Annotated in this window: 50 protein-coding genes; 11 read left to right on the top strand and 39 right to left on the bottom strand. The window is 67.3% G+C overall.

From position 1 onward, the window contains the following. Positions 1 to 420 (top strand): lipoprotein LpqH (locus VET27_RS03910; RefSeq protein ID WP_526515327.1); only part of this gene is annotated, 420 nt, incomplete at its 5' end. A gap of 73 nt (positions 421 to 493) precedes the next feature. Here the strand turns inward: VET27_RS03910 and VET27_RS03905 are convergent. The 16 genes from VET27_RS03905 to VET27_RS03830 form a co-directional block, all read right to left on the bottom strand. Beyond that, entirely contained in the window at positions 494 to 2,089 is a 1,596-nt protein-coding gene (locus VET27_RS03905) for a helix-turn-helix transcriptional regulator (RefSeq protein ID WP_526515325.1), read from the bottom strand. Further along, complete coding sequence (locus VET27_RS03900) at positions 2,071 to 3,099, bottom strand: AAA family ATPase (protein ID WP_526515323.1); 1,029 nt, start codon at positions 3,097 to 3,099, stop codon at positions 2,071 to 2,073. The genes VET27_RS03905 and VET27_RS03900 overlap by 19 nt, the downstream gene beginning before the upstream one ends. 84 nt (positions 3,100 to 3,183) lie before the next feature. Beyond that, positions 3,184 to 3,381, bottom strand: a complete 198-nt coding sequence (locus VET27_RS03895; RefSeq protein WP_526515321.1) for a hypothetical protein — start codon at positions 3,379 to 3,381, stop codon at positions 3,184 to 3,186. Between the two features lie 149 nt (positions 3,382 to 3,530). Further along, complete coding sequence (locus VET27_RS03890) at positions 3,531 to 4,013, bottom strand: pyridoxamine 5'-phosphate oxidase family protein (protein ID WP_526515319.1); 483 nt, start codon at positions 4,011 to 4,013, stop codon at positions 3,531 to 3,533. 18 nt (positions 4,014 to 4,031) lie between these two features. Next, entirely contained in the window at positions 4,032 to 4,298 is a 267-nt protein-coding gene (locus VET27_RS03885) for a hypothetical protein (protein WP_526515317.1), read from the bottom strand. Between the two features lie 44 nt (positions 4,299 to 4,342). Continuing rightward, entirely contained in the window at positions 4,343 to 4,933 is a 591-nt protein-coding gene (locus tag VET27_RS03880; protein ID WP_526515315.1) for a TetR/AcrR family transcriptional regulator, read from the bottom strand. Beyond that, positions 4,920 to 5,774: an oxygenase MpaB family protein gene (locus tag VET27_RS03875; RefSeq protein ID WP_526515313.1), complete on the bottom strand. Its 855-nt coding sequence runs from the start codon at positions 5,772 to 5,774 to the stop codon at positions 4,920 to 4,922. The genes VET27_RS03880 and VET27_RS03875 overlap by 14 nt, the downstream gene beginning before the upstream one ends. Before the next feature lie 53 nt (positions 5,775 to 5,827). Continuing rightward, positions 5,828 to 6,079: a hypothetical protein gene (locus tag VET27_RS03870; RefSeq protein WP_526515311.1), complete on the bottom strand. Its 252-nt coding sequence runs from the start codon at positions 6,077 to 6,079 to the stop codon at positions 5,828 to 5,830. Beyond that, positions 6,076 to 6,555: a transport-regulating membrane protein Mce1N gene (gene mce1N, locus VET27_RS03865; protein WP_526515309.1), complete on the bottom strand. Its 480-nt coding sequence runs from the start codon at positions 6,553 to 6,555 to the stop codon at positions 6,076 to 6,078. Before mce1N ends, VET27_RS03870 begins: the two co-directional genes overlap by 4 nt. Further along, positions 6,552 to 6,953 carry a hypothetical protein gene (locus tag VET27_RS03860; RefSeq protein ID WP_526515307.1) on the bottom strand — a complete coding sequence of 134 codons (402 nt, stop codon included), beginning with the start codon at positions 6,951 to 6,953 and terminating at the stop codon, positions 6,552 to 6,554. The genes mce1N and VET27_RS03860 overlap by 4 nt, the downstream gene beginning before the upstream one ends. A gap of 24 nt (positions 6,954 to 6,977) precedes the next feature. Next, positions 6,978 to 7,415 (bottom strand): hypothetical protein, encoded by a 438-nt coding sequence (locus VET27_RS03855; RefSeq protein WP_526515305.1) that lies wholly within the window; start codon positions 7,413 to 7,415, stop codon positions 6,978 to 6,980. Continuing rightward, positions 7,412 to 8,392, bottom strand: coding sequence for a porphobilinogen synthase (gene hemB, locus VET27_RS03850; protein ID WP_526515303.1), 981 nt, complete (start codon positions 8,390 to 8,392; stop codon positions 7,412 to 7,414). Before hemB ends, VET27_RS03855 begins: the two co-directional genes overlap by 4 nt. Positions 8,393 to 8,403: 11 nt before the next feature. Then, positions 8,404 to 10,056: a bifunctional uroporphyrinogen-III C-methyltransferase/uroporphyrinogen-III synthase gene (locus tag VET27_RS03845; RefSeq protein WP_526515301.1), complete on the bottom strand. Its 1,653-nt coding sequence runs from the start codon at positions 10,054 to 10,056 to the stop codon at positions 8,404 to 8,406. A 3-nt stretch (positions 10,057 to 10,059) separates the two neighbouring features. Then, positions 10,060 to 10,995, bottom strand: coding sequence for a hydroxymethylbilane synthase (hemC, locus tag VET27_RS03840; protein WP_526515343.1), 936 nt, complete (start codon positions 10,993 to 10,995; stop codon positions 10,060 to 10,062). A 28-nt stretch (positions 10,996 to 11,023) separates the two neighbouring features. Beyond that, positions 11,024 to 12,394 (bottom strand): glutamyl-tRNA reductase, encoded by a 1,371-nt coding sequence (locus tag VET27_RS03835; RefSeq protein ID WP_526515299.1) that lies wholly within the window; start codon positions 12,392 to 12,394, stop codon positions 11,024 to 11,026. Positions 12,395 to 12,470: 76 nt separating this feature from the next. After that, positions 12,471 to 12,785 carry a glutaredoxin family protein gene (locus VET27_RS03830; protein WP_526515297.1) on the bottom strand — a complete coding sequence of 105 codons (315 nt, stop codon included), beginning with the start codon at positions 12,783 to 12,785 and terminating at the stop codon, positions 12,471 to 12,473. Between the two features lie 90 nt (positions 12,786 to 12,875). Here VET27_RS03830 and VET27_RS03825 point away from each other — a divergent pair, with 90 nt between their 5' ends. After that, positions 12,876 to 13,718: an HAD family hydrolase gene (locus VET27_RS03825; RefSeq protein ID WP_526515341.1), complete on the top strand. Its 843-nt coding sequence runs from the start codon at positions 12,876 to 12,878 to the stop codon at positions 13,716 to 13,718. 64 nt (positions 13,719 to 13,782) lie between these two features. After that, complete coding sequence (locus VET27_RS03820) at positions 13,783 to 14,328, top strand: FAS1-like dehydratase domain-containing protein (RefSeq protein WP_526515339.1); 546 nt, start codon at positions 13,783 to 13,785, stop codon at positions 14,326 to 14,328. Here the strand turns inward: VET27_RS03820 and VET27_RS03815 are convergent. From VET27_RS03815 to VET27_RS03775, 9 genes are all read right to left on the bottom strand, one after another. Then, positions 14,325 to 15,416 carry a lysophospholipid acyltransferase family protein gene (locus tag VET27_RS03815; protein ID WP_526515295.1) on the bottom strand — a complete coding sequence of 364 codons (1,092 nt, stop codon included), beginning with the start codon at positions 15,414 to 15,416 and terminating at the stop codon, positions 14,325 to 14,327. The genes VET27_RS03820 and VET27_RS03815 overlap by 4 nt on opposite strands. A gap of 9 nt (positions 15,417 to 15,425) precedes the next feature. Further along, positions 15,426 to 16,550, bottom strand: a complete 1,125-nt coding sequence (locus VET27_RS03810) for an SDR family oxidoreductase (RefSeq protein ID WP_526515293.1) — start codon at positions 16,548 to 16,550, stop codon at positions 15,426 to 15,428. A gap of 29 nt (positions 16,551 to 16,579) precedes the next feature. Beyond that, a complete protein-coding gene (locus VET27_RS03805; RefSeq protein ID WP_003402602.1) occupies positions 16,580 to 16,681 on the bottom strand; it encodes a 30S ribosomal protein bS22 in 102 nt (33 codons plus the stop codon). Positions 16,682 to 16,797: 116 nt separating this feature from the next. Continuing rightward, entirely contained in the window at positions 16,798 to 17,055 is a 258-nt protein-coding gene (locus VET27_RS03800) for a helix-turn-helix domain-containing protein (RefSeq protein WP_526515291.1), read from the bottom strand. A gap of 137 nt (positions 17,056 to 17,192) precedes the next feature. Further along, positions 17,193 to 18,065 carry a pyrroline-5-carboxylate reductase gene (gene proC / locus VET27_RS03795; protein ID WP_526515289.1) on the bottom strand — a complete coding sequence of 291 codons (873 nt, stop codon included), beginning with the start codon at positions 18,063 to 18,065 and terminating at the stop codon, positions 17,193 to 17,195. Positions 18,066 to 18,097: 32 nt separating this feature from the next. Then, positions 18,098 to 18,898 carry an acyl-CoA thioesterase gene (locus VET27_RS03790; protein ID WP_526515337.1) on the bottom strand — a complete coding sequence of 267 codons (801 nt, stop codon included), beginning with the start codon at positions 18,896 to 18,898 and terminating at the stop codon, positions 18,098 to 18,100. A gap of 42 nt (positions 18,899 to 18,940) precedes the next feature. Further along, a complete protein-coding gene (locus tag VET27_RS03785) occupies positions 18,941 to 19,786 on the bottom strand; it encodes a sugar phosphate isomerase/epimerase family protein (protein ID WP_526515335.1) in 846 nt (281 codons plus the stop codon). A gap of 20 nt (positions 19,787 to 19,806) precedes the next feature. After that, positions 19,807 to 20,868 carry an Rv0497 family membrane protein gene (locus VET27_RS03780; protein WP_526515287.1) on the bottom strand — a complete coding sequence of 354 codons (1,062 nt, stop codon included), beginning with the start codon at positions 20,866 to 20,868 and terminating at the stop codon, positions 19,807 to 19,809. Then, positions 20,865 to 21,851, bottom strand: a complete 987-nt coding sequence (locus VET27_RS03775; RefSeq protein WP_526515285.1) for a Ppx/GppA family phosphatase — start codon at positions 21,849 to 21,851, stop codon at positions 20,865 to 20,867. Before VET27_RS03775 ends, VET27_RS03780 begins: the two co-directional genes overlap by 4 nt. Positions 21,852 to 21,876: 25 nt before the next feature. On the opposite strand from VET27_RS03775, the gene VET27_RS03770 reads away from it, so the two are divergent. Further along, positions 21,877 to 22,674, top strand: coding sequence for a DUF3109 family protein (locus VET27_RS03770; RefSeq protein WP_526515283.1), 798 nt, complete (start codon positions 21,877 to 21,879; stop codon positions 22,672 to 22,674). 7 nt (positions 22,675 to 22,681) lie between these two features. Here the strand turns inward: VET27_RS03770 and regX are convergent, their stop codons facing one another. The 6 genes from regX to VET27_RS03740 form a co-directional block, all read right to left on the bottom strand. Further along, a complete protein-coding gene (gene regX / locus VET27_RS03765) occupies positions 22,682 to 23,368 on the bottom strand; it encodes a two-component sensory transduction protein RegX (RefSeq protein ID WP_526515281.1) in 687 nt (228 codons plus the stop codon). Between the two features lie 82 nt (positions 23,369 to 23,450). After that, the gene (locus tag VET27_RS03760) at positions 23,451 to 24,620 is read right to left on the bottom strand and encodes a sensor histidine kinase (RefSeq protein ID WP_526515279.1); all 1,170 of its coding nucleotides are present in this window, start codon (positions 24,618 to 24,620) and stop codon (positions 23,451 to 23,453) included. A 137-nt stretch (positions 24,621 to 24,757) separates the two neighbouring features. Beyond that, the gene (locus tag VET27_RS03755; RefSeq protein ID WP_526515277.1) at positions 24,758 to 25,498 is read right to left on the bottom strand and encodes a phosphoglyceromutase; all 741 of its coding nucleotides are present in this window, start codon (positions 25,496 to 25,498) and stop codon (positions 24,758 to 24,760) included. Between the two features lie 23 nt (positions 25,499 to 25,521). Beyond that, entirely contained in the window at positions 25,522 to 26,040 is a 519-nt protein-coding gene (locus VET27_RS03750) for a YbjN domain-containing protein (protein ID WP_526515275.1), read from the bottom strand. Continuing rightward, a complete protein-coding gene (mshA, locus tag VET27_RS03745) occupies positions 26,037 to 27,323 on the bottom strand; it encodes a D-inositol-3-phosphate glycosyltransferase (protein WP_526515273.1) in 1,287 nt (428 codons plus the stop codon). Before mshA ends, VET27_RS03750 begins: the two co-directional genes overlap by 4 nt. Positions 27,324 to 27,372: 49 nt before the next feature. Further along, complete coding sequence (locus VET27_RS03740; protein WP_526515333.1) at positions 27,373 to 28,578, bottom strand: ROK family protein; 1,206 nt, start codon at positions 28,576 to 28,578, stop codon at positions 27,373 to 27,375. Between the two features lie 257 nt (positions 28,579 to 28,835). Here VET27_RS03740 and VET27_RS03735 point away from each other — a divergent pair, with 257 nt between their 5' ends. Beyond that, positions 28,836 to 29,603 carry an SDR family NAD(P)-dependent oxidoreductase gene (locus tag VET27_RS03735; RefSeq protein WP_526515271.1) on the top strand — a complete coding sequence of 256 codons (768 nt, stop codon included), beginning with the start codon at positions 28,836 to 28,838 and terminating at the stop codon, positions 29,601 to 29,603. On the opposite strand, the gene VET27_RS03730 is transcribed toward VET27_RS03735, so the two are convergent. Both VET27_RS03730 and VET27_RS03725 read right to left on the bottom strand, forming a co-directional pair. Further along, on the bottom strand, positions 29,587 to 30,873 hold the full coding sequence (locus VET27_RS03730) for an Ig-like domain-containing protein (RefSeq protein WP_526515331.1): 1,287 nt from the start codon (positions 30,871 to 30,873) through the stop codon (positions 29,587 to 29,589). The two genes, VET27_RS03735 and VET27_RS03730, sit on opposite strands and share 17 nt — an antisense overlap. Before the next feature lie 21 nt (positions 30,874 to 30,894). Beyond that, positions 30,895 to 31,959, bottom strand: a complete 1,065-nt coding sequence (locus tag VET27_RS03725) for a UDP-N-acetylmuramate dehydrogenase (protein WP_526515269.1) — start codon at positions 31,957 to 31,959, stop codon at positions 30,895 to 30,897. A 26-nt stretch (positions 31,960 to 31,985) separates the two neighbouring features. Here VET27_RS03725 and VET27_RS03720 point away from each other — a divergent pair, with 26 nt between their 5' ends. From VET27_RS03720 to VET27_RS03705, 4 genes are read left to right on the top strand one after another with little or no spacing between them, the layout of a single operon-like run. Next, positions 31,986 to 32,492, top strand: a complete 507-nt coding sequence (locus VET27_RS03720) for a DUF2505 family protein (RefSeq protein ID WP_526515267.1) — start codon at positions 31,986 to 31,988, stop codon at positions 32,490 to 32,492. A gap of 44 nt (positions 32,493 to 32,536) precedes the next feature. Beyond that, the gene (locus tag VET27_RS03715) at positions 32,537 to 33,310 is read left to right on the top strand and encodes a class I SAM-dependent methyltransferase (protein WP_526515265.1); all 774 of its coding nucleotides are present in this window, start codon (positions 32,537 to 32,539) and stop codon (positions 33,308 to 33,310) included. Between the two features lie 9 nt (positions 33,311 to 33,319). Continuing rightward, entirely contained in the window at positions 33,320 to 34,135 is an 816-nt protein-coding gene (locus VET27_RS03710; RefSeq protein WP_526515263.1) for a carbon-nitrogen hydrolase family protein, read from the top strand. Continuing rightward, positions 34,132 to 35,058, top strand: coding sequence for an LmeA family phospholipid-binding protein (locus VET27_RS03705; protein WP_526515261.1), 927 nt, complete (start codon positions 34,132 to 34,134; stop codon positions 35,056 to 35,058). The genes VET27_RS03710 and VET27_RS03705 overlap by 4 nt, the downstream gene beginning before the upstream one ends. Here the strand turns inward: VET27_RS03705 and deoC are convergent. The 6 genes from deoC to VET27_RS03675 form a co-directional block, all read right to left on the bottom strand. After that, the gene (gene deoC / locus VET27_RS03700; RefSeq protein WP_526515259.1) at positions 35,055 to 35,702 is read right to left on the bottom strand and encodes a deoxyribose-phosphate aldolase; all 648 of its coding nucleotides are present in this window, start codon (positions 35,700 to 35,702) and stop codon (positions 35,055 to 35,057) included. The two genes, VET27_RS03705 and deoC, sit on opposite strands and share 4 nt — an antisense overlap. Before the next feature lie 74 nt (positions 35,703 to 35,776). Beyond that, positions 35,777 to 36,193, bottom strand: a complete 417-nt coding sequence (locus VET27_RS03695) for a DUF2599 domain-containing protein (protein WP_526515257.1) — start codon at positions 36,191 to 36,193, stop codon at positions 35,777 to 35,779. Positions 36,194 to 36,198: 5 nt separating this feature from the next. Next, positions 36,199 to 36,480: a DUF2516 family protein gene (locus VET27_RS03690; protein ID WP_526515329.1), complete on the bottom strand. Its 282-nt coding sequence runs from the start codon at positions 36,478 to 36,480 to the stop codon at positions 36,199 to 36,201. Positions 36,481 to 36,546: 66 nt separating this feature from the next. Continuing rightward, complete coding sequence (locus VET27_RS03685) at positions 36,547 to 37,155, bottom strand: heparin-binding hemagglutinin (protein ID WP_526515255.1); 609 nt, start codon at positions 37,153 to 37,155, stop codon at positions 36,547 to 36,549. A 58-nt stretch (positions 37,156 to 37,213) separates the two neighbouring features. After that, positions 37,214 to 37,606: a helix-turn-helix domain-containing protein gene (locus VET27_RS03680; RefSeq protein ID WP_526515253.1), complete on the bottom strand. Its 393-nt coding sequence runs from the start codon at positions 37,604 to 37,606 to the stop codon at positions 37,214 to 37,216. A gap of 99 nt (positions 37,607 to 37,705) precedes the next feature. Beyond that, the gene (locus VET27_RS03675) at positions 37,706 to 39,034 is read right to left on the bottom strand and encodes a DUF445 domain-containing protein (RefSeq protein ID WP_526515251.1); all 1,329 of its coding nucleotides are present in this window, start codon (positions 39,032 to 39,034) and stop codon (positions 37,706 to 37,708) included. An 86-nt stretch (positions 39,035 to 39,120) separates the two neighbouring features. Here VET27_RS03675 and VET27_RS03670 point away from each other — a divergent pair, with 86 nt between their 5' ends. Both VET27_RS03670 and VET27_RS03665 read left to right on the top strand, forming a co-directional pair. Continuing rightward, on the top strand, positions 39,121 to 39,825 hold the full coding sequence (locus tag VET27_RS03670) for a TetR/AcrR family transcriptional regulator (RefSeq protein WP_526515249.1): 705 nt from the start codon (positions 39,121 to 39,123) through the stop codon (positions 39,823 to 39,825). 4 nt (positions 39,826 to 39,829) lie between these two features. Continuing rightward, entirely contained in the window at positions 39,830 to 40,693 is an 864-nt protein-coding gene (locus VET27_RS03665) for a polyphosphate kinase 2 family protein (protein ID WP_526515247.1), read from the top strand. Positions 40,694 to 40,830 lie beyond the last annotated feature (137 nt).

Below are 40,830 nucleotides of genomic sequence, written 5' to 3'. Positions count from 1 at the left end.
GAGAAGAAGTCTGAGAGTCCGACCACCTCGGCTGACGCAACTACAGGCGCGGGCACCGCCAGCGCCACAGCTGCACCCGGCGGCGGAACCAAGGTCACGATCGATGGCCAGGATCAGAACGTGTCGGGCACCGTGGTGTGTGCCGCGATGGGCGCAAACATGAACATCGCGATCGGGGGCGCGGCGGCCGGCATCGCTGCCGTCATCGGTTCCGGCGACTCACCCGCGGTCCAGTCCGTGGGCCTCGGCAACGTCAACGGCGTCACGCTGGCTTACCAGCAGGGCGTCGGGCAGGGCGAGGCAAAGGCCGAGAAGGACGGCAACACCTACACGATCTCCGGCACTGCGACCGGCGTCGACCTGGCCAACCCCATGCAGCCCGTCAGCAAGCCGTTCCAGATCGACGTTACCTGCCCGTAGCTGGGCACTCCCCGATCCACGCAGCGGCGGCGTCCCGACGGGGGCGTCGCCGTTCGGCATCCGAGAAAGTACCTCAGGACCCCTGCAGTATGGAGATCAGCTGCTCGCGGCTGTTGGCTCCGACCCGTTGGGAGGCGCGGAAGAGGTGCCCTTCGACAGAGCGGATCGACATCGTGAGCCGGTCGGCGATCTCCTTGTTCGACAGCCCCCGTGCCGCAAGTGAAATGATCTCGCGTTGGCGAACCGTGAACGGTTGCTCCCACGTCGCGGCCCGCAACGCAGGAGTCTGGGCCCCCCGGCATTCGGCTGCGAGACGCTGTGCTGCGACGGACGCGCTCATCGCCGCGCCGCGAAACCCTGCGCGTTGGTAGACGACGACGGCTTGGGCTGCGGAGTCGGCGGCGGCGATGCGATCGCCGAATGCCTCGTATTGGCGTGACGCGTCGACGAGTGCGCCACCGTCGCCCGCCCCGAGTGCTGCGGCATGAGCCGCGGCGGCAGGTGCGCGGGGGCCTTGGACTAGGTCGACCAGCCCCGCCAGCCGCACGGCGGTGGTGTGGTCGCCAAACTGTGTCGCCGTCTGCAAAAGCATCAGTTCCCAGGCACTTCGACCGCGTTCACATTCTCTTGCCGCCCCGTCGCGCGCGATCGAGATCGCCTGGGACGTGGCACCTTCGGCGGCACACGACCACGCCTCCGCAAGGGATTTCTCCGCGTCCCACACACACGTGTCGGTGTCTTGGTCCCACCACTCGAGTGCCGCGAACTCGCGTCGCGCGTCGACAGCTCTGCCAGCCATACCGGCCACGGTCGCCAACCACGACCGCACGAAGGCCTTCGTCATCCGCCCGCCCCCGCCGCCTTCCCGATGTGCGAGCGTTTCTTGCAACGAACGTTGCGCCGCAGCGAGATCGCCTCGGCTCATCGCCGACAAGCCGCTGAAAAAGCTATGCCACGACTGCTGGAAGGGAACGTCGATCGTGTCGCGCCGAATGCGCGCGATCATTGCCTCCGAGGATGTCAGCGCACCGGCGAGCCGGTAAGAGATGCCCTGCAGTGCCGCTAGCGGCATTCGCAGATGGGAGGCCTCGGCGGACGTCTCAGCAAGCCGGTAGCCGGCATTTGCCGCTGATTCAATCTCGTCGATCCGTCCAAGATCGCCCAGCCCGCTGACCAAGGTCCAGATCAACATCATCTGTGCGATGCCGTTTGCCGGTGTACCGGAGAGGATGATGCCGGCTCGATCGACCGCCCTGGAGTGGCCGCGAACCACGTCGATCAAGGCCCGCAAAGCGTTGGCGATCGCTTGTGCCGCTTCATCGTCGGCAGGTATGGCCTCGTCGAGTTCTCTTTCGGCGCTAGCCGCATCACCGAGACTGATGGCGAAATTCATCGCCCGCAGGATGGCGATCTGAGCCCGGATCGGGCCGCGCATCTCGCTGGCGAGTTCGGCGAGGACGGCCTCCGCGTCAGTTCCGCGCTCCTGCCAGGTGATCGCCATCGCTTGGGTGATTTTCGCCTCTAGGCCGCAGCCCGCAGCGGCAGCCTGCCCCGCCAGGGTTTCTGCGAGTTTGAGATCACCTAGCTGCAACGCAGCCGACGCTGCGGCGACGAGGAGCTGAGCATTCGGTTGGAGGTCGGACTCCATCGTCAGCGCCGCGCGTCGCACCAGGTCTCGCGGATCTGTTGAGCCCTTTCGAGCGAGTTCGTTGAGATGCGCCCGCGAAGCCTCTGAAGCCGCAGGGATCCGGTTCGCCTGACCTCGCCGAGCATCGGGTGAGCGAGCCGCACAGCGGCGGGTCGCACGGCGGCGTCGACGGTTATCAGGCTGAGTGATTCGGCCTCGGCGAGCGCGTCGGCGTCGGTGACGGTCGCCAACAGGTCGGTGTCGAGTGGTTCGGCCACGGCGAGGGCATCGAGAACATCACAAACGGACCGGGGCACTTCGGAGATGCGCGCCTCGAGCAACTCCTTCAGCGTTGGCGAGAGCCGGGGTTGGCCGTCCCAAAGCCACACACCCGAGCGTTGTGTCATCCGTCCGGCGTTCACCTCGCTCTCGAGGAGGTGACGCAGATACAGCGCGTTGCCCTGGGTATACTTCCAAAGTCGTTGTGCACTAAAGGAGTCCACCGGACCATCGAGCACGTGCTCGACAAGGCGGGTGGTCTCGGCCAGCGATAACGGTTGCAATTCAAGACGTTCCAGATGCTGGTCCTTCCAGATCGCCGTGATGGCGTCCGGCGGCGATTCTCCCGACCGGATCGTGAGTATGACGGTGGCCAGTCGGCGTGTGACGAGCTGGTGAACGGTGAACGCCGACAGGTCATCCAGCAGATGTGCATCGTCGACACCGACGACGACCTCGCCGTGGCGAGCAGCGCCAATGAGTCCGTCGATCACCTCCCGCACGCGTCGTAATGGATCCGGGCCGAAGTCGCTGGCGATGTCGGCGAAGGCGCCCAGCGGGACGCTGCGTGCCGATGCCGTGCCGACGATCCACTGCCGTCGCGCGCTATGCGGACCACAGCCCGCGACGGCCTCGCGCGCCACCCGCGTCTTGCCGACACCGGCCGAGCCGGATAGTACGATCCCGCGGGCACGGTCGCCGACCGCCCGCGTGGCGTCGGCGATCAGCTGAAGCTCCTCCGATCGCCCGACGAGGGGCCACTCGGGGATCACCGGCAGATTCTAACCGGCACGGGTCGCGCAAGCGCACGAATTTACGCGCGCGAAACAACTGCGCGAATCGCAGCGCACGCGCAATCAGATCGGTGGCGCGTCAGATGCCGCTGCCAGCTTCGCGTCGGCCACTCGCATGAACGTCGGAAGCGCGTCCAGGTCGACCCCAACGCACTCGGCGATCACCTCGTCGGCAATCCCAGCATCGCGCAACCGGAGCGCGGTCGCATACGGCAACGGCAACCGCTCCAGGTACTCGGCCCGGCGTGCATCGATGGCCACACATCAAGACTGACGCTTCGCCACCGTCCGGCTGGGGTATTTCGCTACCCCAATCCTGATCCGACTTCGACACCTCATCCGGTGGTAGCCCATCCAGCGGAACTGGGGGCCGGCCTCGCCCGTGCTGCGGAGGCTGGGCGGGGGCCCGACTACACGGTCCAGACGAGCACTTCACCCTCGCCCCTGGTCATTACCGCGCCAGCCATCACGCGCAACCGGTACGGGGTGAGCCGCAGGACCGCGAACTGTTCCGAGGTCGGCCCGTCATGCCACATCGGGATGATGGCCGGGTCGTACCCGACCGGTTCCGGACCACCAGCGAAGGTGTCCCACACGAAGCGGCGCGTCTCTTCGTCGGTGTGCCACTGCACGGCACATTCGGCGCTGCAGGTGTCCTGACTGGGACTCCAGTAGCTGACTGACATCTCGGGGTGAGCCTCGAGGTGCGCCCGCTTCACGGGCGTCGGCACGGTCGCGATCCAGCCGATCAGGTCGGTCCCGTCCCACTCCCAGATCGGGTGCAGAATGCGGGTGCGTGGTCGTCCGTCGCGATCGACGGTGGCGACCGACGCCCAGACGATCGAGTGGGCCATGTCGCGGAATGCCGGAGCCATCTGGTCGAGCGGCGTCACGGAGTCAACCCTAGGCGACTACTCCTCGTCGCCCATGCGCTTCTGCCGGACACCCATGACGTCCTCGTGCTTGACACCCCCGCCGTCCTTGACCTCGCCGAACTTCGGACTGCCGTCGTCGTCGACCCAGTCCCCCACCGCCTGTCCCGTCACGGTGTTGCTGGTGCCCGGCAGTGCAATGGTCGGCCGGTCGTCCTGGTAGGCCTTGGCCATCTCCTTGGCCTTCTCGCGGTGCTCGTCGGTGACTTCTGGCTTCGGAATGGTGCCGTGCTCGTCGTTTCCCATCCGCGAAGGCTGCCCGAAAGTGTGACCCACCAAACAATCGCCAGTTACACGGCCACGGCTCGCAGCGCCGTGGGCAGGCTCGGCAGGAAGTGCCGCGCAGCGAAGGCCCGCAACTCGTCGGGGGTGTCCAGAGGCTCGGCGCTGGGCAGCAGGAGCACCATCGCGGCGTAGCGCAGGATCGTGTCGGCCAAGTCGTTGACGGTGGCCGCTCCGACACGGTCGGCGAAGCCGGCCGGGAAGATCAAGCGCAGCGCCTCGGCCATCCGCTCGATCGCGGCGCCGTAGTGATGGCGGGCCAACTCCAGCACCAGCGCCGGCTCGTCGGCCATCATCTGGTTGAGCACGCGATGCCTGCGGAACATCAGGATCGACTGGGTGAACGCTTCGACGTAGTAGTTCGACGGCGCCCCCGCATCCTTCAAACTCGACGCGATGTCGGCGAACAGCAAGACGTTCTCGCGTTCGATGACGGCGGCCACCAACTCGTCACGGTTGGCGAACCTACGGTAGATGGTGGTGCGGCTGACGCCCGCGCGACGGGCGACGTCGTCGAGAGCGACCCGCTGGAAGCCATGCCGTTCGAACTCGACCAGCGCCGCGTCGAGGATCGCCTGCGTCGAGTCAACCGCGGGCATAGCCGTCTTGCGCGAACGTGTTGTAGCGCAACCGCATCGGCAGCCGACCCCACGCCCAATTCACCGGTCCCGATCGCCACACCGCCGCGAACGCCTGGTAGGCCTTCTCCCGACGATCGCCCCACGGCAGCCCCAGCAGATCACGGGCCCGCGGCGGCATGCCACCGGTGGTGAAGAACGCGGCAACGGGATTGAACAACGGCGACGCCAGCCGCCACGCCAGCGGCGACACGCCCTTCGGACGCGGGAAGCCCTTGGTGACATAACCGACGCCGTACTTCGCGGTGGGGTGGGCGACGACGATGTCGTCCATCATCCGATCCCAATACCGTTGGAAGCCAGCATAATTGGCCGGCATCGGCCGCTCACTCACTCCGTAGCGGCGGTACCACGTCTTGGATTCCAGGTAGATCCGTTCCTTCTCGTCCTCGGTCAGCCGCTTGACGAACGTGTCGGCGAAGTACAAAACCTGCTCGACGAACGTGGCGTGGGCCCAGAAGTACGTCTCGGGATCTAGGGCGTGGTACCTGTTGCCGTCCGGCATGTCGCCCTTGATGTCCCGGTGGAAGTCCCGCACGCGAGTGCCCGCATTGTCGTCGGCTGCGCCGTAGACGGTCATGAAGATCGGCGGCAACGACCGCTTGACCCGCGCGGCGGTGTCGGAGAAGAACACCGAGTGGTCGAGCACGCCCTGTCCGAGCTCGGCCAGCATGTTCTGCAGCACGGCGGGCCGCGGCCCGATCAGATACATGCGGTTGTCGCCGAAGTACTTCCACACCAGCGATTCGGGGCCAAGGGGGAGGGCGTCGGCGCGCTGAGGGTTCTCGGCGAGTTCGGTCACGAGGAACAGTGTCACAGATATTGCCCTTTGTACCAACAGGCCTGTGAGCAGGCTCACTCTCGCCTCGCCGCGGCCTCGCCTCGTCGAAGCTCGGTGACTCCCAGGACGGCCAAGACGCCCGCAACGGTCGCCAGCAGCACGGCCAATACGATCAGTGACGGGTCGTACGTCACCGTCGGCATGGAGGGTTCGGAGGGAATGACGGGAGCGGCCACCCCGGCGGATCGGGCCGCCAGCCAGCTCACCACGCAACCGGCCGCCGCCAGCGCGGCCAGTACGAGCTCGACGGTGGCGCGGGTCTTCATCGTGCGGGCTCGTCGACGACGGAGCCCAGGGCAATACGCAGCTGACGGTGTCTGCGCGCCCACGCCTGGGCCCGACGGCCGCTGGTGAGCTTCACGCCGATGCCGGTACGGCCACGGGGCACACCGGTCAACTCCCCCAACGCCCGCGACGACTGCCACACGGGCGCTTCCGGACCGTCGGCCTCTGGATAGATTCTGACGATCTCCGAGATGCGGATGGTCTCGGCACCCTGACGGAGGTACTCCGGCGTCAGCTCCACGGAGGTGTGAATGCGCGCAGCCTTGACCTGAAGGCCGAGGAAGCCGGTGACGAGCACCAGGAACACGATGGGCAAGAGGGGCTGCCACCCGTAACCGGACGACAACTGAATGAGCAGCATCGTCGTCGCGGACACCGGACCGGCAAGCAGCCACCACCAACTTGCTCCCGGCTCACGGAACAACACCGTCGACTCCTCGGCCTGCAGCTCGGTCATGCGATCGCCTGAGCGTCGAACCACTGCTGCGAGGTGGCGCGTTGATTCAGGGCCGAACCCGTGATCAACAGGATCATGATCAGCGCAACGATGAGAACCCCGAGAACGGCGACCCCGCCCAGCATCAGCAGCACGGCGAAGTACACCACCGAAGCCAACGCAAGGCCCACCCCGGCGCTAGCAAATCGCTTCAACCCGCTGCGGGCCCGCCCCGCCAGGTAACCCTGCGCCAGGCCGACGAGGATCAAGATGATCCCGGCTACTTGGAAGAAGAAAGCCGTGATGAAGCTGGCGATCAACATCCCGAATGCCGCGGTCAGGATGGCCGCGACCAGCCAGCACCAGAAGGCGGCGGTGACGGTGCTGGGCCGACTGGCGGGCACTGGGGAGTCCGGCATGGTCGGGCCAGCCTATCGTCCCGCTCAGCGCATGAAGAATGCGTGGGCATCCTTGCGGTGCAGCAGATAGACGCCGCCCGCGATGCACACCGACCCGATGATCGCGGTCACCGCGTAGACGACGGCAGCCACCGTGGGCCGCTCGACGCCGAAGAGATTCGTCAGCGCGTACACGATCGTCGCCGCGCCGCCGCCGGTGAGCAGTGTGCGCGTCCATCGGTAACCCTGTCGCATCAGCAGCAGGAACGTCAGCACGACCGACGCGATCACCACCATGAAGACACCGGACACCCCGTACACCAGCCCGACCGGGCCGTCGACGGGAAGGGTCACCAGGTCGACGACGTAACCGATCACCATCATCGGCAGGGCAACGATCCACAGCCAGAAGCCGGTGTCGACGTCCTCGGGACGGGGTGACGGCCCGACCTGTTGGGGCGGACCCTGCTCTTGATCCGTCACGCCAGCCAGCCGGCGACGTCAGCCGCCCAGTAGGACAACACGATGTCGGCGCCGGCCCGACGGATGCTGGTCAGCGTCTCCAGGGCAACCGTCCGCAGATCGATCCAGCCGTTGGCGGCCGCGGCATTGATCATCGAGTACTCACCCGAAACCTGATATGCGGCAACGGGAACCGGAGACACGTCCGCAGCGGCACGCACCAGGTCGAGGTACGCCATCGCCGGCTTGATCATGATGATGTCGGCACCTTCGTCGATGTCGAGCTCGACCTCGTGCCGTGCCTCCCGCGCATTGCCCGCGCCCTGTTGATACGTGCGACGGTCGCCATTCAGGCTCGAGGCAACGGCCTCGCGGAAGGGGCCGTAGAAGCCGGAGGCGAACTTCGCCGCGTACGCCAGGATCACCACGTCGGTGCGCCCCGCCGCGTCGAGACCGTCCCGGATCGCCGCCACCTGGCCGTCCATCATTCCGCTCGGACCCACCACGTGGGCGCCCGAATTCGCTTGTGCGACAGCAAGTTCGACGTAGCGGGCGTTCGTCGCGTCGTTGTCCACCCGGCCCGCGGCATCCAGCACGCCACAGTGCCCGTGGTCGGTGAACTCGTCGAGACAGGTATCGGCCATCAGCACCGTGTCGTCACCGAGATCGGCGGCCAGGTCGCGCAACGCGACGTTCAGGATCCCGTCCTCGGCGATGCCGATCGAGCCCCCTGCGTCCTTGTCCTCCTCGCGCGGCACCCCGAACAACATCAGACCACCGACACCCGACGCGACGGCTTCGGCGGCTGCCTTGCGCAGCGAATCACGGGTGTGTTGAACGACTCCCGGCATGGATGTGATCGGCTGCGGCTCGGCGATGCCGTCGGCAACGAACATCGGCAACACCAGGTGCCGCGGCTCCAGGGACGTCTCGGCGACCAGACGGCGCAGTGCCGGTGTGGACCGCAGACGGCGTGGTCGGTGCCTCGGATATGCCACGATTGTCGGCCTTAGCGGCGGCGGCTCTTCTTGCGCGGCGGCGGCAACGCACCCTCGGCACGCAGTCTGGCGGCATGTTCGGCCAGCGCCTCGACCAGCGGACCCACGGCAGCGGTCTCCGGCTGAACGTCGACCCGAAGCCCGAAGTCGGCTGCCGTCTCGGCAGTCTTGGGCCCGATGCACGCGACGATGGTCCGCGCGTGCGGCTTGCCCGCGATGCCCACCAGGTTGCGCACGGTAGAACTCGACGTGAAGCACACCGCGTCGAATCCGCCGGTCTTGATCATCTCGCGGGTCTGCGCCGGTGGCGGCGCCGCACGCACCGTGCGGTAGGCCGTGACGTCCTCGATCTCCCAGCCACGCATCCGCAATCCCTCGGCCAGCGTCTCGGTGGCGATGTCTGCACGCGGCAGCAGCACCCGGTTCACAGGATCGAAGATGTCGTCGTAGGGCGGGAATTCGTCGAGCAAGCCCAGCGAGCTCTGCTCTCCGGACGGCACCAGTTCGGGGTTGATGCCGAACGCCCGGACCCGGTCCGCGGTCGCCTGTCCGACACACGCGATCTTCACGCCGGAGAACGCACGCGCATCGAGGCCGAACTCGTTGAACTTCTCCCACACCGCGCGCACCGCGTTGGTGGAGGTGAACACCACCCACTGGAAGCGACCGTCGACGAGACCCTTCACCGCGCGCTCCATCTGGGCGGGGCTGCGGGGCGGCTCGACGGCGATGGTCGGAACCTCGATCGGCAAGGCGCCGTGGGAGATCAGCCTGTCGCTCATCTCGCCGGCCTGGTCCTTGGTGCGCGGCACCAGCACGGTCCAGCCGTACAGCGCCCGGCTCTCCCACCAGTTCAGCTTGGCGCGATTGGAGACGGTCTTGCCGATGGTCACGACCAGCGGACCGGCGGCCAGGCCGTCAGACCCGGATGCGGCCAAGGTCGCCTTGTCGAGCAGTCCCGAAAGCGTCGATTCGACCGAACGCTGCTGGCACGTCGTGCCATTCGCAGTGACGACGCACGGCGTCGACTCGGTCAACCCGTACTCGATCAGGGTGCGGGCCGCAGCGGGGAGGTGAGTCGCCGTGGCGTGCAGAATCAACGGGCCGGGAGCCGCCGCCAGCGCAGCCCAGTCCACGTCACCGCGGACGTCGGCAACGGTGTGCGACGAGCCGAGCGGCAGGCCGGCGTACGTCGGCACCGCGGTGCCGGGGGCGAGCCCGGGCACGATCTCGAAGTGGGCCTGCGTACGCGCCAGCGCGCTCACCTCGGTGATGACGGAGTCGACCGACAGCGGATCGCCCGCCACCAGCCGCACGACGTCGAAGCCGTTGCGCGCCTCGTGGGCCAGCAGTTTGGCCACCTCGGTCGGATCACCCAGTGCGGGGCGAACATCGGCGCCGCCGGAGATGGTGGTTGCCCCCACGGGCGTCTCCGCCGGTGCCGCGTCGTCTTTTGGTGGCACGGCCTCAGCAGGACCCGACGTCGGCGGCAGCTCGGAGCCGACTATGGCGAGCACCGCCTCGGGTACGTCAGGGTCCGTGAAGACCAGTGCCGCGTTGGCCAGAACCGTGCGCGCCCTCGTCGTCAGCAGGCCCGGATCACCGGGTCCTGAACCGACGAACGTGATGCGGCCGGGCTTCAGCTTGCGCCCTCGGGTGGTCATTCTTCACTCCCGCTCTGTCGTCCGCTGATCCAACAAGTCCCGCGCTCCCAGCTCGAACAACTCCGCCGCGACCGAGAGACCAAGCTCCCGGGCCCGTTCGGGTTTCCCGATACCGGACGCACGGATCACGTCGGATCCGTCCAGCGTCGCTACGCAGCCGCGCAACGACAGCTCCTCGAAGACGTTGCCCTCCTCGTCGATGGACTCGACCACTTCCGCGATCGCACCCACCGGCGCAGAACACCCCGCCTCGAGTTCGGCGAGCAGGACTCGCTCCGCGGTGACCGCGACGCGCGTGTCGGAATGGTCCATCTCCGCCAGCAGCGCAGCGAGCTCGGTATCGCCCGCGCGACACTCCACCGCGAGCGCACCTTGAGCCGGCGCTGGCAACATCTGCACCGGCTCCAGAGTCTCGGTGACGTCATCTTGCCGTCCGATGCGGACCAGTCCCGCCCGGGCGACGACGACGCCGTCGAAATCACCGTTGCTTACCCTGTTCAACCTGGTGTCTAGGTTGCCTCTTAGGGGGCGAATTTCCAAACCGAGACCCAGTGCTCTAAGCTGCGCAGCCCGCCGCGGGCTCGACGTCCCGATGACCGAACCGGCTGGCAACTCCCCCAGCACCAGCCGGTCGCGCGCCACCAACGCGTCCCTGGCGTCCTCGCGTGGCGGGATGGCCGCGATCACGAACCGGTCGTCCGTGGCGGTCGGCAAATCCTTGTAGGAGTGCACGGCCACGTCGACCCGGCCATCGGCGATCGCATCACGCAATGCCGCGGTGAACACTCCGACGCCGATTTCGGCGATCGGTTCGTGAGAGCGATCGCCTGCGGTCGAGACGATGACGAGCTCGGCGGCCTGGCCCTTGGCTAACAAGGCGTCTCTGATCAAGCCGGCCTGGGTGGTAGCCAGTAGGCTGCCCCTGGTGCCGATTCGGATGGCCGTATCGCGCGTAGGTGCCAAGTGATTACTCGGCCTTGCCGAAATCCGGCCACGGATCGCCTGCCGCCGAATCTGTTGTCAAGATTGGCAATTCACCGCCGGCAACCGCATCCACGGCCTGCGGATCGAGCTCGAACAGCTCGCGCAGCGCCTCCGCATAGCTGTCGCCACCCGGCGCGCTGGCCAGTTGCTTGACGCGGACGGTCGGGGCGTGCAGAAGCTTGTCGACGACCCGGCGTACGGTCCGCGCGACCTCGTCACGGTGGGCCGCTTCGAGCTGCGGCAGCCGATTGTCCAGGCGCAGCAGCTCGGCCTCGACGACGTTGGCCGCGCGCTGTCGCAGCGCTGTGACGGTGGGCGTGACCTCGGCCATCCGTTGTCCGGCAAGGTAGTTGGCAACCTCCGCAACAACGATCGCGCGGGCCGCCTCGGCATCGGACGCGGCTGCGCGGGCAGCTGGCTCGCGCTGGATCCGCTCCATGTCGACCACGTAGACACCGGGCAGGCCGGCGACCGCCGGGTCGACGTCACGGGGCATGCCGAGGTCGCAGATCACCAACTGCTTGGGCTCCTGGCCGTGCGCGAGCCCGCGGTGCACGTCGGCGAGCGAAACCACGGGCCGCACGGCGCCGGTACACGACACGACGACGTCGGCATCGGCGAGCACGGGCGGAATGTGGTCGAACGGGAAGGCGTGCGCGTCGACGCCCTGGTCGCGCAGATTCTGCACGAGGCGCTCGGCCCGCGGCAGCGAGCGGTTCACGACGTGGACCCGCCCGATGCCCGCCCGCACCAGATGTGCGGCCGCCAAGGAGCCCATGGACCCGGCGCCGATCACGGCGGCCGAGCGACCGGCCAGGCCGGACAATTTCTTCTCGGCCATCTCCAGCGCCACGGACACGACCGAGGCGCCCGCGGCGTCGATCGCGGTCTCCGAATGCACCCGCTTGCCGACCGACAGCGCGCGTTGCGCCAACTCGTGCAGGGTGCGGCCGACGGTCTGGTTGGCCTCTGCGGAGGCATACGAGCGGCGGACCTGACCGAGCACCTGCTGCTCGCCGATCACCACAGAATCCAGGCCACTGGTCACCGCGAACAGGTGCTCGACGGCGGCCTCGGCGTATCGGACGTAGGCGTACTTGGTGAGGTCGCCCAGCGACATCCCAGAGTGTTCGGACAGCACCTGCCCGATGACGGAGAGTCCGCCGTGGAACGCCTCGACCACCGCATAGATCTCGACGCGATTGCAGGTCGACAGGACCATGGCTTCGGTGACGAGGGAGGACTGCAGCACCTGTTCGACGATCTTTGCCTGATCGGATTCGTCGGTGCTCAGCTGTTCCAGCACAGACACCGGGGCGCTGCGATGCGAAACCCCGAAAAGAAGAACGCTCATGGCCTCGTCACCACGTGCTCAAAGATAGTCGGCGACTAGTCCGCCGACCAAATTAGCGGTGAGGGTCACTCCGGCGTCAGCGAGCAACGAGATCCTCGCGGAGCCGTGGCTCGTCGACTTCCCAGTAGCCGTGCTGGACGCCGTCGAGCAGCACGACCGGCAGCAGGTCACCGTACTCGGCTCGCAGCGACGGATCGCCTGCCGCCGCGGCGGCGTCCACGTCGGTGGTCGACAGCTCGAACCCGAGTTCGTCGGCGAGGCCCGCGAGCACGGTTGCGGCCTTCTCGCACAGACTGCACCCGGCGCGCGTCAGCAACTCCACGCTGTGCTGGTCCCCCGGTCGCTCCGCTCCTGCCCTCCGGTGCTGGTCCCCCGGTCGCTGCTGGCTCATGCCGCCGATTATCCCGTGCCCTACTGTTGAAGGGTGTCCGAGTCAGGGGCTGAGGCCGATCCGGGGGCCGAACTCGAGGCTGGTCCCGAGATCGGCGACGAAGCCGACGCCGTCGACTACATCCTCGCCGACGACGCGTCCAAGACCGATCCGCCGCCGCCCGATCTGACGGCCGCCGCCTTCTTCGACGTCGACAACACCCTGGTGCAGGGCTCCTCAATGGTGCACTTCGCGCGCGGGCTGGCGGCACGGAAGTACTTCACGTACGGCGACTTGGCGCGATTCGGCTATGCGCAAGCGAAGTTCCAGCTCACCGGCAAGGAGAACAGCGACGACGTGGCCGCCGGACGCACCAAGGCACTCGCGTTCATCGAGGGCCGCAGGACGTCCGAATTGTTCGAGGTCGGCGAGGAGATCTACGACGAGATCATCGCCGACAAGATCTGGCAGGGCACGCGGACGCTGGCGGAGATGCATCTCGACGCGGGCCAGCAGGTGTGGCTCGTCACCGCGACGCCGTACGAGTTGGCCGCCACCATCGCCCGCAAGCTCGGTCTGACGGGCGCGTTGGGCACGGTCGCCGAATCGGTGGATGGAGTGTTCACCGGTCGGCTGGTCGGCGAGATTCTGCACGGTGCGGGCAAGGCGCACGCCGTCCGGTCCCTGGCCATTCGCGAGGGGCTCAACCTGCGGCGCTGCACCGCATACTCGGACAGCATCAACGACGTTCCGATGTTGTCCCTGGTGGGCACCGCCGTCGCCATCAACCCCGACGCCGCGCTACGCGACCTGGCCCGCAAACGAGGCTGGGAGATCCGCGACTTCCGTACCGCCCGCAAGGCCGCCCGCATCGGAGTCCCGTCGGCGCTGGCGCTCGGCGCGGCGGGTGGCGCGCTGGCCGCGGTGGTTTCCCGTCGCGGGAATGGCGGCTGAGCAGTCGCTGATAGGCTCGGCGCCGCTGGACCCAGGAGCACTGAGCGGGGAGCGCAACCGAGAAATGAGCATCGCCGAAGAACTCATCGGTACCCATTACAGGTATCCCGATTACTTCCTGGTCGACCGCGAGAAGGTGCGCGAATTCGCGCGTTCCGTCAAGGACTATCACCCCGCGCACTACGAGGAGGCCGCCGCCGCCGATTGCGGCCAAGGCGCGCTGATCGCATCTTTGACGTTCGTCGCCGTCGCGGGTCGCCGGGTGCAGGCCGAGATCTTCAACCAGTTCGACGTCCCGATCAACATGGAACGCGTGCTGCACCGCGACCAGAAACTGGTCTTCCATCGCCCGATCGTGGTCGGCGACAAGTTGTGGTTCGACTCCTACCTCGACTCGGTGATCGAGTCGCACGGTGCGGTGATCACCGAGATCCGTGGCGAGGTGACCGACGACGACGGCAATCCCGTGTTGACGAGCACGGTGACGCTGTTCGGCGAGTCGACCAGCTCCGAACAGCACGCGGAGGTGACGGCCCAGATTGCCGCCGGACGCGACGCGGCGATGAAGCGAATGATTGCCGGGCAAAACTCGCAGCCACAACGTAATTAGCCCAGGAACGGATTCCGCCGGTTGGCGAGCAACTGGTAGAGCGTCTGCTGAATGGTCTCGCGCACCTGGTCGGTCAATTCGAAGGTGACCATCGGATCGTCGGCCGCCGACTCGTCGTAGTCGCCCGTGGAGATGGGCTCTCCGAACTGGATGTGCCACTTCGACGGCAGCGGCACCAGCCCGAGCGGTCCCGCCAGCGGGAACAGGGGCGTCACCGGGAAGTACGGCAGGCCCAGGAGGCGGGCCAGCAACTTGACGTCGGTGATCATCGGATAGATCTCCTCGGACCCGACGATCGAACACGGCACGATGGGTGCTCCTGCCCGGAGCGCTGCGGCGACGAACCCGCCGCGCCCGAAACGCTGCAGCTTGTAGCGGTCACGGAAGTTCTTGCCCAGCCCCTTGTATCCCTCGGGGAACACGGCGGTGAGTTCGCCGGCGGCGAGAAGTCGGTGGGCGTCGGCAGTGCAGGCCATCGTATGCCCGGCCTTGCGCGCGGCCTGGCCCATGAAGGGCATGTCGAACACCATGTCGGCGGCCAGCAGGCGCAGGTCGCGCTTCGCCGGATGGTTGTCGTGCACGGCCACCGAGGCCATGAGCCCGTCCAGGGGAAGGACGCCCGCGTGGTTGGCGACGACGAGGGCCGCGCCACTCTCCGGCAGGTTCTCGATGCCGCTGACCTCTACCCGGAACCAGTTGCGGAAGAGCCCTCTCAGCAACGGCAGGAAGATGGACTCGTTGAGGTGCTTGTCGAAACCGAACTCGTCGACGGTGTAGTCACCCGACATCCGCTTGCGGACGAACTCGGCGACCGCTGCGATGTTCTGGGCCAGCTCGTTGGGCCCTGCGTCGACGACGGCCGCGCCCCCTGCGCCGCCGCGGCGGTGATCGATCTCGCGGACGACGGCGGCCATCTGTTCGGCGGAGGCACGGGTGCCGGGATCCTCGAGCAGTGACGGATGCCGACGTGCGCCATCGGCGCGTGCCGCTGCCCGCTTCTGAGCCGACGCACGACTCGAATTGGAATGCAGCGGAATGACTTTAGCCTTGGATTCGCCGCCCACGTCGCTACCCTCTCCCCGCCCCAAAGAACAAGACTAACGCCCCCAACGCTCTGCCGCTGAAATGGCCCGACTCTCGATCGAGCGTACCCATCGCGGATCGAGGATCGGCGTCAAACCTCGACCGCGTGCGTAATCGTCGAATGCCTCCGCCGTCGTCCACTTCGGGTTGTAGCCTAGCTCTCTTCGCATTCGCGCGGTGTCCATCACCCGGCCGTAGCTGACGTAATTCAGCTGCTCGCGGTCCAGCTCCGTGTGGCGAGTGGCACGCCCCAGCGAATCAACGGCAGACAATGCCGATCGGGGTACCGGCAGCGGCACCCGACCCGATCGCCGGATCGCCTGCGACATCATGATGATACCCGAGGCACCCACGTTGAACGTGCCCGAGCGGCCCGCCATCGTCGCGCGCTCGAGCACGCCGAGCGCGTCCTGCTCGTGCAGCAGCTGCAGTCGCGCATCATGGCCCAGCACCGATGGCACCACCGGCCCGGCGAGATACCGCGAAAGCGCGGTATCCATCGCGGGCCCGATCATGTTGGCCAGCCGCAGGATCGTCACCGCGATGTCCGGGCGTCGACGCGCCAGCCCACGCGCATAGCCCTCGATGTCGATGCTGTCCTGGGCGAAGCCCTCGCCAGGAGGCCTGCGGGAACTGCCGTCCTCGGTGAACAGAACCGGGTCGCGCGAAGAAGAACCGTACACCTCGGAGGTGGACTTGAGGATCACCCGACGCACCGACGGAGCCTTCTGGCAGGCCGCGAACAACTGCATCGCACCCATGACGTTGAGTTCCTTGAGCGCCGCTCGTCCACCGGCCCGCGGTGCGTAGGACGCTGCTGCGGCATGCACGACGGTGTCGACGTCCCCGTTGCGAATCACCTTCGCGATGAACGGATTTCGGATGTCGGCGCGCACGAACTCGGCGCGGCCCATCCGTCGCAGCAGATCCTTGCTCGGCGCTACGGCATCGACCGCGATCACGTGGTTGATCAGCGGATTCTGCGCAAGCCTGGCAGTGAGATACCCGCCCAGAAACCGACACGCACCGGTGACCAGCACGACCTTGGGGTACTGCACCGCATCCCGGGAGTCGGTGACTCCGGAGCCCTGATCGGTGGCCTGCCCACGGTTCTGGTCAGGCCGGCCCGTCGAGTCCATCGCGACAGCCTAGCGGGAGAAGCCTGGGACTACTTACCAAGTTTTCTGCGCTGCACCCGTGTACGACGAAGCAACTTGCGGTGCTTCTTCTTCGACATGCGCTTACGTCGCTTCTTGATGACTGAACCCATGAACTCCGCTACCTAAGACATCTCCGGACATTTTTGCCTGGAGAACCGACCCGTCACCTTACCCGGCCAGCACGGAGGTACGAAACGGCTAGTCGACGGCTTACCGCGCCCGGCCTCTAGCCTGCGTCGAAGTACGACGTCTCCAGGAGTTCGTGCACTGCCTTGGCGTGCACGCGGAACGACCGACCCACTCGCACCGCGGGCAGCTCGCCGTTGTGGACCAGCCGGTAGACCGTCATCTTGCTCACCCTCATCAGGCTCGCCACTTCTGCGACGGTGAGGAATTGCGCTCTTGGCGGTTCGCTCGCGGAGGCGTCACGCGCCGCCTTGCCGCTAGCGGAATCCCGCGAAGATGGCCCGTTCATAGACGTCATCGCAACCCAATCAATCAGGCACGCCGCTCCAGCGGCTTCCCCACCGCTGGCGCAAGAGCGTGCTTACCTCACGGAGAATAGCGTGGCCACTGGGGTTATTGCGACGGGTGTGGGTTAATCGATCGGAATTGCTTGAACTACTCTGGTGTAATTCCTAGCTGCTCAGAGCGTGTTTTCGCCGCGGCCACGGCCTCGGCTACCGCCGCCCGAAGGCCGCCCCGCTCCAATTCCCGCAGACCAGCGGCAGTGGTGCCCCCGGGCGACGTCACGGTCGCGCGCAGCTGAGCCGGGCTGGTGTCCATGGCCGTGCCCATTGCTCCGTCGCCCGACGGGTTGGCGTGGTCCAGGCTCTCCAGCAACATCGCTGCCGAGCCGGCCATGGTCTGAGCCGCCAGATCGGTCGCGACGGCCCGCGGCAGCCCCACCGCAACGGCAGCGTCGACGAGCGCCTCGACCATGAGGAAGAAATACGCCGGCCCCGAACCCGACACCGCGGTGACCGCGTCGAGTTGGGACTCCGGCACTGTCAGCACGCCGCCCACCGCATCGAAGATCGCCGAGACCTCCTTGAGCTGTGCGGCGGTCGCGAACCGCCCCGCCGCCAGGGCACTGACACCGCCGCCCACGACCACCGGGGCGTTGGGCATCACCCGGACGACGGGTGACCCGGCGGGAAGGTTGGCTTCGTAGTAGGCGGTGCTGACTCCTGCGGCAACCGTGACGAAGACCTGCTCGGCGCTGCTGTTCTCCGCGCGCGCGGCAGCGTCGGCGACGTCACCGATTACCAGCTCCACGTCCGACGGCTTCACCGCGACGATGACGTACGCCGCGTTCTCGGCGGCGTCGGCCACCGTCGTCACCAGCACCGAGTACGTCTCGGACAGGTACTTGGCACGGTCGGGGTGCTTCTCCGCAACGACCATGTCCTTGGCCTGCCTGCCCGAGCGCAGAAGCCCGGAAAGCAGTGCCTCGCCGATGCTTCCGCCACCGATGATCGCAATTCTCGCCACGGACGCAAGCATTGCACGCCCCACGCGCGAACCTACGACTGTGCCTGCGGCACCATCGCGAGCTGCCGGGACTGCACGATGATGCGGCCCTCGCAATCCACGACCACGTGGTCCTCGTCGAACCACTCCTGCCCGATCTGCATCGTCGTGCACATCACCCGCAGCCAGCCGTCCGCAGGCATGCCACGGAGATAGGCGGTGAGCTGAACCGTTGGCGCCCAGCCCAACCGGTTGACGCCGAACGTGACCGGCGCTGAGACGTCACCGCACAGCAGCGCGAACAGCACGTCCGGAGAGCCCTCCTTGGGCCGCACCCAGTACTCGATGACGGGTGGGCCTCCATCAGAGCGGGGTCCCATCGTCGTCAACGAGGGCCGGATGTCGCAGCCGTGCGCCAGATGCACGATGTCGGCCATCGGGTGCCCCGGCCCGATGGGCTCGAGCCCCGGCGGCGGATCCGGCGTCATCAGTGGCACCACCGGATTGACCGACAGGAGCGGCGCCACGTCGTGCTCGGGTTCGGCGAGTGTCATCACCGCACGGACGGCGGTTCTCTGGCCCTGGTTCAACTCCACGTCGACCAGGCTGACGCGTCTCCCCCGCTTGCGGATCGTGGTCACCACGCGCAACGGACCGGGGTCGGGTGCCCACAGGAAGCTGCCCGACAAAGCGATCGGCTCGACGCCGGGTTGCGAGACCACCGTCCGCGCCGCCTTGGCACACAGGGCCAGCATCGCGCCGCCGTGCACCTTGGGCCCGATGGTCCAGTGTTCGTTGAGCTCGCCGTCAAAGACGTTGACCTCGTCGTCCGACGACACCGGCGTCAACTCCATGGCAGTGGCGAACGATCCAGGCACGGTGACTACCCCAATCCTTCAGCGCAACAAATGCGTTCGCGCGAACTCGAGTGACTCGGTCAGCAGCTGTTCACGTTCGCCGGCGGTCCGCGCGCCCGAAGTGGTGACTTCGAGGATCACGTGGCCGCCGAAACTGCTCGCCGCCAGCATCTGGCAGATCTCGACGGTGGGCTGGGTACCGCGCCCGGGCACCAGGTGCTCGTCGGTCGACGCACCGCTGCCGTCGCACAGGTGCAGATGCACCAGGCCGTCGCCCATCCGGCCCGCCATGTCGATGGCGTCGGTTCCGGCCGTAGCCGAGTGCGACAGGTCCAGTGTGTAGTGGGCGTGCTTGCCGTCCAGCGGGTCGTACGACGGCGCGAACGCCGAGACGGCTATCCCCGGCGTGCCACCGCGATTGCGCATTCGTGAGATCGACGGCTGGCCCGTGCCGAAGATGCGGTCGGCGCGGAACGGGAACATGTTCTCCACGGCGATAATCACGTCACTGGACTCTTCGAGGGCGGCGACCTGATCGGTGAAACCCTCGGCGTAGCGCCGCTGCCAGCGGAACGGCGGGTGCACGACGACTGTCTGAGCCCCGAGCTGTTCGGCGGCCCGGACGCTGCGGTCGAGCTTGGAGATCGGATCGGCGCCCCAGACGCGCTGTGAGATGAGCAGACACGGCGCGTGCACGCTCAGCACCGGCATGGCGTACCTCTCGGACAGCCGCTGAATCGCTGCGATGTCCTGACTGACCGATTCCGCCCACACCATCAATTCGACACCGTCGTACCCGAGGCGGGCGGCGTGCTCGAAGGCTGCCTCGGTCCTCAAGGGGTATACCGAGGCAGTCGAAAGACCGACCTTGATGGCAGGGCGCACTGAAGGATCAGTGTGACGTGTCAGTGCGATTGCAGCAGGGCCAGGGGGCCCAACGTGACCAAGGCGCCCACGGCCACCGCGATCAGCGTGCTGCCGATGTCCTCGGTCTTGCGCACGACGCGCACACCGACCACCAGGCCGAGGATGACGAGCACGGACAGCACCAGCGCGACGATGGTGTTCCATCGCCAGAGCTGATCGAAAGCGATGAACAGGCCCGCGCCGAAGGCGACGGCGAGGATGCACTGCACCACTACCCATACGCCCCTGACGAAGGCCGAGCCCTTCTGCCCGGCGGGCTCGGTCGCCACCTGCGGCGCTTCCGAATCGTCGTCACCGAGATCGATGTCCTCGGGCCCCGGCCGCGGTCCACGCCTGGCCAGGTCGTCGGCGACGGACTGCCCGCCGAAGAGCGTGTCCGAGCTCGACCGCAGGTACGACGGCACCTCCTCGCGCGGTGTGCCCTCGTCGTCCGACGCGTGCTTGTCGAGGACCTCGCTGAAGTCGACGTCGGACCCGAGATCCAGCAAGTCGTCGTCGACGACGGGGTCGGGGCTCATCTGCTCGGCCCCGCCCGCCTGGGCGGCGAAGCCACCCGTCGTAGCCGCCGGTGGTCGACGGGGCGGCGGAGCGAAGTCGATGGGGTCCGGGTCGGCGGCGCGCTGCTCGAGGTGGGCCTGGTAGTCCAGCTCCGCCTCGGTGAGCTCGGGCTCGACCTCGGCTTCGCCCGCAGGCTCGGCTTCGCCCTCCGCCTCCGGCTCGCCCTCGGGTTCCGGCTCCGGTTCCGGCGCGGGCTCTGAGGCGACCGGCTCCTCGACGGTTTCGGGGACCGGCTCTTCGACGAGTTCGGGGGCGGCAGGCTTGGGGGATCGACGGGTCGGGAACCGACCCGTCGTCTCGGTCGTATCGGTGATGATCGGTATCTCGCCGGTGAGTTCGGCGACGGTCACCGCATCGCTGTTGCCCCGGCGCCGGCGACGTCTGCCGCCGGCCGGCGGTGCGCCGATGGTGCCGTTCTTGGCCAGGAGCTCCGCCACCGAGATGGGTCGCGGGTGTGCGTTGGTGTCGTCTGGTTCTGTCATCGTGTGGTACCTCTGGCCCTGGTCAAACCTGAAGACGTGCCGACCAGAGCGGTCCCGTCGGCTTCGCTGTCGAGTTTTCGCAAGATCAACCCTTCTCGCAACGCCCAAGGGCAAATGTCCACGGTATCGATCGCAAGGGCCTTCATACTCGCTTCAGCTACCAACGCGCCCGCCACGATCTGCGGCGCACGGTCGGCGCTCACCCCTTCCAACTCCGCTCGGTCAGCCGTCGTCATCCTAGAGATGAATGCTATGAGCTGACGTAGTCCCGTAGCTGTCAGTGTCCTCTTCACCCGCGGTCCTGCGCCGGAAGGTGCCGCACCGGTGAGTCGCGCCAGCGACCTGAACGTCTTCGAGGTCGCCACGGTCAAGTCCGGAGCGCCTGCGTCGAGCACCCTGGCTCCCGCGTCCGCCATCTCCGTCGCCAGCCAGTCCCTCAGCATGGCCACGCGCCGACGCCCCGGCGGGTCGTCCTGCAGCCACTCCCGGGTCAGCCTGCCCGCGCCCAGCGGCAGCGACAGCGCGACCTCGGGCTCCTCGTCGACCCCGCTGGACAACTCCAGGGAGCCGCCGCCGATGTCGATGTTGATGATGCGACCCGGACTCCAGCCGTACCAGCGACGGACGGCGAGAAAGGTGAGCCGGGACTCGTCGACACCCGACAGAACCTTCAGCGCCACACCCGTCTCCGAAAGCACCCGCGCCAGCACGTCTTCGGAGTTCTTGGCGTCGCGAACCGCGGACGTGGCGAACGCCATCAGCTCGGCACACCCAGAACTGGCCGCGATCTTGGCGAACTCATCGATGGTGTCGATGAGTTTGTCGGCGCCCTTGCGAGTGAGCTTTCCGGACCCGTCGATCGCCTCGGCAAGCCGCAGCGAGGCCTTGGTGGAACTCATCGGCGTCGGGTGACCACCGCGCCGGGCGTCCACGACGAGCAGATGAACCGTGTTGCTGCCCACGTCGAGCACGCCCAATCGCACGAGACCCACGTTATCGGGTCTACCGTTGCATTCCGTGAGCGGATCGCACCTGGGAGGGCACAGAGGTGAAGTCGAGCTGGACTTCGCCCGCGAATGGGTGGAGTTCTACGACCCCGACAACCCCGAACATCTGATCGCCGCAGACATCACCTGGCTGTGTTCGCGGTGGACGTGCGTGTTCGGCACGCCCGCGTGCCAGGGCACGGTCGCGGACCGCCCCGACGACGGCTGCTGCTCGCACGGAGCCTTCATGTCCGACGACGACGACGTCGCCAAGCTCGACGACGCCGTCAAGCAACTCACGGACGACGACTGGCAGTTCCGCGACAAGGGCCTGGGCCGCAAGGGCTACCTCGAGATGGACGAGTACGACGGCAAGGAGAATCTGCGGACCCGAAAGTACAAGGGCGCCTGTATCTTCCTGAACCGGCCAGGTTTCGAGGGCGGCATCGGCTGCGCACTGCACTCCAAGGCGCTCAAGCTCGGCGTGGAACCCCTGACCATGAAACCCGACATCTGCTGGCAGCTACCGGTTCGGCGGAGCCAGGAATGGGTGGAACGGCCCGACGGGACACAGATCCTGCGCACGACCATCACCGAGTACGACCGGCGCGGCTGGGGTGTGGGCGGCTCGGATCTGCACTGGTACTGCACCGGCGACCCCGCGGCACACACCGGTTCGCGTCAGGTGTGGCAGTCCTACGGTCCCGAACTCACCGAGCTGCTCGGCGAGAAGGCCTATGCGGAGCTCGCGGCAATGTGCAAGCGGCGCAGCGTCTTAGGACTGATAGCGATTCATCCCGCTACTCGCGCCGCGCAGTAGCCGCAGATCAGCCCTCGAGCTTGTAACCGAGGCCGCGCACCGTCACCAGGTGGACGGGGTTGGCGGGGTCCGCCTCGATCTTCGAACGCAGCCGCTTGACGTGGACGTCGAGCGTCTTGGTGTCGCCGACGTAGTCGGCGCCCCACACCCGGTCGATCAACTGCCCGCGGGTAAGCACCCGGCCACTATTGCGCATCAGGTATTCGAGTAGGTCGAATTCCTTGAGCGGCAACGTGATCGACTCACCGTTGACGGACACGATGTGTCGCTCGACGTCCATCCGGACAGGGCCGGCCTCCAGCACGCCGTCGCCGATCCCCGCGTCGTCGTTGTCGACCCCGCGGCGCAGCACGGCGCGGATGCGCGCGATCAGCTCACGCGCCGAGTACGGCTTGGTGACGTAGTCGTCGGCACCAAGTTCCAGGCCGACGACCTTGTCGATCTCGCTGTCGCGCGCGGTGACCATGATCACGGGCACGCTCGAGCGGGAACGCAACTGTTTGCACACGTCTGTACCGCTCATGCCGGGGAGCATCAGATCGAGCAGCACGATGTCGGCTCCCGAACGCTCGAACTCGGCGAGCGCCGAGGGTCCGTCCGTGACGACGGTGGCCTCGAAGCCTTCCTTGCGGAGCAGGAAGGCCAGCGGATCGGCCAGGGACTCCTCATCTTCCACGATCAACACACTGGTCACGACTGCCTCGCGCCTTCCGTCATCGCGCCTTCCGGGGCGTCTTCCACGATCAACACATTGGTCATGGGTATGACTGGTCCTCTCATTCATCCGACTCGTCGTCGGGTTCGGGGTGGGCCGGGATCGACAGCGTGAACGTCGAGCCGGTTCCGGGTTGACTCCACAGCCGGATGGATCCGTTGTGATTGGCCGCGACGTGTTTGACGATGGCCAATCCGAGCCCGGTGCCTCCAGTGGCCCGGGACCGCGCCGTATCGACGCGGAAGAATCGTTCGAACACGCGCTCCTGGTCGTCGCGCGCGATGCCGATGCCGCGGTCGGTAACCGCGATCTCGATGTTGTCACCGCGCCTGCGCCGACTGATCGACACCGGAGAACCCTTGGGCGAGTAAGCGATTGCGTTGGACACCAGGTTGGCGATCGCCGTGACCAGCAGCGGCTGGTCACCCAGCACGCGGTAGCCGGTCGGTGCGTCCGTGGTGATCGCAATCTCGGCGTTGTCGGCGGCTACCTTGTACCGCGACAGCGCCTCCCCGACCACGGAGTCGACGTCGACGGCCTCCAGGTCGGGAAGCGGCTCCGCGCCCTGCAGCCGGGACAGTTCGATGAGTTCGCCGACCATGTTGGCGAGCCGGTTCGATTCGGTCACCATCATCTCGGCGAAACGGCCGACGGTCTCGGGGTCGTCGGTCGAGGCCAGCAGCGCCTCGGCCAGCACGCCCATCGCACCGACCGGCGTCTTGAGCTCGTGGCTGACGTTGGCCACGAAGTCCCTGCGGGTGGCCTCCATCCTGGCGTGCTCGGACTGATCGTCGACGAAGACCACCGCGAAGCGACGGTCGTCCTGACTCAGAAGCCGAACGTGGCCGCCGACGGAGATCCCAGAGCGCCCAGGATTTTGACGCCGCACGGGAGCGAGGTCGAAGTCGACGTCCAGGCCGGTGGCCAGCGTGCGCTGCGCGGCCGCCCAGGCCCGGTCGTCGAGCAGGCGGTCGTGGACCAGGCCCAGCTCGCGTGCCTGCTCGTTCATGAAGACGACGTCACGGTGGGTGTCGACGACCACGGTGCCCACCGGCGACAGCGACACGATGTGTTGCAACATCTGAGAGACGGTGATGCCGTCCTGATCGACGGCCCTCCGCTGCCTGCGCTCGGCGATCCGTGGTGCCAGCGACAGTCCGAGCACGACGCCCAGCCCCAACGCGAGAAGGGAAACGACTGCCACCAACAGCAGCGCCGCTACCACACTCACGCGAAGATCGTACGCACTCGGTGAACGCCATCCCAGCAGCGTGCGGCCAAATCGGGACAAGTCACAGAGGCAAATACAGGAGTTCGGGTCCCGTTCACTCGAGTTCACCCATTGTTTGCCTCGACGGTCCCCGTCGGCTACTTGCCGCCCTGGGCTGCGACGGCGGCCGCTCCAGCGGCGGCGGCGTCCGGGTCCAGATAGGTGCCACCGGCAATGGTCGGCTTGAGGGCCTCGTCCAGCTCGTAGACGAGCGGGATGCCCGTGGGGATGTTCAGGCCGACGACGTCCTCGTCGGACATCCCGTCCAGGTACTTGACCAGCGCCCGCAGCGAGTTGCCGTGTGCAGCGACCAGCACGGTCTTCCCCGCCGACAGGTCGGGCACGATCGTGTCGGTGAAGTAGGGGACGAACCGGGCCACGACGTCGGCAAGGCATTCCGTCAACGGGCCGCCGTCGATGTCGGCATAGCGAGGATCGGTGTCCTGGCTGAACTCGCTGCCCTTCTCGATCGGAGGGGGCGGCGTGTCGTAGCTGCGACGCCACGCCATGAACTGGTCCTCGCCGTACTTGGCCTTGGTCTCGGCCTTGTCGAGACCCTGCAGGGCTCCGTAGTGCCGTTCGTTGAGTCGCCAGTCCCTGACGACGGGAATCCAATGCCGATCAGCGGCGTCGAGCGCCAGGTTCGCGGTGTTGATGGCCCGTCGCAACAGCGAGGTGTAAAGCACGTCGGGCAACACGCCCTCGGCCTTCATCAGCTCGCCGCCCCTGACCGCCTCGGCACGACCCTTGTCGGTGAGGTTGACGTCCACCCATCCCGTGAACAGGTTGAGCGCGTTCCATTCGCTCTCGCCGTGACGGAGAAGCACCAGAGTCGCCATGGCGTCGATCCTCTCACGTGACGCTAGGTGTCGTCCTGATCCTCGTCGTCGTCGATGAGGTGCTCGAAGGCCTCGAGATTCTTCAGTGACTCACCCCGCCTGACCCGCCACTCCCATTCCTTCTGGATCGACGAGTGGAAGCCCAACTCCAGCAGCATGTTGAAGTCGGATTCGACGGCTTGGAGCACCTGGCCGAGGATGCCGTCGATCACGTGCGGCGTGACGGACTCCAAGGCAATGCGGCCGACCAGGTAGATGTCACCGAGGTTGTCGAGCGTGTACGCGACGCCGAACAGCCGGCGGTTGCGCCGCAGCAGGTAGCGGTAGACCTTCTCGAAGTCCTCGTCGGGCTTGCGGCACACGAACGCCTCGATGCGCACCGAGTGGGTGCCGACCGTCAGGATCGTATTCGTGATCAGCCGCCGCTCGCCCGGCACCTCCACCACGATTCCCGACGGTGCGCCGTCCACTCCCTCGTGGAAGGCGTACTCGAGTTGGCTCTCCTTGAGGGTGTCCTCGATGACCTGGAGCGCGGCGTTCATGCCCGCACGCCCCGCCGGATCGAGAAGCGGCGTCCATTGCGGCGCGACGGAACCTCGGTGCGCTGATGTCGGGCCTGATAGTCGGTGATCGCCCGCCCGTAGCTGGCCAGAAGCGCGTCCACGGTGTGCGACCAGGAGAACGTGGCAGCGTGCTCGACGGCGGATGCGCGCATGGTCTGCGGCCCGAGATCGAACAGCCCACCCATGGCAGCTGCCCAGTCGTCGATGTCGTGGCCCTCGACCAGCACACCGCTGACGCCGTCGCGCACCGCGACGGGAAGCCCGCCGACCGCGGCGGCGACGACCGGCGTGCCGCACGCCTGGGCTTCGACCGCGACGAGCCCGAAGGATTCCGCGTAGCTGGGCACTGCCACCATGTCCGCGGCGCGGTACAGGCCGACGAGTTGGTCCCGGGTCTGGGGAGGGAGGAAGGTCACACGATCGGTGATACCCAGCTCGTCGGCCAGCCGAACCATTCCGTCCGGATTGGACAGACCCGAGCCTGACGGCCCGCCGGCGACCACGACACGCACCCCGGGCAGCTTGGCGGCTGCGCGCAGCAGGACGTCGGGCGCCTTGAGCGGCTGAATGCGGCCCACGAACGCGATCATCTTCTCGTCGGCGGCCAGACCAAGTGCCCGCCGCGCCTTCATCCGGTCGCCGGGCGTGAACGTCGCGAGGTCCACTCCAGGGTGGGCGACGTCGATGCGGTCCGGATCTGCATGATGCAGTGAAACCAGTTGCCGGGCTTCGTATTCGGTGTTCGCGATCAACCGGTCGGCCTCGTCGACGACCTGCTGTTCACCGACGGCCCGCAGGGGCGGCTCCGGCTGATCGCCGATGGCCAGCGAGGCGTTCTTCACCGCAGCCAGCGTGTGGGCGGTGTTCACCAGCGGCACGGCCCACCGGTCGCGCGCCAGCCAGCCGACCTGCCCCGACAGCCAGTAGTGGGAATGCACGATGTCGTAGTAGCCCGGTTCGTGGGTGGCCTCGGCGCGAAGGACACCCGCGGTGAAGGCGCACAGCTGCGTGGGCAGGTCGTGCTTGTCGAGGCCTTCGAACGGGCCCGCCACGACGTTGCGGACCAGCACTCCTGGCGCCACCCGCACCACCGGAGCGTCGGCTGACGTCGTAGCCCTGGTGAAGATCTCCACCTCGACGCCTCGCCGGGCCAGTTCCAGTGCGCTCTGCAGAACGTAGACGTTCATGCCGCCCGCGTCGCCGGTGCCGGGCTGGGCCAGGGGAGAGGTATGGACCGACAAAACGGCTACGCGCACACCCAATACTTACACCGGCCCCGCCCAGCGCTCCCCTTGCCCTGGTCGGACCGCCTCAGGCGGTCTTGTCCCGCACCGCGCGCCGCATCGCGGCGATCGGATCGGCGTACAACCCGCCGAGCGACACCACCCCGGCGCCCGCTTCCTGCACGCGGTTGCCGAACGAGGTCAGCCGGATGTCGCGCGGTGCGAGCACCGACCGCCGTACATACGCCGCCTCCACCTGAGCCATCCCCTCCGGGTACTCGGTGAACGCCTGGCCGCCGACGACGAGGTCGTCGGGGTTGAACATGTCGCGCAACAAGGCCACGGCCTCGCCGAGCACCCTGGCGCGTTCCCCGATCAGTTCGATGGCCGGCTGGTTGCCTTGTCGCGCCGAACGCAGAACGCCCGCGATGGTCGACGACGGACCGTCCGCCGGGACGACCCGCAGCTTGCGCGCCGCGGTGAGCACCGCCTCGTCGCTCACCGTCGACTCCAATTGTCCAGTGCCACCCAATAATTCGGACTGGACGGGCAGTGTTGCGATGGTGCCGGGACCGCTGGTGGGCGAATGCACCCTGCCGCCGATCGAGAGTGCGTAGCCGACGGTCTCACGGGCGTAGACGTACAGGCTGGTGGCCCTCGGTGCGCTGAGTCGGCGCGCGCCGAGCAGTAGCTCGGCCCCGGCCATCGCGTCGACGTGTGACGCCAGCGACACCGGCAACCCGAGCGTATCGGCGACGACCGGCCCCACCGGAGCGTTCGACCAGCCGAGCCGGGCGTGGTCGAGGTGCCCGGTGGCACTGTCCACGACACCGCCGGCGGCCACGCCCACCCACAGCGGCCTGCGCCGATGCCAACGACTCAGGTAGCGGCGCGCGCTGCCGGCGAGTGCCGCGAGCGCCGAGTTCTGCGCACCGCGCGGAGTCGGCGTCTCGACCACGTCCAGAGTGCGACCGAACAGGTCGGTCGCCACGATGCTGGTGGTGCGGGCGCCGATGTGGATGCCGAGAGTGAGGAACGGCTCGTGGTTGACCTCGACCGGGACCCGCGGCCGTCCGATGGCGCCGGAGACGGCGAGGTCGGCCCGCTCCCGCAGGACGCCCGCGTCGAGCAAGGCGGTGACCTGGCGGTTCACCGTGGCGATGCTGAGGCCGGTGGTCTGGGCGATGACGTCGCGGGCGATCGGGCCGCGCAACCGGGCAGCCCCGAACACCGACGCCGCGGCCGCCTCGGCGACCCGCAGCGACGGGGCCACGATGTGGTGACGGGCGAGCAACGCACGCTTGGCGTGGGCGGTGGAGATGGCGGAGGGGGTCTTGCGAATGGCGCTGGTGGTGCTCACGGGAGGTGTCCTTCGTTGAAGTCGGCTGGTGGGTTGGGGCCACACCTGGCGACTCAGCGGGACGGATACGTCCGGGTTCAGTCAGGCGCGGCGACGAGCGCGACAACAACAACACGCACGCGACGAGGCGATGCGGGAAACCTGACTGGTGGGCACGCTGAGAACGTAGCACGCCAACTAAAGTTGGACGAATGACGTCACTCGAATCCACTCGGCCCGTCGCGGTGGTCACCGGCGCCAGCTCGGGAATAGGCGAGGCAACTGCGAAAACCCTTGCCGGACTTGGCTTTCACGTAGCCTGCGTGGCCCGCCGCGAGGACCGCATCAAAGCGCTCGCCGACGAGATCGATGGCACCGCCGTTGTGGCGGACGTCACTGACGGCGCCCAGGTCGACGCGTTGGCAGCCAGCCTAGAGCGCGTCGACGTGCTGGTGAACAACGCGGGCGGTGCGAAGGGCGTGCAACCCGTCGCCGAAGCCGACCTCGACGACTGGCGCTGGATGTGGGAGACCAACGTGCTGGGCACCCTGCGCGTCACCCGCGCCCTGTTGCCGAAGCTGATCGCCTCCGGCGACGGGCTGGTCGTCACGGTGACCTCGATCGCCGCGTTCGAGATCTACGACGGCGGCGCCGGCTACACCTCGGCGAAGCACGCGCAGGCCGCACTGCACCAGACGTTGCGCGGCGAGCTGTTGGGAAAGCCGGTGCGACTCACCGAGGTTGCGCCGGGGATGGTGGAAACCGAGTTCTCGGTCGTCCGGTTCGGCGGTGACCAGGCCCGCGCGGACGCGGTGTATCACGGGATGACGCCACTGGTCGCCGCGGACGTCGCCGAGGTGGTCGGCTTCGTGGCCTCGCGGCCGTCGCACGTCAACCTGGACCAGATCGTCATCCGGCCGCGCGATCAGGCTTCAGCAACTCGAAAGGTGACCACGGAGATGGTCACCCGCCCGGAGTGACCGTCATCGGCGGGGTCGTCGTCGGGGTGCCCGAGAGGGTCGGCGCGTCGGTGGGCGTGGCGGGGGCGCTGCTGGGAACGTTCGACGGCGGCGTGTCGTCGTTGAGCGCCGACATGGACTTCCACTCGTCCCAACCGACGGCCCAGTCCCAGATGTCGCCGTCGGCGTAGGACAGCTCGATCGACGTGCCGGTCACCTCGACCGGGTCGCCGTACACCGCGGCGTTGAAGTACTGCTGCGCGTTGTCCGTCGAGAGGTTGATGCAGCCATTGGTGACGTTGCTGCTGCCCTGCACGCCGGTGGTGCTCGGGTTGGCGTGGATGAACTCGCCGTTGTTGGAGATCCGGACGGCGAACCGCTCGTGGGCGTTGGTATAGCCCGCCACCGGATTGGACATGTAGAAGTCTTCGTACTTCTCGGTGACGACGTGAATGCCGCTGCGGGTGACGTTGCGCGGCAGATCCCCCTCGCCGTAACTGCACGGCAGGGTCATGATCACGCCGGCATCGGTGATTACCTCGATCTGGTGTGACGACGCCTCGGCCTTGACCACCTGTCGCCGTCCGATCTCGAAGTCGAGCGTCGAGTCCTGAGCGCCGAACGCCCCCTCACCGAGCGGAACGCCGTAGAGGTTGGCCGCGACGTGGACCTTGGTGCCCGGCGGGTAGTAGTCGCGGGTGCGCCAGTGCAGCCGTGAGCCACCGACCTCGTCGGGCAACCAGGCCCAGCTGCCCTCGACGGGCGGGGTGGTGGTCACGACCAAGGCCCGCTCCACCGCTGCCTTCGCGTCGTCGCCGATCGAGGCGTCGAACTGCATGATGACGGGCGCCGCGACGCCGACGACCTGGCCGTCGGCGAGCTGGAACTGACCGTTCACCTGGATCTGCGGCATGACGGTCGAGAAGGAGCCGGTCAACGGGGTCGCCTTGCCGTCGCGACCCACCGCCGAACCGCCCCAGGTGTACTCCACGCCGTAGCCGAGTGGCTCGGTGACGGTGAACGCGGTGCGGTCCGGATTCATGGTGCCCGGCACCGCGGTGCCCTCGGGATTGGTCAGCGCGACGCGCTGCAACCAGCCGTTGCTGACCTCGACGCCGATGGGGTCGGTGGGAACGACGTCCGAGGCGTCCTTGGCCGGTTTGTACGCGATCTCGGCCTTGGCGGGCGCCTGCGTGGCATCGGGTTGCGTGATCGACGACCTCCCGCTGCACGCAGCAAGCACACCGGAGGCGCCCACGGCAAATGCGGTGAGCGCTTGGCGCCGATTGATGGTCACGTCTACACACGGTACCTAGAGTGCGCAGCCAACCAGAATCGGTTCGGGTGTGAGCTCTATCCCGAAAGCGCCCCGGACACCGTCGCGAATCGCCCTGGCCAGCGTCAACAGCTCCGCCGTGGTGGCCGAGCCGCGGTTGGTGAGGGCCAGCGCATGCTTCGTCGACAATCGGGCAGCTGCAGCCTCGCCGGGGTAGCCCTTGCCAAATCCGGCGCGCTCCACCAGCCAACCGGCCGCCAGCTTGACCCCGTCCGGCGCGGGGTAGTTCGGCACGGCGCCGTCGACCTCCGCCTTCAGCCGAGCGAAGTCAGCGGGAGAGACGACCGGGTTGGTGAAGAACGAGCCCACGCTCCAGGTGTCCGGGTCGCCTTCGGCGAGCACCATACCCTTGCGGGCCCGCAGCGCCAGCACCTCCTCGCGTACGCGCGTCGGCTCCGCGCGCGAATCGGGTTCGACGCCAAGGGCATTCGCCAACTCTCCATACCGCAGGGGCGCGCTGCGATCCCCGGCGTCCAGCGCGAACTCGACCTCGAGCACGACGGCACGCGACGAGTTCTTCAAGATGCTGGTGCGGTAGCCGAAGCGCAGCGCCTCCGGCTCCACCCACTGCACGTCGCCGGTGCGACGGTCCAGCAGGCGAACCCGGCTGATGACGTCCGCCACCTCGACGCCGTAGGCGCCGACGTTCTGGACCGGCGTAGCCCCCGCCGAGCCCGGAATCCCCGACAGGCACTCCAGTCCGCCCAGCCCGTGCGCCAACGACGTGACGACCACGTCGTCCCACGATGCGCCCGCCTCGGCGCGGACGACGTCGCCGTAAACCGTGATCTCGGTGTTGGCCAGGCGCACGACGGTCAGGTCGGGGAGGTCGTCGGCGATGACGACGTTGGACCCCCCGGCCAGTACCAGCGTGCGTTCGGCGGGATCGTCGGCGGGCAGTTCGCGCAGGACGTCCACGACCTTCTCGGTGGTGTCACACGTGATGAGCCGGCGCGCGACGGGGCCGATCCTCAGCGTGGTCAGGGGTGCGACCGGCACGGACGCCTCGACCGCAACGCCTCCGATATCCGAACTGACCACGGGCGGTAACGGTAGCGTGGACGGCTATGCCGCGTTCCTTCGACATGGCAGCCGAGTACGACGGCACCGTCGAACAGATCCACCGCGCCTTCGGCGACGAGCGTTACTGGCTCGAACGACTGACCCGGTCCGGCGCCGACGAGACGACCTTGGATTCGATCACGTCGAATGCCGCCGGCGGGATCGACGTCATCACCACCCAGACTCTGCGAGCCGACAGATTGCCCGGCGTCGTCACTCAGTTCCACCGCGGAGACCTGAGTTTCGTGCGCGAGGAGACGTGGACCCCGCTCGTGGGCGGGTGTGCCACCGCCGTCGTGAGGGGCTCGATCCCCCGAGCACCTGCGACCCTGTCCGGTTCCGCGGTGCTCACGCCCGCAGACAACGGGTCACGGCTGGAGTTCAGGGCCACCGTCGAGGTCCGCATTCCGCTCGTCGGCGGCAAGGTGGAGACCTTCGTCGGCAACCAGTTGGTGGAGCTCCTGATCGCCGAACAGCACTTCACCACGGCGTGGATCAGGGAAAACGTCTAAACAGTCACTAAAATCCCTGGCCATGAGCGCTCCCCTCGGGGCAGTTGACCCGGGGCACGACCGGCTACAACCGGTTGCGCCGCAGTGATCGCTGGCTGGTGCACGCACCGCGGGTGCGGGCCGCACTGCTCTCGGCCGCCGAGCCGCTGGTGGTCGATCTGGGGTACGGCGCGCTGCCCGTCACGACCCTGGAGCTGGCGGCCCGCCTGCGGGCGGTGCGGCCCGACGTGCGGGTGGTCGGACTGGAAATCCATCCGGAGCGCGTGCGCGCGGCACGCGCCGCCATCGAGGGCATCGAGCCGGACGACGTCGAATTTGGGCTCGGCGGTTTCGAACTGGCTGGGCTGCAACCAGTTCTGGTGCGCGCGTTCAACGTGCTGCGCCAGTATGACGTCGACGACGTGGCGGCCGCGTGGACGCAGATGAGGACGCGGCTGGCGCCCGGCGGGCTGATCGTCGACGGCACCTGCGACGAGCTCGGCCGACGCTGCTGCTGGGTGCTACTGGACGCATCGGGCCCGTTGAGCCTCACGCTGGCATGCGATCCGTTCGCGATCGACAAGCCGTCGGACCTCGCCGAACGGCTGCCCAAGGTGCTGATCCACCACAACGTGCCCGGTCAACCGATCCACCGCCTGCTGACGGCGGCCGACCGCGCGTGGGCCGCGGCGGCGGGGCATGGCGTCTTCGGACCGCGGGTGCGGTGGCGGGCGATGTTGGAGTCGCTGGCGGCCGACGGCCATCCCGTCGAACCTCCGCGACGTCGCCTCCGCGATGGCGTCCTCTCCGTCCCGTGGTGGGCGGTCGCCCCGCACTAAGCTCTGGGAATGCGTATTGCCCTGGCGCAAGTACAGAGCGGCACCGATCCGTCGGTCAACCTCGCTCTCGTCGAGGACTACAGTCGGCGCGCCGCCGATTCGGGCGCACGCGCGGTGCTGTTCCCCGAGGCCACGATGTGCCGTTTCGGGGTGCCGTTGAAACTCATCGCCGAACCGCTCGACGGCCCGTGGGCATCGGGAGTCCGGGCGATCGCCGAGCGGTCCGGCATCGTCGTCGTGGCGGGCATGTTCTGCCCCAGTGGCGACGGACGCGTCACCAACACCCTGGTGGCCGCGGGCCGGGGCATCGACGCGCATTACCACAAGATCCACCTCTACGACGCATTCGGATTCACCGAATCACGCACGGTAGCACCAGGTTTCGAGCCCGTGATGATCACCGTCGACGGCGTCGGTGTGGGCCTGACCACCTGCTACGACATCCGGTTCCCCGAACTCTTCGTCGAGCTCGCCCAGCGCGGTGCCCAGATCATCACGGTGCACGCGTCGTGGGGGTCGGGCCCAAGCAAGCTCGAGCAGTGGACGCTGCTGGCACGGGCCCGCGCACTCGATGCCACCAGCGTCGTCGCGGCCGTCGACCAGGCCTACCCGGGCGACGAGATCGCCACCGTCGGTCCGACCGGCGTCGGCGGCAGCCTCGTCTGCTCCCCCACCGGTGACCCGGTGGCCGTTGCGGGGGCGGATCCGCAGCTCCTGATCGTCGACGTCGACCTCGATCCCGTCGAGAAGGCCCGTGACACCATCGCGGTGCTACGGAACCGCGCCGGGTTCGCTCATTCCGATAGGGCACAATCTCATTCGTGACCGACCCCTCCGATCCCTGGGCACGCCCCGCCCAACAGCCGCCGCAGCCGTATCAGACCCAGCCAGGCAACCCTGCGGCGCCGCAGTACGCCGGACCTCCGCAGGGACCTCAGCCACAGGGGTATCCACCTCAGGGTCTACCTCCGAGCGGACCGTCCGCAGACTCGACGGAGCCGTCGGGCAAGTTCGCCCGCCTCATCCGCGATCCGCTGTCGATCGTGCTCGTCGTCGTCATCGTGTTCGCCCTCGGCGCCGCGGGCTTGATCGGCGGCGAGATCTACGCCCGCCACCGAGGCGACCAGGTGGTGGCCGCAGCGGTCAGTTGCGTCGTCCAGGACGACGCGACGGTCTCGTTCGGCGCGCTCCCCCCGTTACTGTGGCAGCACATGAACAAGCACTACGACAACATCTCGGTCACCACCGCGGGCAACCAGATCCGCGACATCAAGGGCATGAAGGCCGAGATCAACATCGACGACGTCCGCCTGCAGAACAACGGCACGTCGACGGGCACGATCGGCGCACTCAACGCCACGATCTCGTGGAGCACCGAGGGCATCAGGCAGACCATCCAGGACGCGGTTCCCATCGTCGGCAGCTTCGTCAGCGGGGTCAAGACGAACCCCTCGGACGGCACGGTCGAGTTGCAGGGCGCGCTCGGCAGCATCATCGCCAAGCCGGAGGTCGTCGACAACGGCGTCTCACTCCAGGTGCAGCAGCTCACCGGCCTCGGCTTCACCCTGCCGCGGGAGACCGTGCAACCGGCACTCGACGCGTTCAGTTCGCAGTTGACCAAGAACTATCCGCTGGGCATCCACGCAGACAGCATCGAGGTCACCGACACGGGCGTGATCAGCAAGTTCTCGACGCAGAACGCCTCGATGCCCGCCGGTGGCCAGGATCCCTGCTTCGCTGGCCTCTAGGAACCCAGTCCGTCGAGCACCGCTCGCGTACCTGACAGACCCAACCGGGTGGCACCCGCATCCAGCATCGCGATGGCGTCGGCAGCGGTGCGAATGCCGCCGCTCGCCTTGACTTCTACGCCTCCGCCGACGGTGGCGACCATGATCTCGACGGCGCGGACCGAAGCTCCGCCCGCGGGGTGAAAGCCCGTCGACGTCTTGACGAACTCGGCTTCGGCCTCGGCTGCCGCCCGGCAGACGTCGATCAACGTCTGCTCGCCGGCGAGGTCCAGCAGCGCCGCCGACTCCACGATGACCTTCAGCACGGCGTCCGGGACGGCCGCACGGACCGCGTCGATGTCGGCGCGGACGGCAGCGACGTCACCGCGGATCGCTGCGCCGACGTCGATCACCATGTCGACCTCGTCGGCGCCCGCTGCGACGGCGAGCGCGGCCTCCTGCGCCTTGATCTCCGAAAGGTGCTTGCCAGAAGGGAATCCGGCGACCGCCGCGATCAGCGTGCCGACGGACTGAGCCCGCCTGGCCGCGGCCACCATCGACGGCGACACACACGCCGCGTACACCCCGAGATCCGCCGCCTCCTCCAACAGGAAGGCCACGTCGACGTCGGTGGCCTCGGGCTTGAGAAGGGTGTGGTCGACCATCGGGGCCACGATGTCCCTGGTCCAGACCCGAATCCCACTCCCGGGTCGCTCCGCTCCTGCACTCCGGCCCGTCATCAGAACGGCTCCTCCGTGCCGCCGGGGTTGCAACCCGTGCCGACCATCGTGTCGTAGTCGACCACGGGCCGCCACGGCTCCAGATTCCAGCTGGTCTTGCCCGGCCGGGCGAATTCGGCGAACGTCCAATGGCACATGAATTGCGCTTGCATGCCGGGAATGTCGGCGTCGGGCGACAGCGCGAGCACCTCGGCCCACGCCTCGTCGCCCTGGGTGGCGTTGTGCACCTGGTGTGCGGCGGCCCGCCCCGCCGGGGTCGGATAGACGCGGAGGCTGGACAGGTCTCCCCAGTGCGCCCACTCCATGTGATCGACGAAGGGGGGACTTGCCGCGGGGTCGGCGGTGGCGATGCCTGCCGTAGGAAACACGCCCGCCAAGAGCAGGGCCGACGAGACGGCAGCGAGGAAGAGACGCATGCGGGCTATCGCGACTTTCCCTGGACTTCGAGGATCTTGGGCCGGACGTCGACGAGGTAGATGCCGATCGCACACGCGGCGATGGCCGAGCCGACCGGCGGCGGGAGGAACACACCCACCAGGCTTGTGCCGCCGAGGATGGCCAGCCAGATCGGCTTGCTGAGCTTCCCGGCGGCGGGGTAGGCGTCGGTGCGCTGGATCGCCGCGTGGACGAACGCGTACAACCCCATCAGCAGAACGCCCACCTGAATGGCGAAGAGGACGTAACTCGCCAGGTCCTGAAGCATCACGCTTCAAGCCTAGGCGGGTTACGTCCCCTCAGTCGACTTCGCCTTGGGAGGCGGTCGGCTTCGTTACTTCTGCGTCACCTTCTTGACCGGAGCCTTCTTGGCCGGAGCCTTCTTGGCCGGAGCCTTCTTGGCCGGTGCCTTGGCCGCAGCCTTCTTCACCGATGCGGCAGCCTGCTCGGTCTTCTTGGGCAGCTCGACGCCGACCAGCTTGGCGGCACGCTCACCGACGGCGCGGGTCTGCGTGGCCACGGTGCCCAGCGCGTCCTGGGTCAGCTCGACGGCCTGGTCGGTCACGCTCTCGACGCGGTTGGCGGCGTCCTCGATCGCGGGCTGCTGACGGATGCGCTCCAGCGCGGCCTCGCCACGCTCGACGAGCTTGTTGTACTGAGCGGTGGCAGCCTCGGCGTAGCCTTCGGCGGCCTTGCGCAGCTCGTCGGAGCTCAGCTTCTCGCGCAGCTCGGTGACCTGCGTCGGCAGCTCTTCCTGCAGCTTGTTGAGCTGTGCGCGACGCTCCTCGACGCGAGCACTCGCGTCGGTGCGGGCCTCTTCGGCACGCTCGCGAAGGCTGGCGACGATCTCGTTCACGGTGGCGAGCGCGAGGTCCGCGGCGCCGACGGCGGCAAGCAGCGGGGCCTTCAGGTCTTCAACGGTGGGCTGGTTCTTCTCGGCCATGTTCTTCATTCCCTTCGAACTTCGTTTTCGATGTGGCTGATCAGCAGTGGTTCGGATGTCAGTCAGTGGCTGGCTCCTCATCCATCGCTTCGTTCTGCTTTCGGAACGAGGTGTAGATGTCGAGCAGCACCTGCTTCTGCCGCTCGGTGATCGCGGTGTCCATGACGATCGCGTCGCGGACCTCGCTCGGCTCGCTGGGTTCGAGAAGTCCTGCTCTCACGTATAGCACGTCCGCGGAAACCCTGAGCGCCTTGGCGATCTGGTTGAGCACCTCCGCGGAGGGCTTCCGCAATCCCCTCTCGATCTGGCTGAGGTAGGGATTGCTGACGCCGGCCTTCTCGGCCAACTGCCGCACCGAAACCTGCGCGGCTTCGCGCTGGCTACGGATGAAGCCTCCGATGTCCTGCGCAGCGGTGGACACGACAGCGGCGAGATTCTCATCTTGCGGCATGTTCCTCCCCCCTCTGCGTTGGGATCCGAATTGCTTCGAACACCACCTTAGGACGGAGTGCTAACTATTGCAAGCGTTTGTTAGCAGTTCGCCCACTGGTCAGAAGAGAAGTTGGGCCACCGAGTAGATGACCAACCCTGCGAGTGAACCGACGACGGTGCCGTTGATTCGAATGAACTGCAGGTCACGGCCTACGTGCAGCTCGATCCGGCGACTCGCCTCGTCGGCGTCCCACCGCTCGATGGTCTCGGTGATGATCGCTGTGATCTCCGTCCCATACTGCGTCACAAGGTGCTGAGCCGCGCGGACGATCCAGTTGTCGACCTTGTCGCGCAGGTTCGCGTCGTCCCGTAGCGCCTCGCCGATGTGCACCACCGAGTCGGCGATCCGGGTGCGAAGCGTCGAGGTGGGATCGTCGACGGATTCCATGAAGATGCGCTTGGCCGTGGTCCACGCCGTCTCCGCGGCCCTGGCCACTTCGTCCCGCGCCATGATCTGGTCCTTGACCTTCTCTGCGCGGGCGATCGTCGCCTCGTCGTTCTGAAGGTCCTCGGCGAACTCGAACAGGAACTTCGTCGCCGACCGACGCAGCTCGTGATCGGGGTTGCGCCGCACCTTGTCGGTGAAGTCCATCAACTCCCGGTGGATGCGGTCCCCGACCAGGCTGTCGACCCACCGCGGCGTCCACGTCGGGGAGTCCCGCTCGATGACGCGCTCGATGATCTCGTCGGCGCCCAGCGACCACTCGAATGCCCGATCGGCCAACAGCTGTAGCAGCGCCTCCTGACGGTGTTCCTCCAGCATGCTCGACAGCACCCGGCCCACGGGTGGCCCCCACTGCGGTTGGCCGATGCGCTTGACGATCATCCGGTCGAGGACCTGCTGGACGTCCTCGTCGCGAAGCATCTCGACCAGCACCCGCAGCACGGTCGAGGTTTCGGCGGCCACCCGTTCGGCGTGGCCGGTGTCGGAGAGCCACTTGCCCATCCGGCCGGCGACCTCCGCCTCGCGCAACTTGGTCTCGACGACTTCAGGAGACAGGAAGTTCTCCCGCACGAACGTGCCAAGGCCCTCGCCGAGCTGATCCTTCTTGCGCTTGATGATCGCGGTGTGCGGGATGGGGATGCCCAGCGGATGCTTGAACAACGCCGTGACGGCGAACCAGTCGGCCAACGCGCCGACCATGCCTGCCTCGGCGGCCGCTCGAACGTAGCCGACCCAGCCCGGGGCGCCCTGCGACTGCGCCCAGGTGGACACCAGGAAGATCACTGTCGCGCCGACGAGGAAACTCAGCGCGACGACCTTCATGTTGCGTAGCCCGCGACGCCGCTCGGCATCTGCAGCGGAGTCCACACCGGCAATCGATTCCGCAAAGCTCGCCCGCTGGCCGGAGCTGGTTGTATGCACCACTGCTCCATCATCCTGCATGACTCCACCGGCAACCCGTCCCACCGAGGCAACCGACGACATTCCCCGTATCATCTACGGGGACGAAGGAACGGAAAACGGCGGAAGTGGCACAGCAAACCCCGGACGGCCCGGTGAAGACGGACGGGCGCAAACGGCGCTGGCACCAGCACAAAGTCGACCGACGCAACGAATTGGTCGACGGCACGCTGGACGCCATCCGGCGACGCGGCAGCAATGTGAGCATGGACGAGATCGCTGCCGAGATCGGCGTATCCAAGACGGTGCTGTACCGCTACTTCGTCGACAAGAACGATCTGACCACCGCAGTGATGATGCGGTTCGCGCAGACCACCCTGATCCCCAACATGGCAGCCGCGCTGTCCTCGAATCTCGACGGGTACGACCTGACCCGCGAGATCATCCGCGTGTACGTCCACACCGTCGCCGCCGAGCCGGAGATCTACCCGTTCGTGATGGCGAACAGCTCGGCGAGCAAGAGCAAGGCGGTGGCGGACTCCGAGCAGATCATCGCGCGCATGCTCGGCGTAATGCTCCGCAGGCGGATGGCGGTGGCGCGCATGGATACCCGCGGCGCCCAACCGTGGGCGTTCATGATCGTCGGCGGCGTGCAGTTGGCCACCCACTCGTGGATGTCGCATCCGCGGATGACCGCCGACGAGTTGATCGACTACCTCACGATGCTGTCGTGGAGCGCGTTGCGCGGCATCGTCGAAGTGAACGGCTCGCTGGAGAAGTTCAACTCGCTACCGCATCCTTCGCCTGACCTGCCTACGCAACTGCTTGACTAGGCGGATGACCGACTCCGACCTTCCGTCGCTGTGGACGCACGAACCGCACGTCCACCTCGAGTTCACGGCCGGCGACCGCGTCGCCGACATCGACGCGCATGCCTCCCCGGGGTTCAAGGGCGACAAGAAGGACGCCCCCGATCTGCAGGAAGAACGCAACGCACGGTTCGCCGAGCTGCAGGAGATGCTGTACGCCAACAGTCGGTCCGGCGACACCCGCAAGGTCCTGCTGGTACTGCAGGGCATGGACACCGCAGGCAAGGGCGGAATCGTCAAACACGTTGTCGGAGCTGGTAATCCGCAAGCCATCGAATATGTGAGCTTCGGCAAGCCGACAGCCGAGGAGTTGGCGCATGACTACCTGTGGCGGATCCGCAACGCACTGCCGACCGCGGGCCACATCGGGGTGTTCGACCGGTCGCACTACGAGGACGTACTCGTGGTGCGGGTGCACGACCTGGTCCCGCCGGACGTGTGGGGTGCCCGCTACGACGAGATCAACGCGTTCGAGAAGGAACTTGTCGACAGTGGGACGACCATCGTCAAGGCCGCGATGTTCGTCTCCCTCGACGAGCAGAAGGAACGCCTTGCCAAACGGTTGAAACGGCCCGACAAGTACTGGAAGTACAACCCCACCGACCTCGACGAGCGCGAACTGTGGCCCAAGTACGAGCAGGCCTACCAGGCCGTGCTGGATCGGACGTCGACGGAGTACGCGCCCTGGCACGTGATCCCCTGCGACCGCAAGTGGTACTCGCGACTGGCGATCACCGAGCTTCTGATCGAGGCCTTGAAGAAGCTCGACTTGTCCTGGCCGCCACCCGATTTCGACGTCGAGGCAGAAAAGAAGCGACTCAAGTCCGTCTAGCGCTCGCCGAGACTACGGTTGTTGCGCCAATTCGCCCGATTTCCGTCAACAACCGTAGTTTCGCGGCATGCCCGCCGCGGCGAGCGCCCTATTCACGCGCGCCACGATCGTGGGACGCTCCCAGCGCAACTGCCGGG

Source organism: Mycobacterium sp. (genome assembly GCF_035633495.1).
In the GTDB taxonomy this organism is placed as follows: domain Bacteria; phylum Actinomycetota; class Actinomycetes; order Mycobacteriales; family Mycobacteriaceae; genus Mycobacterium.
Note: the sequence above shows the minus strand (reverse complement) of the source record. Positions and strands in the feature narration are given on the sequence as shown.

What these genes read in the sequence shown, in the direction of transcription:
- VET27_RS03675 (WP_526515251.1), bottom strand. Translation starts at nt 39,034, where the DNA reads ATGCAGGATGATGGAGCAGTGGTGCATACAACCAGCTCCGGCCAGCGG.
- VET27_RS03780 (WP_526515287.1), bottom strand. Translation starts at nt 20,868, where the DNA reads ATGACAGAACCAGACGACACCAACGCACACCCGCGACCCATCTCGGTG.
- VET27_RS03755 (WP_526515277.1), bottom strand. Translation starts at nt 25,498, where the DNA reads ATGGCGACTCTGGTGCTTCTCCGTCACGGCGAGAGCGAATGGAACGCG.
- VET27_RS03820 (WP_526515339.1), top strand. Translation starts at nt 13,783, where the DNA reads ATGAGCATCGCCGAAGAACTCATCGGTACCCATTACAGGTATCCCGAT.
- VET27_RS03710 (WP_526515263.1), top strand. Translation starts at nt 33,320, where the DNA reads ATGCGTATTGCCCTGGCGCAAGTACAGAGCGGCACCGATCCGTCGGTC.
- deoC (WP_526515259.1), bottom strand. Translation starts at nt 35,702, where the DNA reads ATGGTCGACCACACCCTTCTCAAGCCCGAGGCCACCGACGTCGACGTG.
- VET27_RS03845 (WP_526515301.1), bottom strand. Translation starts at nt 10,056, where the DNA reads ATGACCACCCGAGGGCGCAAGCTGAAGCCCGGCCGCATCACGTTCGTC.
- VET27_RS03695 (WP_526515257.1), bottom strand. Translation starts at nt 36,193, where the DNA reads ATGCGTCTCTTCCTCGCTGCCGTCTCGTCGGCCCTGCTCTTGGCGGGC.
- VET27_RS03735 (WP_526515271.1), top strand. Translation starts at nt 28,836, where the DNA reads ATGACGTCACTCGAATCCACTCGGCCCGTCGCGGTGGTCACCGGCGCC.
- VET27_RS03685 (WP_526515255.1), bottom strand. Translation starts at nt 37,155, where the DNA reads ATGGCCGAGAAGAACCAGCCCACCGTTGAAGACCTGAAGGCCCCGCTG.
- VET27_RS03680 (WP_526515253.1), bottom strand. Translation starts at nt 37,606, where the DNA reads ATGCCGCAAGATGAGAATCTCGCCGCTGTCGTGTCCACCGCTGCGCAG.
- VET27_RS03885 (WP_526515317.1), bottom strand. Translation starts at nt 4,298, where the DNA reads ATGGGAAACGACGAGCACGGCACCATTCCGAAGCCAGAAGTCACCGAC.
- VET27_RS03720 (WP_526515267.1), top strand. Translation starts at nt 31,986, where the DNA reads ATGCCGCGTTCCTTCGACATGGCAGCCGAGTACGACGGCACCGTCGAA.
- VET27_RS03665 (WP_526515247.1), top strand. Translation starts at nt 39,830, where the DNA reads ATGACCGACTCCGACCTTCCGTCGCTGTGGACGCACGAACCGCACGTC.
- VET27_RS03860 (WP_526515307.1), bottom strand. Translation starts at nt 6,953, where the DNA reads ATGCCGGACTCCCCAGTGCCCGCCAGTCGGCCCAGCACCGTCACCGCC.
- VET27_RS03830 (WP_526515297.1), bottom strand. Translation starts at nt 12,785, where the DNA reads ATGAGCCAGCAGCGACCGGGGGACCAGCACCGGAGGGCAGGAGCGGAG.
- VET27_RS03880 (WP_526515315.1), bottom strand. Translation starts at nt 4,933, where the DNA reads ATGCCCGCGGTTGACTCGACGCAGGCGATCCTCGACGCGGCGCTGGTC.
- VET27_RS03790 (WP_526515337.1), bottom strand. Translation starts at nt 18,898, where the DNA reads ATGGAGTTGACGCCGGTGTCGTCGGACGACGAGGTCAACGTCTTTGAC.
- VET27_RS03835 (WP_526515299.1), bottom strand. Translation starts at nt 12,394, where the DNA reads ATGAGCGTTCTTCTTTTCGGGGTTTCGCATCGCAGCGCCCCGGTGTCT.
- VET27_RS03810 (WP_526515293.1), bottom strand. Translation starts at nt 16,550, where the DNA reads ATGGACTCGACGGGCCGGCCTGACCAGAACCGTGGGCAGGCCACCGAT.
- VET27_RS03870 (WP_526515311.1), bottom strand. Translation starts at nt 6,079, where the DNA reads ATGAAGACCCGCGCCACCGTCGAGCTCGTACTGGCCGCGCTGGCGGCG.
- mce1N (WP_526515309.1), bottom strand. Translation starts at nt 6,555, where the DNA reads ATGACCGAGCTGCAGGCCGAGGAGTCGACGGTGTTGTTCCGTGAGCCG.
- VET27_RS03805 (WP_003402602.1), bottom strand. Translation starts at nt 16,681, where the DNA reads ATGGGTTCAGTCATCAAGAAGCGACGTAAGCGCATGTCGAAGAAGAAG.
- VET27_RS03750 (WP_526515275.1), bottom strand. Translation starts at nt 26,040, where the DNA reads ATGAACGCCGCGCTCCAGGTCATCGAGGACACCCTCAAGGAGAGCCAA.
- VET27_RS03800 (WP_526515291.1), bottom strand. Translation starts at nt 17,055, where the DNA reads ATGACGTCTATGAACGGGCCATCTTCGCGGGATTCCGCTAGCGGCAAG.
- VET27_RS03690 (WP_526515329.1), bottom strand. Translation starts at nt 36,480, where the DNA reads ATGCTTCAGGACCTGGCGAGTTACGTCCTCTTCGCCATTCAGGTGGGC.